The organism is Mycobacterium sp. NPDC050441 (assembly GCF_040655355.1).
Lineage (GTDB): Bacteria > Actinomycetota > Actinomycetes > Mycobacteriales > Mycobacteriaceae > Mycobacterium.
In genome coordinates, this window is sequence record NZ_JBFAJS010000004.1 from 342,746 (window position 1) to 398,768 (window position 56,023).

Here is a 56,023-nt window from a genome sequence, read left to right on the forward strand (position 1 = left end):
CGGGTGGGTCAGGCGGGTGTCGATGAGGCCAGGGGCGACGGCGTTGACGCGAATCCCCTCGTCGACCCAGCGCCGCGACAGGTTTTTGGTGAAGGCCACCATGCCGGCCTTCGACGAGCTGTAGGCGGGCACGTTGACCGCCGAGACGAAGGCCGACATCGAGATGATGTTGATGACACTGCTGCCACCCGGGGCCGTACTGGCCTTGAGCCGGTCGTGGCAGGCCATGCTAAGTCGCATGTGGGCAAACATGTTGACCGCCACCGAGCCGGCGTAGCCCTCGGGATCCCATTCGTCCTTCTTCCCGGCGTACGGGCCGCCCGCATTGTTGACCAGGACATCGAGATCGCCGATCGAATCGGCCAGCGCGTCTATCGAATCGGTGTCGCCCAGCTGGCACTGGCGGAAGGTCATGGAACTGAGGTCGGTCTCGGGATAATCCTCCGCGGAGCCGCGCGTGCCGGTAACTGTCACGGCTGCACCGGCTTTCGTGAAATCGCTGGCGATCGCATAGCCGATGCCGCTGGTGCCGCCCGTCACCAGCACGTTGGTGCCGGTGAAATCGAAGGTCAGGTTGTTCATTTGTCGGTCCTCAGGTTGTTGATCGAATTGGTGAGCCAGGCCTTCTCCCAGAAGTTCTCGGTATCGGCCAGTAGTGCTTGGTGGGCGTCGGCGGCGACCGCGCGGGCGGGGCCGTCCTCGGGGGCGGCGTCCAGCACGAGCTCGGTGAGATGCAGCGCCTCTACCGCGCGCCCGGCGGCCAGATGTGCCCGCGCAGCGTCGACGAGCGCAGCGGAGCCCGCCGCCGCGACGATGTCCGCAGCGACCGAATGCGGCGCCACCCCGTACAGTTCGGTGGTCGAGCGGTGCTGGAACCATCCGGTGTACAGCTCCCAGATGGCGCGCACGTTCCACGCGGTCTTGCCGTACCCCTCGCCGACGTCGAGGTGCTCCGGTATCCGGACCGTGCGCATCGCGGTGTGCACGTCCGATCCGGACTGCATGTGCTCGATCGTCTGGTCGTGTACCGACTGCATGGCATCGCGCATCGCGGTGACTTCCTCGGCGATCAGATCGGCCCCCTCGATGGGATCGAAATGGCCGGTGATGAGCCGGTCCGGGCCGTAGGCGAGCACGGTCTCCAGCGACTCGATGTAGGAGATCGGATCGCGGTAGCGGTCGCCGCGGATCGTCATCAGGTTCGGCGCGTGGCCGAACAGCGGTCCGAAGAGGTTGCCGGTGAACAGGGTCCGGTCCTCGGGCAGCCACACCACCAAGGAGTCGGTGGTCTCACCGCCCGGCGTCCACGCCAGTTCGAGGCGCCTGCCGCCGATCGTCAGATCGAGCTTCCGGTCGAACGTGACGGTCGGTTCGGGGAAGGCGAAATCGATGGTGGCCGCGTCGATGGTCTTGAGGTGTTCCATGACCGCGTCGCTGAACTTCTTGAACGCGAACGAGGTCTTGGGGGCCCGGAATCCGGCCAACCGTATGTTGTCGTCGCGCCAGTACCGGTAGTTCGAGTGCATCACCACGTCGGTGTCCGGTTCGCGCAGTGCGTTGACGCCGCCCCAGTGGTCGGCGTGCCCCTGGGTGACGATGATCGCCCGGGTCGGGCCGGGAACGTCCTGGAATGCCGTGTGCCGCAGCGCTCCTTCGAAGAACAGGCCGCCGTTGATGATGACGCGCCCGTCGTCGGTGGCCAGGGCGTACGAGTTGGACACCCCTTTGGACATCCAGATGTCGTTGCCCAGTGCGCTCGCCGGTTCTGCGGTTGCCGTCGCCAGGGCGTCGGCCCCCGGTCTCTTGCGGTGAATTCCCGCCATGGATTGCTCCCTTCCTCTAGGGCTCTAGAGTTAATGCTCTAGGACTATAGAGGTAATGTGAGCCGGGTAACAGCTGGGTCTGGATAGTGGGTGGAAAGGAACCGGGATGGGGCTGCGCGGGTTGACCGGGAAAGTGGTGGTGATCGCAGGCGGCGCGAGCGGTATCGGGGCGGCGACCGCGGCCAGGCTCGCCGAAGAAGACGCCTATGTGGTGGTCGGCGACGTCGCCGGCGACGCAGCCCAGCGGACCGTCGAGCGGATCACCGCGGCAGGCGGTGCCGCGACGGCCGTGGCTTTCGACCTGGCCGACCCCGATTCGGTGGCCGGGCTGATCACAGCGGCGGTCGACACTTACGGCGGGGTCGACGCGTTGTTCACCGTGGGCGCCGACATGTCTACGTTGCGTGCCGACACCGACGTCGTCGACATCGATCTGGACATCTGGGACCGGGTGATGACCGTCAGTCTGCGCGGATACGTGGCCGCGCTGAAACACGCCATCCCGCAGATTCTTTCGCGCGGTGGCGGGGTCGTGGTCAACATGTCGTCCGCGGCGGCGTTCCAGGGGGAACCGGCCCGCCCGGCCTATGCCACCGCCAAGGCCGGCATCGGAGCGTTGACCCGGCATGTGGCGGCGCGCTGGGGCAAGGACGGAATCCGCTGCAACGCCGTCGCACCCGGATTTACGGCAACCGAGGCCATCCGGTCCGCGCCGCAGTGGCCGGACTTGGAGGCCGCGGCGCTCAAGCGCATCCGTGGCAACCGCGTGGGCGAACCCGACGACGTCTCGTCCCTGGTCGCGTTCCTCATCTCCGACGAGGGAGCTTGGATCAACGGTCAGGTCATCAACATCGATGGCGGTACGGTTTTGAGGTGAGTGCCTCGTCCCCGCGCAAACGTGACGGTCAGGAGCGCCGCCGCGAACTCAGTGACGCCGCCATCGCAGTATTGGCCGAGCACGGATCCCGGGGACTGACCCACCAGAACGTCGACCGATACGCGGGCGTGCCCGATGGCACGACGTCGTACTACTACCGCACCCGCGCGGCCCTGCTGCAGGCGGTCGGCAAAAGGGTCGCCGAGATCGACACCGCCAACCTGTTGTCGTTGAGCGATGCCACGACGGAGACCTCAACGTCCGCAGCGCCTTTCGGGCGGCTCGCGCAGCTCGTGTTGATCCAGTCCGACGGAGACGGGCTGCTGCTCAACAAGGCTCGGCACGAGTTGCTGCTGAATGCCGCGCGCGACCCCGAACTCGTCGAGACCTCGCAGCCGTTCCTGCGGCGGGTCACCGAAATGGCCCGCGACGCAATCGCGCATGTACAGCCCGATGTCACCGATCCAGGACTGCTTGAGGCGCAGAGCTCAGCGGTGATGACGTTCATCGCGGGCGTGTTCCTTCGGTTCGTCAGCGGTGACCGGTCCTACGCCGACGCCGAGCGACTCGAACGACAGCTCCAGGCGATCGCCACGGCGGTGGCGATCGATCACGCCGACCGGCCGGTCACGTCGGGTCGAGATAGGCGTCGGCCCAGGCGCCGATGATCCGGCCGGCTCGTTTGGCCTGCCCGGGCCCGGTCAGCAGGTGTTCGGAACCCTCCAGTGAGACGAAGCTGCGCGGGTGGCGGGCGGCCCAGAAGATGTCGCTGGCGTTCTTGATGCCGACGGTGTTGTCGGTCGGGGAGTGCAGGATGAGCAACGGCAATTTGAGGCCTTTGATCTTGTCGAGGAGCTCGGTGGCCCGGACATCCTCGACGAACGCCCTCTTGAGGGTCAGGGTCTTCCCGCCGACCATCCACTGGCCGCTGCCCTCCGCGCAGACCTGGTCGATCACCGCGTCGTACTGACGCTCGACGTGGGTGGGGTCGAACGGCGCACCCACGGTCACCACGGCCCGCACACCGGGGGATCGCCGGGCCGCGGCGATCACCGCCGCGCCGCCCCACGAATGCCCGATCAACAGGTCGGCCGGGGTTCCGCGCTCGGCCATGAATGTGCACGCGGCGATCAGGTCGTTGACCTTCACGGTGAACGAGCCGTCACCCCAGTCGCCCTCGGACGCGCCGAGGCCCAGCGCATCGAAGCGCAGCATGCCGATCCCGTCGGCGGCGAGCTGCTTGCAGATGCGGGACGCCGCCGGGGAGTCCTTGCCGAGGGTGAAGCCGTGTGAGAACACGCCCCATCCCCGGACGGGCCCGTCGGGCCGGTCGATCACCCCGGCCAGCATCGGGCCCGTGGAACTGGGGAAGGAGACGCGCTCAACCATGCCCGTGGTTTACCACGAGGTCGGTGGCACGGAGACGGAAGAACTCCGACACGCTACTTAGCCAGGCACCGTATGCAGCCCGAAATGCGGCGTTGGGTGGAGGTACCTGTGTGGCTGCCAGCCCGGCTCCGTAGGCTGAGGTGTCCGGTGGAATGCGGGCGCAAGGCCTGCGACAGGCAGTGTGGCCCCCGCCGAGTTGGTATGTCGTCAGATGTGGAGCAATAGGTGCCCCTGAACACCATCGCGCTGGAACTCGTCCCGCCGAACCTGGAACGCGGCGTGCAGTACCCCGTTGACGAGGCGCGGAAAGTGCTCGCCTTGGCCGCCGAAACCGGCATCGAAGGCCGGATACAGCACGTCATGATCCCCGGGATGATCGATGAGGACGACGACCGCCCGATTGAGATGAAGCCGCGGATGGATGTCCTGGATTACTGGAACATCCTGCAGCCCGAGCTGCCCGGCCTGCGCGGCCTGTGCACCCAGGTGACGTCGTTTCTGGACCAGGACGCGCTCGGCAAGCGCCTGACCGACCTGAGTGGGGCGGGATTCGACGGCATCGCTTTCGTCGGGGTTCCGCGGACCATGAAAGACGGTGAGGGTGAGGGCGTCGCGCCCACCGATGCCCTCTCGATCTACGAGGAGCTGGTGCCCAACCGCGGCGCCATCCTGATCCCGACCCGCGAAGGCGAGCAGGGCCGGTTCACCTTCAAATGCGGTCAGGGCGCGACCTACGGCATGACCCAGCTGCTGTACTCCGACGCCATCGTCGGCTTCCTGACCGAGTTCGCCAAGTCCACCGACCACCGGCCCGAGATCCTGCTGTCGTTCGGTTTCGTGCCGAAGATGGAGACCAAGGTCGGTCTGATCAACTGGCTCATCCAGGACCCGGGCAATGAGGCCGTGGCCGCCGAACAGGAGTTCGTCGGCCGACTCGCGGCGCTGGACCCGGCCGAGAAGCGCAAGCTCATGCTCGACCTCTACAAGCGGGTGATCGACGGGGTGGCTGAGCTCGGCTTCCCGCTGAGCATCCACTTCGAGGCGGCCTACGGGGTGTCGAAGCCCGCCTTCGACACCTTCGCCGAGATGCTCGCGTACTGGGCTCCGGATCGGGCCGGCTAGGCCGCGACGATCGCCCGATCTCCGGCGCGATGAACTTTAGAATCCGGGGTGGCTCGCGGCGTTCTGCCTGGGTGTCGGCAGTTCCGCCCATAGCGCAGCTGTCGTGCGATCGGCTTCGTGTAGCCCGCTGTCGAAGTCGACAGTCACGACGAGAAGCTCCGAATTGCCGCCCTCACCTACCCGGCCCGCTTCAGCGACCGTCGCCGCATCGGGGCCAATGATCCTGCTCTTGCCCAACAGCTCGCCGCCACATTGGTTGGCCATCACCCACCATTGCCCATTGACCAAGGCGTTCGCCGGGTACAGCACGTCCCACCAGGTCTCGGCCGCAACCTCGTAGGCAGCCGGCTCTATGACGATCCGTGCGCCGAGGTTGCGCAATTGGCGAGCGTAGGCGGGGTGATCGCCGTCGAAGCAGGTGCTCAGTCCGACCGTACCGATACCGTCGATGTGCAGAACCGTGGGTTCCTGGCCGGCTGAGAAGACGTCATCCTCAGCCAGCGGCGTGTACAGATGCACCTTGCGGTGCGCGGCCGCGAGCCGACCGTCAGGCCCGTAGACCACCGCGGTGTTGTAGAGGGTGCCGTTGTCGCGTTCGGGCACCGTCCCGGCGAACAGCCAGACGCCGTGGGTAGCAGCCGCGGCCGACAACGCCTGGCCCCGAGGGCCTTCCAGCGGTTCAGCGGCCGCTTCGGCGTCTCGCGCCAAGGTGCCTGGGTCGTATCCGGACGGCCACAATTCCGGTAGTACGACGAGATCGCAGCCACGTCCGGCGAGCTCGCCGATGAAGGCCACGGCATCGAGCAAGTTTTGTTCCGGCTCGTTGCACGTGGGCAACCACTGGGCGATTCCGACGGTCCAGGTGCCTGTTGTCAGCGGACTCTCCTATTCGATGGATCCACAGCGACTATCAACGCGGCACGGATCCCCGGTCAAGCAGCCAGTTCCGATGCGATAGAACGATTTCGCCGATGTGGCTGCCCACCACGTACTTCGCCCGCCTGGCGCACCTTGCTGAGCCTGGCGGGCCGGAGAACGAAATGAACCCCTTGTGGCATCCCCCACAACAATATACTTTCTGTGCAGAAAGTAAATGAGAGGGGCTCGTTGTGACTGTCCTGACGGCGGTGGACCGATGAGTACCGGACCGCTGCGCGGCGTGCGCATCCTGGATCTGTCGATCGCACTGACCGGCCCCTACGCCGTAGCGCTGCTGGCCGATCAGGGTGCCGAGGTCATCAAGGTCGAGCGGCCCGGGATCGGCGACATCGCGCGTTATCTCGGTGTCAGCGTCAACGGAATGTCTGCGCTGTATCTGACGTGCAACCGGGGCAAGCGCTCCATCGCGGTCGATCTGCAACACCCAGACGGCCTCGACATCGTCCGCCGACTCGCGGCCGATGCGGATGTGGTCGTACAGAATTTCCGGCCCGGTGTCGTTGACCGGCTCGGTGTGGGCTACGACGCAATCCACGCGATCAACCCGGCAGTCGTCTATGTATCCCTGTCGGGATTCGGCAGCGCGGGGCCCTACCGGGAACGCAGTGCCTACGACACCGTCATCCAGGCCTACGCCGGGTTGGCCGCGAACCAGGCTGATCCCACCGACGAGACGCCTCAGTTCCTTCGGCAGACGGCCGCGGACAAGGTGACAGCTTTGTATGCGGCACAAGCCATCACGGCCGCTTTGCTCGCGCGCGATCGCGGGGCCGGGGGCCAGCACCTGGAACTGTCGATGGCCGACGCGGTGGTGTCATTCTTGTGGGCCGACGCTGCGGGCAACGAAGTGCTGCTCGATTCCGATCACAGCCAGCATTCCAGTTTCGTCGCTGGATTCGCCCCGTTCCGGTTCGCCGACGGGTGGGGCATCGTGACCCCCACTTCGGAGCGTGACTTCGCGGGGATGTGCCGTGCGTTCGGCGTCGACGGTTGGGACGACCCTCGGATCGCAACGATCACCGAACGTAACAACAATCGCGACGTCGCTGCCGATCTGGTCGACATGTGCCACGCGCATGCCGCCGGTATGACAATGCAGGAAGCATCGAAACAGCTGGATATGCAACGTGTTCCGTTCGCCATGGTGATGCGCCCCGATCAGCTCCCCGACGATCCCCATGCGCAGGCGATCGGCATGTTCGAACATCGCGACCACCCCATCGCCGGTAGGACGCGATTGCCCCGCCATCCGGCACGCTTTGCCGGCACCCCCGCGGTTCTGGCCGCCAACTCCCCGGGCCTCGGTGAGCACACCGACGAGGTGCTCACCGAGTACGGCCTCGGCAGCCGTATCGGTGGTCTGCGCTCACGCGGCGCGATTGGCTGAGGCATGCGACCCGCCAGGATGTGTTGCTACGCGGTCACGAGCGCCGTCGCCGCCGCGGTGACCCGCTCAACCACTGCCGGCAAATCGACCGATTGCGGATCGAGTAGATACTGCGTCGCGACGGACCGCAGCAAGCCGACAATGACGAATGCCGTTGTTTCACAGGACGAATCAACATCAGGCTTTCCCGCAGCCTGTGCGACAAGTTTGGCCACACGGCTGCGGATATTTCGGTCCCACTCGACGTTGGAGGGACGCAGCTCTACTGAACCCGCGACCGCCTGGGCCCACAGCACTCCGTGTACCCGCGCGATCGGATCCTCGCTGGTCGCCAGATCAAGATACGTCCGGGCGAACACCGCGACGCTTTCCAGGCCGGCCGTATCGGCCACCACGGGCTCAATACGCTGGCGATACAACTCCTCGACCATCGCGTTGAGCCGCTCAAGCATTGCGGCCTTTGTTCCGAACAGGTGCGTTACCAGAGCATGGCTGCACCCCGCGCGCTCTCCGATCGAGACGAGCGACAACTGGCCGAATCCGCGTTCGATGATCAGCTCAGCCGTCGCGGTCAGCAGTCGGTGTTCACTGTCTGCACGCCGTTCCTGTTGTGTGCGCCTACCCTGGTTCATCGAATCGCACGATATACCCGGCCGGGCCATCTTCTCGGAATCTGGTTGCGCGACGAACCTCGGGCATAGTCGGGATGCAGCTGCGCTGCTGGATCATGCCGAGCAAGCTCAGGCGTCGTGCAAGCTGCCGAAGCGCGGCGTTCGGTTCCACAGATTCGCCGATCGCCTATGGGCAAGCACACATTCCGTCGGATCGATTCCATTGCTGCGCAGGAGGTTACAACGTGACAGTTTCCATTGACGACCAGGATCATGTCCGCTCTATCGTGCTGAACCGGCCGGACCGGCTCAACGCGTTCAGCGAGGAGCTCGTCGGCGACCTCGCGGCGGCCCTGCAAGACGCAGCGAGAGACCCAGAAGTTTCGGTCGTGCTCCTTACCGGCGCGGGGCGGGCATTCAGTGCGGGCGCCGATCTCAAGGAGATCGCCGAGCACATGGCCACCGCCGACGCGAACCGCGACGTGGAGAGCAGCGCCTTCGTCGGGCTCATCGAAACTCTGACCGACTTCCCCAAGCCGCTGCTCGCCGCGGTGAACGGGGTGGGCGTCGGGTTCGGCATGACGATCCTGGGCTTCGCCGACGTCGTATTCATGTCGAGCGAGGCCCGGCTGCGGTGCCCGTTCACGGCGCTGGGTGCCCCGCCCGAAGCGGCCTCGACATATCTGTTGCCGCTGCTGCTGGGTCGACAGAACGCGGCCTGGGCGCTGCTGTCCTCGGAGTGGATTTCGGCAGCCCAGGCGCGCGAGATCGGCCTGGTATGGAAGGTCTGTTCACCCGATGAGTTACTCACCGTTGCACGGCAACACGCGAGACTGCTCGCCGAAAAGCCCGCGGCGATGCTGGTCACTGTGAAGCGATTGTTGAACGCACCGCATCGCGAGCAGATCGTTGCCGCCAGCGTGCGGGAAAACCGGGCAATGGGCGAACTCATCGGTACCGGCGCCAACGCGAAAGCGCTGTCGTCGTTCCTGCAACGCTGAACGCGTCTCGTCAGTCGCCCATCGCAGCGGCACTCGCCATGGCCATCAACTTGACTGCGTCGTTGCGGCTCACCTGCCCCAACATCGTTACAGCACTACGTAGCTGATCGCCGACAAACACCGTGGGCCCGTTGGTGAGATGGTCAAACGCTTCGGTGATCACACTGTCGACGGTATCGGCCCCGTTGGGTACATCACTCAATGAAGGGAGCTGGCCACGTTCGAACTCGAGTTGACGTAGCGCCGGGGTATCCGTCTTACCCAGGATCAGTCCGATGACGTCAATCCCCTTGACGTGCAGCTCACTCCACAATGCTTCGGCCAGAACCATGTCGAAGGCCTTACTAGGTCCGTACGCCACCATGTTGGCGCCACCCACCAGGCCGGCTCCGGAGCCGAAGATGACGATGCCGCCGCGGCCCCGCTCCACCATGGGCTGTGCATAGTGGTGGCACAGCTGCATCGGCACCATGCAGTTGCGCTGCACCAGCGACTCGGCGTCCGCCAGTGGGCTGGACAGGAACGGCGTGAAGCGCGGATCAGCCCCCGCGCAGTAGACCAGGAAGCCGATATCGAGATCCGTGGTGGCTTCGATCACCTCACTGGCCGCCCCGGCGCGGCCAGATCGACTGCCAGCGTGCGGGTTTGTACCCCGGTGCGCTCGCGGATCCCTGCGGCGACGTCGTCGAGGACGGCCTGGCGCCGGGCCAAGAGCACCACATTGAGACCGCGACGGGCCAACTCTTCGGCCATCGCCGAGCCGACCCCGTCCGAGGCCCCGGCCACCAGAGCCCACGGCCCGTACTTGTCTGCGAACGCCTCAGACATTGGCGATCCGTACCGCAGTGAACCGTCGCCGCGCGATCTGCCAACCGGCGGCCGTCCGGACGAGTTCGTCGTCGTAGAAACCGATGCCGTTGACGCCGGAGCTGTTGGCGGGACTTGAGTCCGCAGCCATGATCAGCGAGTCCACATACGTTCGGGCCGTTGCGGTGTCGCCGTCGACCGCGATCGCGTGGTTCGACAGCCGGTGCAGGGTGTACCCGGCCATGGCATGGACCTGATCCATGAACTCGGTGACCGCGTCCACCCCGTTCCACTGCCCGATCTCGCCGTAGTCCAGCACACAGTCGTCGGTGAACACGGTGCGGAACAGCGGCCAGTCCCGCCGGTCGATCCCGGTCGCGTAGCGGACCAGCACATCGATGATGTCTTCACGGTCACTCACTGCCAACTCCATTCGGACGGACGATGATTCGTGCCGGTCCCGCCGGCCGGCGGGCCAGGTCGAGCGCGTCGGGTACCTCGTCGAGGGTCGCCACCATGCCGATGCTGGGTGTCGGGTCCAGGTCTCCGGCGACGATGGCGTCCAGTGTTCCGTACCAGTCCTGCGGCCAGGGTCCGCCGCCGAACTGCAGGGTCACGCCCTGGCGGGTGGCGGTGGTGATGTCGAGGGTGTCACCGGTGTACCAGCCACCCGCGCAGTAGATCCGGGTACCCATATCGGCTTCTTCGACGATCTTCTGGATCAGACCGGATGCGCCGACGCATTCGAACACCACCGCCGGACCCCACAGGTTGCCTTCGGCCCGTACCTCGCGCCAGACGTCCATCGGTGAGCGCTCGGCTGGATCTACTGCGATGTGTGCGCCGAATTCCTTACCGGCCAGTGCACGTCGGTCGGCCTGGTAGTCCGAGACGATGATCGGCTCGACACCCCGGCGCCTCAGCGCCGCGACCGCGGACAAGCCGACCGCCCCGGCGCCGATCACGATGGGGACCTCGCCAGGTTCCAATCTGGCTGAGCGCACGTAGAACTCGCCGACCGCGAAAGCGTCGGTGAGTGCGACGGCGTCGTCTGACGGACCCGGACCCACGCCTCGCGCGATCGATTCCGACACCACGACGAGCTCGGCGAAACTGCCAGGGGAGTCCGGGTGCTGGCCGATGATGTGTGCGCCGTCGGCACCGCCGTTGATCAGCCTGATGGGGATAGAGGTGACCCGGCTGCCCAGGGAAAACTGATCGCTGCTGCCGGGGCCGTGTCCGATCACCTCACCGACGAACTCGTGGCCCAGCACCACATCTTGTCCGGTGTCATAGAGCGATCGGCCGGTGGGATCGTTGAGCCCGAGTTCGGGATGGTCCATGAAGTGGACATCGGACGCGCAGATCGCAGTACTGGTCACCCGTAGGAGAAGTTCGCCCGGACCGGGTACGGGATCGGCGATCTCGCGCACCGCCAGTGCGCCTTCCCGTAAGACGACTGCGCGCATCGCACCTACCAATTCTCGAATAGTCGAGATAGTCTCTCGAATTATCAATCCGACTGTAGGAACCGCCCAGAGAGGAGTCAAGGGTGCGTGGTGCAGGCTCGGCGCCGACAAACAGGGTGCTCGACGTGATCGAGTTGCTGGCCGGTTCGGTCGATGAGCGGTTGCGGTTCTCGGATGTGGTCAGCGCGCTGCATCTGACCCAGGCCACCGCGCACGCGATCCTCACGACGTTGTGCGACAGGGGCTGGCTGATCCGCGATCCCGTGGACAAGACGTTCGCCCTGGGACCGGGCCTTGCGGTGGTGGCTGCCCGAACCGAGGCGGCACGTCCGCTTGCGCATGCGGCCCGCCTTGCCGCACGGGAACTTTCACAACACTTCGGATACGCCGCGTCAGTCGTCGAACGGGCCGCCGACGAGCTCGTGATCACCGCTTTCGAAGGCGCCGGCCGGCAGCCGTCCTCAGCGCCGGGCGACCGCATCCGGTACTCCCCGCCGTTCGGGGCCGCCTTCGCGGCCTGGGATACGCCTGCCGAGCAACGCGCCTGGATCGGCCGGGCGCCCACCGCCGGCGATGCGCTCACCGAAAGGCTTGTCGAAGTTCTCGCCCAGACCAGGGACCGTGGGTTCGATGTCGACTGGACGACACCAGACCTGACGCGGGCGGCGCAGGTGGTCGGCACGCTGTCGAGTGACGGGTTGCCCGATCACGTCCGGGGCATCACCGATCAACTGCTCGCCGAATTCACCACCATCGGACTGGCCCCGGCCGGCGATGCCGAGGGAAAACCGCAGCCGGTGGCCACCATCGCGGCACCCGTTTTCGACGTCGACGGCCGGGTCGCACTGATCCTGTCCGTGCACCCGTTGCGTGCGATGACAGCCCGCCAGGTGGACACCGCGGGGCAGCGGGTCAGGCGGGCCGCCGATCGGCTGGGCCGATCGTGAAGCTGAACTCCGCGACTCCTCCGACGCCGCCGGAGACCAGGTCACCGGGCTGCATCGGGCCCACCCCGGCGGGGGTTCCGCTGTAGATCAGGTCCCCGGGGGCGAGGTCGACGGCTGTCGAGATCGCGCTGATGACCTCCGGCACCGCCCAGATGAGGTCTTTGAGATCACCGTGCTGTTTGAGTTCGCCGTTGACCCGCAGCCAGATCTCGCCGTGGTCCGGGTGCCCGATCTCGTCGACCGGATGGATCGGGGTGCACGGCGCCGACGCGTCGAACCCTTTGGACCAGTCCCACGGCCGGCTGAGCTTCTTGGCCTCGTCCTGCAGATCGCGGCGCGTCAGGTCGACACCGACGCCGTAGCCCCAGACCAGGTTCAGCGCATCGGCGGGCGCCACGTCGCGGCCCCCGGCACCCAGCGCCACCACGAGCTCGATCTCGTGGTGAAACGCCGAGGTCAGCGATGGATACGGGACCGTGCCGGCCGCGTCGATGACCGCATCGGCCGGCTTCATGAAGAAGAACGGCGGCTCTCGGTCGGGGTCCTTGCCCATCTCCCGGGCGTGCGCCGCGTAGTTGCGTCCGACGCAGAACACCCGTCGCACCGGAAAGCGGCCGGGCCCGGTGCTGACGGGCAGTGACGCCTGTGGCGGGGGTGGGATGACGTAGTCGGCCATGGGAACCATCTTCCCCGGCCGGCCTCAGAACGCGTCGTTGTCCAATTGCATGACGTCGTCGTCGACCGATTCAACGACTTCGCGAACCGCGGTCAGCAGCGGCAACATGTTGTGCGCGAAGAACTTCGCCACTGCGACCTTGCCCTCGTAGAACGCCCGGTCGCGGTCGCTCGACGTTGCCAGTGCGGCTTGAGCGACCTGCGCGCCGACCAGGAGGCGCCAGCCGATCAGCAGATCACCCACCGCCAGCAGGAACCGAACCGAACCGAGGCCGACCTTGTACAGCTGCGCGGGCTGTTCCTGAGCGGCCATCAGGTAGCCGGTGAGCGTGGCCGCCATCGACTGAACGTCGGCCAGCGCGGTGGCCAGCCGGGCGATCTCGGGTTCCAGTCCGGCACCATCGGCATCGATGGTCTCTGAAATCCGGGCCGCAACATGCGCCAGCGCCCCGCCCTGGTCGCGGACGATCTTGCGGAAGAAGAAGTCCAGGGCCTGGATGGCGGTGGTGCCCTCGTACAGCGAGTCGATCTTGGCGTCGCGGATGTACTGCTCGATCGGGTAGTCCTGCAGGTAACCGGATCCGCCGAGGGTCTGCAGCGATTCGGTGAGGACCTCGTAGGCGCGTTCGGATCCGACCCCTTTCACGATCGGCAGCAGCAGATCGTTGACCCGGTGTGCCAGACCGGCATCGGCACCCGAGACATGTTGTGCCACCACCGAATCCTGGTGCGCCGCGGTGTACAGGTACACCGACCGCAGGCCCTCGGCGTAGGCCTTCTGTGTGAGCAGGCTGCGCCGGACATCGGGGTGCTCGATGATCGCGACCCGCGGTGCTGTCTTGTCGGTCATCTTGAGCATGTCCGAGCCCTGGATGCGCTCCTTGGCGTACGCCAGCGCATTGAGGTAGCCGGTGGACAGGGTGCCCGCCGACTTCACGCCCACGGTCATGCGGGCGTTCTCGATCACGCGGAACATCTGCGCGATGCCGCTGTGCACGTCGCCGACGAGGTAACCGACGGCCGGGGTGCCGTGCGCGCCGAAGGTGAGCTCGCACGTCGGCGACGATTTGATGCCCATCTTGTGCTCGACGCCGGTGACGTAGACGCCATTGCGCTCCCCGAGCTCGAGGGTCTCCGAGTCGAAGTGGAACTTGGGGACGTAGAACAGGCTCAGCCCCTTGGTGCCGGGCCCGGCGCCCTCGGGGCGGGCCAGCACGAGATGGAAGACATTCTCGGCGGTATCGCCGACGTCGCCTCCGGAGATGAAGCGCTTCACCCCGTCGATGTGCCAGGTGCCGTCGGGCTGCGCGATGGCCTTGGTGCGCCCGGCCCCCACGTCGGACCCGGCGTCCGGCTCGGTCAGCACCATGGTGCCGGCCCAGCCCTTGTCCATGCTCATCCGCGCCCAGCGCTGCTGCTCTTCGGTGCCGACCTCGGCCAGGGTGTGCGCCATCGCCGGGCCGAGACCGTAGAAGAACATCGCCGACGGGTTGGCGGACATGATCATTTCCTGGATGGCCCACACCAACGACGCGGGTGCCGGTGTGCCGCCGGCGTTCTCGGCGAGCCCGACGCGCCACCACTCGGCGTCCTTGACTGCCTGCACGGTCTTGGCGAGCGGCCCCGGCACCGTGATGTCGTGAGTGGCCGGATCGAACTCGGGCGGGTTGCGGTCGGAGTCGGCGAACGACTCTGCGACAACACCTTCGGCAAAGCGCGCCACCTCGTCGAGCATGGTGCGCGCGGTGTCGGTGTCGAGGTCGCCGAACGCGCCCGAGTCGAGGACCGGCCCCAAGGCCAGAACCTGGAAGAGATTGAATTCGATGTCGCGAACATTGGCGATGTAATGACCCACGATCCGTCAGCGTCGCGGAGGCCGAACGGGGTACGCAAGCGTAGGTTGCAGCAACCTACGGCTACGGAACCGGAGGTTCCCAGTTCAATACCGTATGTGATCTGCACCACACGAGGTCCAGCCCCTATCCTTGACCGAGTGTCCGAACCGTCAGTCGCCGAGCTCCGCTCCCGCCTCGACGGGCTGACCATTCGCGACGCGGACCGGTTGCGCCGCCGCCTGCGAAATCTCCGCGAAGGCGATCCAGCCAGGATCGCCGAACAGATCGCCACCGCCGAAGCCCTCGTGCTCACCCGCCAGGCCGCCGTGCCGCCCATCACCTACCCCGATCTGCCGGTCAGTGAACACCGCGACGAGCTGGCCAAGGCCATCAGCGAGAACCAGGTGGTGGTGGTCGCCGGTGCGACGGGCTCGGGCAAGACCACCCAGCTGCCGAAGATCTGCCTGGAGTTGGGCCGCGGGATCCGTGGGACCATCGGCCACACCCAGCCCCGCCGGCTCGCGGCACGCACGGTGGCGCAACGTATCGCCGACGAGCTCGGCACCCCGCTCGGCGAAGCCGTCGGCTACACCGTGCGTTTCACCGACCAGGCCAGCGATTCGACCCTGATCAAACTGATGACCGACGGCATTCTGCTCGCCGAGATTCAAAGGGACCGGCGGCTGCTGCGCTACGACACCCTGATCCTCGACGAGGCCCATGAGCGCAGCCTCAACGTCGACTTCCTGCTCGGCTACCTGCGTGAGCTGTTGCCGCGCCGCCCCGACCTCAAGGTCATCGTCACCTCGGCCACGATCGAGCCGGAACGCTTCGCGGCGCACTTCGATGATGCGCCCATCGTGGAGGTCTCAGGCCGGACGTATCCCGTCGAGATCCGGTACCGGCCCTTGGAGGTCACTGTCGGGGGAGACGACGACTCCGACGATCCCGACGATCCCGATCACGAGATCGTGCGGACCGAGGTGCGTGACCCCACCGAGGCCATCGTCGACGCGGTCCGTGAGCTGGAGTCCGAACCGCCGGGCGATGTGCTGGTGTTCCTGTCGGGTGAACGCGAGATCCGAGATACCGCAGAAGCATTGAAGGACCTGCGCAACACCGAGGTGCTGCCGCTGTATGCCCGGCTGCCCACCGCGGATCAGCAGAAGGTGTTCCAGCCCAGCCACAGTGGCCGGCGAATCGTGTTGGCCACCAACGTGGCCGAGACGTCACTCACGGTGCCTGGCATCCGCTATGTCGTCGATCCCGGCACCGCGCGGATCTCCCGCTACAGCCGTCGCACCAAGGTGCAGCGGCTGCCGATCGAGCCGATCTCGCAGGCGTCGGCAGCCCAGCGGGCCGGTCGGTCCGGGCGCACCGCGCCGGGTGTCTGCATCCGGCTGTACTCGGAGCAGGATTTCGAATCCCGGCCCCGCTACACCGATCCGGAGATCCTGCGGACCAACTTGGCCGCGGTCATATTGCAGATGGCTGCGCTGCAGCTGGGCGATATCGCGGAGTTCCCTTTCCTCGATCCGCCGGACTCCCGCAGCATCCGCGACGGCGTGCAGTTGCTGCAGGAACTCGGCGCGTTCGACGCGGCGGGCGCGCTGACCGATGTCGGACGACGCCTGGCCCGGTTGCCGCTCGACCCGCGTGTCGGGCGGATGATCCTGCAGGCCGATACCGAGGGCTGCGTGCGGGAGGTGCTGGTGCTGGCGGCGGCGCTGTCGATCCCCGATCCGCGTGAGCGTCCCACCGACCGCGAAGAGGCGGCGCGTCAGAAGCACGCCCGGTTCGCGGACGAGCACTCGGACTTCATCTCGTACCTGAACTTGTGGAACTATCTGCGCGAGCAACGAAACCAGCTCTCCGGCAATGCCTTCCGGCGGATGTGCCGCGAGGAGTTCCTGCACTACCTGCGGATCCGGGAATGGCAGGACCTGACCGGGCAGCTGCGAAGCATCGCCCGCGATATCGGCATCCGAGAGGGTGACGAGCCGGCTGAGCCGGCTGGCATCCACGCCGCGCTGACTGCTGGTCTGCTGTCTCACGTGGGACTCCGTGAGGGTGAATCCCGCGACTATCAAGGTGCCCGCAACTCCAAGTTCGTGCTGGCGCCGGGTTCGGTGCTGACCAAGAAGCCCCCGCGCTGGATCGTGGTGGCCGACCTGGTCGAGACCAGCCGGCTGTTCGGTCGCATCGCCGCCAAGGCCGAACCCGAGGCGATCGAGCGGGTGGCCGGACACCTGGTGCAACGCAACTACAGCGAGCCGCACTGGGAGGCCAAGCGCGGCGCGGTGGTGGCGTTCGAGCGGGTCACGCTCTACGGGCTGCCGCTGGTTCCGCGCCGGAAGATCGGGTACACCCAGATCGATCCGGAGCTGTGTCGCGAGTTGTTCATCCGGCATGCGCTGGTCGAGGGGGATTGGCAGACCCGGCACCACTTCTTCCGCGACAACGCGCAGCTGCGTGCCGAACTGGAAGAGATCGAGGAGCGGGCCCGTCGGCGCGACCTGCTGGTCGGCGACGACGACATCTACGCGCTCTACGACGCGCGCATCCCGGCCGATATCGTCTCCGCCCGCCACTTCGACGCGTGGTGGAAGAAGCAGCGGCACAAGATACCTGACCTGCTCACCTTCACCCGCGACGATCTGTTGCGTTCCGAGGACGGTGCGGCCAATCCCGACACGTGGCAGGCCGGTGATCTCGAATTGCCGCTGACCTACCGGTTCGATCCCGGCGCCGCCGACGACGGCGTCACCGTGCATGTGCCGGTCGGCGTGCTGGCCCGGCTCGGCGGTGACGGCTTCGCTTGGCAGGTACCGGCTTTGCGGGAGGAGCTGGTCACCGCGCTGATCAAGTCCCTGCCCAAGGACCTGCGCCGCAATTTCGTCCCGGCACCCGACACCGCGCGGGCCATCCTGGGAGACATCGATCCGTCCGCCGCGTCACTGCTGGACGAGGTTCAGCGCGAACTACGCAGGCGTAGCGGCATTCTGGTGCCGATCGACGCGTTCGACCTGAGCAAGATCCCGGACCATCTGCGAATGACGTTCGCCGTGGAATCGGCCGACGGCAAAGAGGTGGCCCGCGGCAAGAACATCGACGCCTTGCGTGAGCAGTTGGCGGTACCCGTCGCCCAGGCGGTGGCTGCAGCGCTGGGCGGCGACCTGGAACGCACCGGATTGCGGGCCTGGCCCGAGGACCTTGATGAGCTGCCGCGCACCGTGGAAAACGTCAGCGGCGGCCACACCGTCCGCGGATACCCGGCCTTCGTAGACACCGGAAAGGCCGTCGACATCAAGGTGTTCGCGAACCCGGCCGACCAGTCCGCAGCCATGCGGCTGGGCCTTCGCCGCCTGCTGCGGCTGACCGCACCGTCACCGGTCAAGGCGATCGAGCGGGGCATGAGCACCCGGACCAGACTGGCACTCAACGCCAATCCCGACGGTTCGCTGGCGGCACTTCTCGAGGACTGCGCCGACGCGGCCGCCGACGTCCTGCTTCCCAAGCCGGTGTGGACGAAGGCCGAGTTCGCCTCGGTTCTGGCCCGCGCCGGCAAGGAACTCGGCGCCACCACGCAAGCCGGGGTGAACCGGGTGGAGAAGGTGCTGGCTGCCGCACACGAGGTGCAGGTCGCGCTGCCCGACAAGCCGTCAGCCGCCCAGGCCGATGCCGTTGCCGACATCCGATCTCAACTGGATCGCCTGTTGCCCAAGGGATTTGTCGCCGCGACCGGAATAGCGCGGCTGAACGATCTGACCCGATATGTCACCGCGATCGCCCGCCGGCTGGAAAGATTGCCGCAGGGGCTCGGTGCCGATCAGGACCGGATGTCGCGTGTGCACGCCGTCGAGGACGCCTATGACGAACTGGTCCAGGCCCTTTCGCCGGGCCGGGCGGCGGCCGCTGACATCCGTGACATCGCGTGGCAGATCGAGGAGTTGCGGGTGAGCCTGTGGGCCCAGCAGTTGGGAACACCGCGGCCCGTCAGCGAGCAACGCATCTACAAGGCGATCGACGCCGCAGCCCGGTAGTCAGGTGATCCGATGCTCGATGCGGCCGATGTCGTCCAAGGTCAGCGTGAGGGTGTCCCCGGGACGTAGCCAGTGCCCGGTCTCCATGCCGCTTCCGCCCGGCAGCGTTCCGGTTCCGAAAAGCTCCCCGGGATACAGCGGTTCGCTGCGTGATGCGTGTGCCAGCACCTGGCCCAGGCTGTACTGCATCCCGGCGCTGCTGACCGTGCTGACCACTGTCCCGTTGAGGGCAACCGAACCGGTGAGGGAATCGATCCGATGCAGGATCTCATCGGCGGTGACGGTGGTGTCCGACATGGAGCTGGCGAAATGCTTGGACTTCTGCGGCCCGAACCCGCTCAGCATCTCGGGGCGCTGGACGTCACGTGCGCTGAAGTCGTTGAGCACGACGAACGCTCCGATCGCCTCGGCCGCCTCGGCGGGGGTCGCATTGAACAACGGTGCGGCGAGCACGAATCCGATCTCCAGCTCGAAATCCAGCGCCTGTGAATAGTCCGGGACCGCCACCGGGGTGCCGGTCGGGACGAAGGTCTGTGCGTTGGACATGTAGTAGATCGGCTGCCGGTAGAACAGCGGTTTCGGCTTGAACTGCGGAACCGGCCGGCCGGTCACACGTTCGTACAGAGACGTCACCCGGTAGAGGCCGGGATGGAAGCGCCGGATCAGCCCGCGGGCGGCGTCGATGTTGTGCTGTTCGTACAGCATGAAGTCGCGGAACGACACCGGCTGGAACGGCAGCAGGTGGTCGCTGTGTTGCAACTGGCGTTCGGCCGCCGCCGTCAGCCAGGCATCGTCGAACACCCGGCCGCCGAGCGGCGTGAGGTCGGAGTAATCAACCCAATTGCCTTCGGGATCAAGGGATTGCACGGGAAGGCCGGTGGCGGTGCGGACCCGACGCAGTTTCACCGCGCGCTCCCGAGTTGCCTGCGCAGGAACCTGGTCAGGTGCCCGGCCACCGCATCGGGCTGCTCGAGCCAGGGCCAGTGACCCGTACCCGGCACCGGCTGCACCTCGCAGCTCCGGAAGATCCGGCGATAGTCGTCGGTCTGCGCGTACGGCACGTAGTGGTCGTCGGCACCCCACACCACCAAGACATCGCCGTCGAACTCGGCCAGCCGATCGGTATACGGGGCAAGGGCATTCGGTCCGGTGGAGCGGTACAGCTTCAACACCGCATCGGGTGTGCCACGGGCGAACATGTGCTCGGCGATCGACTCGAGCGCGTCGGCCGGCAGTCCCGGATCGCGCATGGCGAGTACGCGACGCAGCACCGCCGGGCCACCGATCCGTGACAACGCCTCAGCCAGCACCGGTGTGCGCCACAGCTTGGCCGCGAAGTGGTTGATCACCACCGGGGCATTGATCAGCGTGATGCTGGCGACCGAGTCGAGATGGTCGACGGCCCAGGCGAGTGCCCAGGGACCGCCGAAATCATGGGCGACGAGATGGACGCGTTCGACGCCGAGTTGGTCCAGGATCGCGCCCAGGTGCGCCGCGTAGGCGGCCACGGTGTAGGGCCACTGGGCGGGCTTGTCGGCCGCGCCGAATCCTGGCATCTCCGGCGCGATCACCCGAGCGAAACCGGCTACCGGCATCAGCAAACGGTCCCATTTAGCGCCGGCGTTGTTGCCGTGCACGAAGACCACGGCCTCGCCGGTGTCCGGCCCAGCCGTGCCGGCCACGAGCACCGGCGACCGCACCCCGTCGACAGCCAGCGTGCGGTGTTCGACGGGGCCGTCCATCAGCGGGATTGTACGGTCGCATAACGGCTGCCGCGCGTTTTCAACCGATCAGTGTGTACCCGTCGCCACCCACGGCGCCCGGTCGGCCGGTGCGTCGTCGAGCACGAGGTCGGCGACCCGGGACCGATGCGCTTCGGCGCTGCCCAACAGCGCCGCGTCGGTGGTGGCCCGCTTGAAGTACAGGTGCGCCTGGTGCTCCCAGGTGAACCCGATACCGCCGTGCACCTGGATGGTGTCAGACGCGATCTTGGCAAACGCCGCCGATGCGGTGGCCTGCGCGATACTCGCGGCCAGCGCCGGGTCGTCGGTCCCGTCGGCGAGTGCCCACGCCGCGTGGTAGGTCGCCGACCGGGCGTGCTCGAGATCGACCAGACAGTCCGCCAGCCGGTGCTTGACCGCCTGGAAAGACCCGATCTGCCTGCCGAACTGCAGCCGCGATTTCGCGTACTCCACCGACAGATCCAGCAGATGCTGTGCGGCTCCGACCTGCTCGGCGGCCAGGAGGGTCGACGCCACCTGGAAGGCATGGGTGATGACGTGATCGGCCTCGCCGGGTCCGGCCACCAGTTGCGCGGGGGCGGCGGTCAAGACGATGGTGGCCTGCGGCCGGGTCAGGTCGAGCGTGACCAGCGGCGTGCGTTGCACCGCTGGGCCTGACGCGTCGACCGCGTACAGGGACACGCCGTCGGAACCCGCGGCCGCCACCAACAATGTGTCCGCGGCGTCAGCATCGACGACCCGCTCGACCGTCCCGGTCAGCGTCCCGTCTTCGGCGACAGTCACATTCACCGCGGCGGGATCGAACGCGCCCGCCTGATCCGGGACCGCGAACGCTGCGGTGCGGGTGCCTTCGGCGAGTGCGCCGAGGAGTTCGTCGCGCACCGGACCGGCCGAGGCGGCGACGAGCGCGGGCACCGCCAGCAACACGGTGCCGAACACCGGACCGCAGGCCAGTGCCGCCCCGAGTTCTTCGACCGCGATGGCCTGGTCGACGAGCGTGCCGCCGGCGCCGCCGTCGGCCTCGGGAACCGCCAGGCCGAGCACGCCGAGTTCGGCGCCCAACCGGGTCCACACTTTCGGATCGAACCGAGGCTCGGACTCCATGAGCGTGCGCACCGTCTGCTCGCCGAAGTTCTCGGCACAGAACTTTCGGACCGCGGTGCGCAGTTGAGCCTGTTCGTCGGTGAATGAGAACTCAGAATCAGCCACGCGGGATCTCCTTCCACGGCATACCGGCATCGGCCCGCAGATCGCCGGGCAGCCCGAGGATCCGTTCGCCGAGAATGTTGCGCATCACCTCTGAGGTGCCGCCTTCGATCGTGTTGGCCTTGCTGCGCAGGAAGCGCTGCTGGATGGGGCCGCGCCAGTCGGTGTCGTTCTGGTCGTCGTCTCGGTCGCCTGTCCCGTAGGCGTGATACAGGATTCCTTCGGGCCCAAGCAGATCCATGCACCACTGGTAGATGTGCTGATTGAGTTCGGCGCCGACGAGCTTTCCGATCGAGCCCTCCGGCCCCGGTCCGCCGACAGTGGCGGCCGCGCGGGAACGTTCGGCGGTCAGCCGTTGGGCCTCCGAGCGCAGCCAGAGCTGGGTCAGCCGGTCGCGCAGCACCGGAGTCCGCAGATCCGTACGTGATGCCCACAGCGCCACGGCATCCGAGATGGTCCCGGCTCCACGCCGGTTGCCGCTGCCGCCGAGCGCGCTGCGCTCGTTCATGAGCGTCGTCATCGCGACATTCCAGCCGTTGCCCACATCTCCGAGCCGATGAGCATCGGGGATACGGGCGTCGGTCATGTACACCTCGTTGAACTCGGCCTGGCCGGTCATCTGCCGCAGCGGCCTGGTCTCGACGCCCGGACCGTGCATGTCCAGCACGAAGTACGTCAGGCCTTTGTGTTTGGCCACATCGGGATTCGAGCGGGCCAGCAGGAGGCCCCAGCGAGCCCGGTGGGCCAGGCTGGTCCACACCTTCTGCCCGTTCAGCACCCACTCGTCCCCGTCGGGGACTGCGGAAGTGGCCAGCCCGGCCAGATCCGATCCGGCGCCCGGCTCAGAGAAGAGCTGGCACCAGATGTGTTCGGTGCTGGCCAGCGGCCGCAGCCAGGATTTCTTGAGTTCCTCGGACTGGGCGTGCTCGCGCACCGTGGGTGCGGCCATGCCGTAGCCCATGGGATTGAGACTCAACGGTATGGGCCCACCGGCGCCCTGCAGGATGCGGTCGGCGACGGCCTGCAGACCGCGCGAGACCCCGAGACCGCCGAGGCCCTCCGGGAAGTGCACCCAGGACAGGCCCGCGTCGTAACAGGCGGCCAGGTACTCGGGGATCGGAACTTTCTTGGGGTCGTGGTCGGCCACAACCCGGCGGGCGAGGTCGGCGACCCGGTCCGCATCAGCGACACTGCTCATCCAGCCACGATAGGGAAAGGGATCTGATGGCCTGCAGGCGGGCGGTAGCGTCCTCGAGCGTGGACCGAAAGCGCGTGGTGATCGCTGGACTCGGCGACACCGGCGTGCTCACCGCGATCCGGTTGGCGCGTCGCTTCGACGTCGTCGGCATCTCGGTGAACCCCGGCCTGGTCAGCGGTCAGGAACTGGGCACGCGGCTGGCCCGGCCCGACGACTGGGCGCGCAATTACTGGATCAGCTTCGACCGGTTCCGCGAACTCGACCGGGTCCGCACCGTGCACGGCACACTGACCGGGGCCGATCTGTCGGCCCGCACCGTCAGTGTGCGCGATGCCGACGGGAACCCTCGGGTGGAACGCTACGACGCGCTCGTTGTCTGCACCGGTGTGACGAACGGCTTTTGGCGACAAGCGGTTCTGCAGTCGGCCGGCGATGTCGATGCCGGGCTGCGGACCGCGCACGAGCGGTTGGGATCGGCACCGTCAGTCGCCGTCATAGGAGGCGGCGCTGCGGCGGTCAGCAGTGCGGCCAACATCGCTGTTCAGTGGCCCGACACGCGGGTCGGGCTGTACTACCCGGGGGAACACATTCTGCCGCAGCATCATTGGCGAGCCCGCCAGCGTGTCGAAGGCAGGCTGGCTTCGGCCGGGGTGACACTGCACCCCGGTCATCGAGCCGTGGTGCCCGAGGACTTCGACTGCGCGGCCATCACCTCCGACCCGGTCCAATGGAGCACCGGCCAGCCGGCGACGAAGGCCGATGCGGTGTTGTGGGCCGTCGGCCGGGTTCGGCCCAACACGGACTGGCTGCCGGGGGATGTGCTCGACGAGGACGGTTTCGTGCGGGTGACTCCCGACCTGCGGGTGCCGGGACTCGACGGTGTGTTCGCCGTCGGCGACGTGGCGGCCACCGACCCGCTGCGATCCTCGGCCCGCAACCGGGCCGACGGGCTGCTCTCCCGCAATGTCGCCGCCTACTTCTCCGGAGGCCGGATGCGCAGCTACCGTCCACCGGCCGGCCGTTGGGGATCGGTGCTCGGTGTGCAAGCGGACGGGTTGGAAGTATTCGCGGCCAATGGGTTTGCGTTCCGCTTCCCGGCCTGGTCGATCGAACGGGTGCTCCAGCCCTGGATCGTCCGTCGCGGCATCTACCGCGGTGTGCGGGGCTGATCGACGGGCACCACGTAGGTGGACAGCATCAGGGTCCGCACGGTGCCGACGTTGTGGGCGTCGTGGATGACCCCGGCCGGGATGACGAACGGGTCACCCGAATGCAGGTGCTGGGTCGGTCGATCGTCGAAGACCATGTCGACGTCACCCTGGACGATGTAGCCCACTTCAGGTCCGGGGTGGCCTGTGGCGGCCGGATTCCTTGTGATGATCCTTTCGCGTGCGTAACGCCACGGCGAGAATTCGGTCGATTTCCCGCCGTGACGTTACAAACGCGGTCGTTACCGCGGCAGCGCCACGGGCACCGTCTGCAGGCCAGGGGCTACCGGCGCGACCGGCGTCGCGGCCATACCGGGCACCCCAGCTACTCGAGGCACGCCGGCCACGCCGGGCACTGCTGCCTGGCCGGGCACCACTGGGTACGCGGGCGCTGCGGCGACTCCGGGAACCTGGCCGGGTACCCCGGTCATGCCGGGTACCACCGGTGACGCGGGCGCCGCCGCTACTCCGGGAACCTGGCCGGGCACCGGGGCGACCTGGCCGGGCACGGCAGGTGCCGGAGCGGCGGGAGGGGGTGCGGCTGCCGCCGCCGCGTTCTGGTTCAGCACCCGCAGCAGGTCGGGCTTCATCTCCTGCAGTTGGGCTCCCCAGTAGTTCCACCCGTGGGTCCCGTTGGGCGGGAAGTTGAACCGCGCATTGCGACCGCCGGCTGCCACATATTTCTGCTGGAACTCCTTGTTGGAGTTGATCGTGATGTTCTCCAGGAACTGCGCGCTGTAGAGCGTGCCGAAGTTGCCGCCGGGAGCGTCGAGTTCTGAGGGAACGCCGTTGCCGCAGTACACCCACACGGCGGTGTTGTTGGCCACCAGCCGGTTGACGTTGACCGTCGGGTCGTTGCGGCGCCAGGCCGGATCGTTGGAGGTACCCCACATGTCGGTGGAGTTGTAGCCACCGGCGTCCTTCATCGCGAAGCCGATCATGGTCGGCCACAGGCCTTGTGAAGGGTTCATGAAGCCGGACAGGGCACCGGCGAAGATGAACTGGGCGGGATGCCAGATGGCCAGGTTCAGGGCCTGTCCACCGGACATCGACAGCCCGACAACGGCATTGCCGGTCGGCGCTACATCCCGCTTGGCGGCCAGGTAGGCCGGCAATTCCTGGGTCAGGAACGTTTCCCACTTGTACGTGGTGGTGCCGGCACTGCCTGCCGCAGGCCGGTACCAGTCGGTGTAGAAGCTCGATTGGCCGCCCACCGGCATGACCACCGAGATGCCGGACTTGTAGAACCACTCGAACGCCGCGGTGTTGATGTCCCAACCGTTGTCGTCGTCCTGCGCGCGCAACCCGTCGAGCAGGAACAACGCGTGCGGGCCGCCGCCCTGGAACTGGACCGTGACGTCGCGACCCATCGCGGCCGACGGCACCTGCAGGCGCTCCACCGGCAGGCCATCGCGCGAATACGCAGCGGCGGTCGGTATCGGCCCGGCCATGGCCAGCCCCGGCAACATCAGCCCTGAAATCGCCACAGCCGCCACGCGGCGCGACATCCGACCGAACATTCTCAGTCTCACACCGGCACGCTAACAACGCCCGAGCTGGGGCCACTGTGGCCGCGCCCGGCGTAACCCCTCTGTTATCAAGGTGATTCGGTTCTGATGCCGTCCGGTCGCCGCCACTCCCGCGGTGACACGCCGTGCGTCCGGCGGAACTGGCGGCTGAAATACCCAGGGTCGGCCATGCCCACCCTCGTGGCGACCTCGGCGACGGGTAGGTCCGTCTTGCCGAGTAGGTCGCGGGCCCGACTCATCCTGCGTTCGTTGATCCACTCACCCACCGTGCGCCCGGTCCGCCGACGCACCAACGTGGTGAGATGACCCGCTGTCATCCCCACCTCGTGGGCGACGTCGCTGAGCGACAGGGGCTCCGACAAGCGGCGGTCGATCACCGAGAACACCTCGGCCAGCAACGGCTCGCCGCTACGCCGCAGATCGCTCACCACGTCGTCGGCGAGCCGGGCCAGGTCGATGAGCAGCAGGGTCAGATGAGCCAGCACCGCCTGGCGGTAGCCCTCACGCCGGGCGGCCAGCTCATCTTCGATCGATCGGATGGTGTTGTCCCACAGTGGCTGTCGATCAGCAGGCGCGTGAAGTTGCAGCAGCCCACCCGACCGGCCGTGGAGGAAAGGGAACAGCAGGGGGTGGGCCTGCCAGGTGGGCCAGGGTGACCCCGCGTCGCGGCCCAGCGCGGTGGGGTCGAAGTACACGCCGATCCCATCGGCTTCGGTGGTCAGCGGCCGTGGGTCGATCACCTCGCCTGCTGCCACCACATAGATGACTCCGGCGGTCGGTACGTACCAGAGCACCGGGAAATCGTGGATGTGCGGCCGGTGTTCGGGGAGTTCCGCACGCCGGCCGCGGGTCACCGACACCGGCGGCGCGTCACGGTCGGTCCAATACCGGTAGACCGGGACGCCATCGCGGTGGCGAACCAAGCGGGACACGTCGGGCATAACGCCAAAGATAATCCTGATATCGCCAAGCTTCACCCAACTATCGATGTCCAATCCGCTGGATCATGGAGTTCATGACCAAACATCGTCCACATCTGCTGACAAACCGGCACGATTACCTGCCCGCCACGGGCCATGACGCGTTCCTGCCCGGCTATGACCTGTTGACGCGGGTCTTGGGGATGAACCCCGCCTACCGCGAACTGGTCGCGCAGGCCGGACTCTCGGCCGGCCAGCGGGTCATCGAAATAGGTTGTGGAACCGGTAATCTCACAGTCCGCGCCAAGAAGGCATGTCCCGGCGCCGATATCATCGGGACCGACCCTGATCCGCGCGCCCTGCGACGGGCGGAACGAAAAGTCAAGGGCATGACCGGCGTCGGATTCACCCGGGCCTATGCCCAGGAACTCCCGTTCGACGACGGCGAGTTCGACCTGGCGCTGTCCTCGATGATGCTGCACCACCTCGACGAGGCGACCAAGGTGGCCGCCGCCCGCGAACTGTTCCGGGTCCTACGGCCGCGCGGCAGGTTGCACATCGTCGACGTGCGCGGCGACGCCCTGCCCCGGTTGCTCGAGAACGCCGGATTCGATTGCACGGTGGTGGGATCGGGACGTATCCGACTGGCCGGAAGTCTTACGTACCTCCGCGCGTCGCGCCCGGTGTGAACGCTGTCGGTGCGGCCAACGGGATGAGCAGACTCGACGGTGAATCCCCGCCCTGACGGATTCGGTACGTCCCCGCGATCAGTGCCTCCCGCGCCGGCTGAGTGGGGACCAGGTGGGGGAAGTCGTAGGTGGTCAGGGTCAGCCGCAACCGGTGACCCGGCTCGAGCACGGCGGCGGTGGGGAAGATCTCCAGGTCATATCGTGTCAGTTCACCGCGCACGACCGGTTCGGCCGCGGCGCGGGTACTGATGTGATGCGGCCGTAGCACCGTTCCATCTGGCAGGTACCACGTCTTCTCCGGATCCAGGGCCCGGTGCGAACCCAGCAGCGCACCTTGGGTCAGCGGCCGGCTGGCGCCGTCCGGCGCGACGTCGTCGAGGTGCGCCACCCACAGGGTCTCGGTGGTATCGGCCGTCGCGTGCACGGTCAGGGTGACCGGGCCTGCGATGAGCCGGGCCTCGGTGAACTCGGCCGTGGTGTAGGTCAGGGCCTCGCGCTGCAGGCGACGGTTGTCCAGGTCGTAACGGATGCGCCGTCCCGTCTGGGCGGCCATGAAGCTGCCCATTCCCAGGGTCCACTGCTCCAGGCTGCGGCCCGACACCGGGCCGCGCACTGTGTAGCGCAGCGTGGCCTCGGTCCGCTCGGCAGCCGGTTCGGCGGCAAGGTGCCCGCCCTCGGCCAGGTACATCCGCGTCGGCGTGGCCTCGGGGAACGGATAGTCCTGCGCCTGGAACCATTCCGAGCTGCCGATGGCCTGGAAGCGGATGGGCGGGCCGGTCACCGCGGCGTGGGTGTCGTCCTTGAGCCAGCGGTCGAACCAGCGGAGCTGCAACGCATGGACGTGCAGCCCGTCCATATCTGAGACGTGATACCAGGGGCCCATCATCAATTGCACGCGGTCGGTCACCGGCTGGCCGGGCTCCATCGGGCCATACGGGGGCCGACCGGTGTACGCGTTCTGCAGCGTGGCGTAGTTCAGCGGGGCGCCGCGCTGGAAGGCGTCGTGCCAGCCGCCGATCAGGAAGACCGCAACGCTGTTCTTCGCGATCTCGGGCAAGACGTCCGAGGCCCGCATGGTGTCCCAGAAGGGCCCGTCGAAAGCGGTGTCGCCGCCGGCGTTCGCGTCGCCGATCATGGTCCGGAAGTACTGGCGCTGGCCACGTCCGCGCTGGCGCACCGCGGCCAGGCCACCGGCTCTGGGGCGTTCATGAGTGCCGCGTTTGGCGAACTCAAGCACCGGGTTGACCACGTTGAGCAGTGAATAGACGGCGCCGTAGGCGCGCACCGTGCGCATGTGCGGCACCCCGCCCATGGTGACCACATCGCGGTAGAAGTCATTGGCGGCCATCACCGGGAAGATCGCCTTCAGCGGCGAGTCGGGGCCGACCGCCGCGGCAGTGAGAAGTTGGTTGATGGCCAGGTAGGAGATGCCGAACATCCCGACCTTGCCATTCGAATTCGGCAGCCGTGCAGCCCAATTCACCAAGTCGACACCGTCCTGGACCTGGACGGCGCCCAGCATCTCGAACGATCCGCCCGAGGCGCCGGTGCCCCGCACGTCGGCCATCACCTCGATGTAGCCGCGCCGGATCAGGTACGGAGTGGCCCCGCCGCCGATCTGGGCGGCCGGCGGCGGGGCCTTCTTGCCGTACGGCGTGATGGACAGCAGCACCGGGAACGGCCCCGGCGCCGGTGCCCCGGTCTCGGGGACGGTCGGATAGTGGATGTCGGCCCGGAGCACGGTGCCGTCGGACGCGCGGACGGCCACATTGTGGTGGACCCCGACGCCGTACCGGGCCGGTTCAGGTGTCCAGGCCGGTTCGAGCGGCGACGGGTTGCGTTTACGGACGCGGGTCGCCGATTGCCCGGCCACCTTCCTGCCGCGGTTGCCTCGGACCGTCTGCCACGGGTTCGCCATCCGTCCTCCTCGACGTGTCGGCCTGGCTCCACGGTATCCAGTGGCCGCCGCCGTGCAGTGGCCACCATCCCCGCGCGGCGGGACTACCCGGCCATGAACTCCGAGTAGGCCGAGGCCAGTTCGGGTGACAGTGCCGTCACGTTGCACGTGCGCTGCGTGTCCCCGATGGGGGCCAGGATGCCGCGCAGGTCGTTGTACTCCTGCGGGTTGGCGGTGAAGTAACCGCGCAGTGTCGCCGCGGCCTGTGGACGCGGCTGGGTGAACGCGGCACTCACGGCCTGATTGGCACCCGGATGACTGTCGAGGTAGGCACGTGCGGCGCCGGTGGTGCTGCTGACGGTGCCGGCCACTCCGCTGGCGCTGCAGTCAGGTGCGGCGGAGGCGGTGGGCGCGCCGATCATCGCGGCGGCGACGCCGCCGAGCAGGCCCGCGGCACAAGCGCCGGCAATTCCCCGACGCGCGGTGATACCAGTGAATTTCATGATCATTTTCCTTCGGGGTTCTGGGTTTCTCATTGGGTTGCGATTTGGTAATCGCTGTCCCCGGCCCGAACTCGAAAGTAGCCGCGATGCGGTCGAGCAAAACATCTGCGCTGTGAGACAGCTGTGACGGGTGTGGTGGTGTTACGGTCGGACGCCGTGAATTGCGCCTCAATTCCGCCGAATTGGGGTCGATGATCTTGAAATGTCTCAGAGACCGAACGCCATTCTTAATTGATCGTGATCTGCGCCGCTGAGTGTGGTGACCAAATTGTTATCCGCGGGCCGTTCAGCTAACTGATCTGTTCACCGCTTCAGGGTTAGCCCGGACAGCGAGTTGCGTAGACCGCCATCGCGGTAGATCTGCACACCCGCCACGGCCAGCATCACGGCAGCGGTTGCCAGGTGCACGACCGCGTCGGTGGTGTTGTTGGGGAAGGCGAATATGTAGGCCACCTGGTGGGAGAAGAACGCCCAGATTCCTGGCAATGCTCCGGCCACCGCGGCCAGCAGGAGATAGAGCACGGCCCACGATTTTCGCCAGCACAAAACCAGTCCGGGACCGAACAATGCCAGGCCGGCCACTGCATGCCAGCCGTTGTAGTCCATCCCGAGAATCGGTGTCGTCGGTGCGTCAGGACCGATGGCGAAGCTCGGCTCGGCAATGAAACCGATGATTGCCTGGACCACATGGAACAGCGAGATGATCAGCAGTCCCCATTGGGCGAAGCTCCACTGGCGCACCCGCACGTGAGGAGGACCATCAGACACAGTCCGGACGTTACGTCTACTACAGCGTGTAGTCAACGGTTCGGTCGTAGGGTCGGGGAATGCAGATCCGTGCCGCCAGGACCGATGACATCCCCGAGATCGCGCCGTTCTTCCGCGTCATCGTTGCCGACGGCGAAAGCTACACCTACCCAGAAGGCTTGACCGACCAACAGATTCGCGAAGTGTGGCTGGCTCCTGAACCCGGTCACACCATCGTCGCGGTGGTCGACGGAGCCATCGTCGGCACCGCGCGGATGGTGCCCAACAAGCCCGGCCGTGGTGACCATGTCGGCACCGCGAGCTTCATGGTCGACCCGGCCTCGTCGGCGCGCGGTGTCGGACGCGCCATGGCGCTGTGGATGATCGATTGGCATCGGGAAAACGGTTATCGGGCAATACAGTTCAACGCCGTCGTGGAGACGAACGTGCGGGCCGTGCGGCTCTGGCAAGACCTGGGATTTCGGATCATCGGCACCGTCCCGAAGGCCTACCGGTCGCGGGCGCACGGTCCGGTCGGGCTGCACATCATGTACCTGGAGCTATGACGGTCACCAGGTGTCGATGAACCGCGGACCGGCCGCGGGCCGTTCGTGCTGCGCGGCGGCGGCCAGTGTTGCGGCGATCAAACCCCGGGTCTCCGCCGGGTCGATGACATCGTCGATCTCGAACAACGATGCCGAGTTGAGCGCCCGCGCGTTCTCCTCGGCGGCCGCCGTGGCAGCCCGTACGGCCTGCTCGCGCTCATCGTCATCGGCGATGGCCTCCAGTTCCTTTCGCAGGCCGAGCCGGACGGCACCCTCCAGACCCATCGGACCCAGATGGGCGCCCGGCCACGCCACCGTGAGCAACGGTTCGTGAAGGCTGCCACCGCACATCGCCTGTGCTCCAAGGCCGTAACCGCGCCGCAGGATCACCGCCACCAGGGGCACCGTCAGTGCTGCACCGGCCACCAGCATGCGAGACCCGCGCCGTACCAGGGCCTCGGCCTCGGCGGCCGGGCCGACCATGTATCCGGGGCAGTCCACGAGCGACACCACCGGCAGGCCGAATGCATTGCACAACTGCAGGAACCGGGCGGCCTTGTCGGAAGCCGCGGCGGTGATGGCACCGGCCATCACCATGGTGTTGTTGGCGATGATGCCGACGGGCCTACCCTCTATACGCGCCAGAGCGGTCACCATCTCCGGGGCGAACTTCTCCCGCAAGAAGGTGACCGAGTCGGCATCGGCCAGCGTCTCGATGATCGGTGCCACCAGATAGGCACGCCGCGCCCGTTCGGGAATCATTGTGCGCAGGGATGTTTGGTCGACGGGATCCGGCCTGGCCACCTCGGGTTCGGCCGGCCCGGTGAAGTAGCCCATCAGCTTCTTGGTCGCGGTGACAGCTTGCGCCTCGTCAGCGACCACGACGTCGACGACACCGTTGGACGCCTGCACCGAGATCGGGCCGACATCGTCGGGGGCAACCTCGCCGAGGCCACCGCCGGCGATCATCGCCGGTCCGCCCATCCCGATCGAGCTGTCCTCCGTTGCGACGATCAGGTCGGCCGCACCGGCGATCACCGCGTTGCCGGCGAAACACCGGCCCTTGACCACGGCAATGCGCGGCACCAGACCGGACAGCCCGGCCCACAACGCGAATGCCCGGATCTCCAGGGATGACACCGTCGGGATGTCGGTGTCACCCGGGCGGCCGCCGCCACCCTCGGCGAAGAACACCGTCGGCAACTTCAGGCGCTCGATGATCTCGAACAACCGGTCCTTCTTGCGGTGTCCGATGGCGCCCTGGGTTCCGGCCAACACGGTGTAGTCGTACGAGAGCACCGCACAGGCGGCACCGTCGATCCGTGCCGTTCCGGCCACCAGGCCGTCGGTCGGGGTGCGTTCGATCAGGTCGTCGCGGCTGCGGCGCTGGCGCTGAGCCGCGATCGCGAACCGCCCGTACTCGACGAACGATCCGGCATCGATCAGGTCGGTGATGTTCTCACGGGCGGTGCGGCCTCTCGCGGCGTGGCGGCGCGCCACCACCTCGGGTCTGCCCGCGTCCTCCGTCATCGCCTTTCGGCGCAGCAGTTCGGCGAGATCCTCGCGGAGGGCATCGTCGGGCATCGGCAGCTCCTGGAATAGCGGGCGGGCGGCCGGAGGTTGCGCACAGATGTGACCGCCAACACCTCATCTAACCCGCCCTTCGATCCGCGCGATGTACTGGCCGAGGCCCGGTTGGGGGTGCTGGCCACCATCAAGGCCTCCGGCGTCCCGCAGCTGTCCCCGGTGACGCCGTATTTCGACCGGGCCGCCGGCGTCATCTACGTCTCGATGACCGAAGGGCGGGCCAAGACGGTCAACCTGCGTCGCGATCCTCGGGCCGCGCTCGAAGTCACCAGCGCCGACGGGTGGTCCTGGGCCACCGCGGAAGGTGCTGTGACGCTCACCGGGCCGGGAACCGACCCGCACGGACCCGAGGTCGAGGCCCTGGTCGACTATTACCGCAGTGCCGCCGGAGAGCATCCCGACTGGGATGAGTACCGGTCGGTGATGGTCTCCGATCGCCGGGTACTCATGACGCTGACCGTCGAGCGGGTGTACGGGGAGAAGCTGCGCTGACTCGCCTCAGCCGAGCGGGATCTCGGCAGCGATCCGGTCCAGCACCGCGGGATAACGGTTGGCCTCGCGGTGCGCCCCGGGCTTACCGCTGCTGACGATCGCGGCGGACAGACTGCGCTGCGGGTCGGCCCACACCGCGATGTCGACGAGGCCGGTGTGCCCGAACGCCGAGGGTGTGTTGCGGCCGAACGGCCCGAAGCGTTTTCCGCCGAGCATGTACCCGGTACCCCAGCGCATCGGCTTGAGTCCGGTCGCCACATCGGGCCGCATCCGCCGGCACGGCGTCGTCGCGGCCTGCAGGGTCTCGGGCTTCATGATCCGGACCCCGTCGAGTTCGCCTCCGCGCCGAAGGATTTCGGCGAACCGGGACAGCTCGTCGGCATTGGAGACGGTGGTTGACGACGGGATGACACTGGTGAGGAACAGCGGGGTGTTGCTGAGCGGGATGATCCGGTCCAGCGTCCCGCCCACCGCGGCCCGGAACGCCGCGGCGATCGGAGCGGGCAGCGGCTTACCGGTCACGTGGCTGGGCGCCACCAGCGGAACCTCTTCTGGGGCAACGCCGTAATTGGTCCAGCGGAAGCCAAGCGGGTCCAGGATCTCCTCGGCGAGGATGTCGCGGATGTTGCGACCGGTGGCCGCCGAGACGATCTCGCGGATCAGTGGACCCCAGGTCAGCCCGTGGTAGATGTGCACCAGGCCGGGCCGGTACACCGGTTTGAGCAGGGCCAGTTGCTCACGGGTGTATTCGCTGTCGTCGACGCGGGTGACATCGGGGCGCGGCCCGGTGTGGATCGGCACCCCTGCGCTGTGGGTCACCACATGCCGGATGGTGGTGCGGTCCTTGCCGTGGCTGGTGTAGTTGGGCAGGTAGTCGCAGACCCGGTCGTCGAGGGAGAAGTGCCCCTGCTCGACGAGCATGTGCACGACGGTCGTGCTGACCGCCTTGGCCGCCGAGTAGACGCAGAACGGGGTTGCGGTGGTGACGGGGATCTTCTCGGCATCCGCGGCATCGTCGGGACCGTTGCCCCAGCCGTGGCCGATCGCGCGGTTCAACACGGTTTTCCCGTTGCGCCGCAAGCACACCTGGATGGCCGGGTGCAGGCCGGATCCATACCAGTACCGGACCGATTCCCAGATCCGCTCGACGGTCTTCGGGTCGATCTCCGAATGGTCCTCGTCGCCGATGTCGGTGACCGCGTCCAGATCGGAGGGGACGGCGATCTTGCCGGTCGGTGCTTGTTGGCTCATTCGCTCTTCCTGGTCAAGGTCGCGGAAAGATGGTGCTGCAGTGGTTGTCCGACGGCGCCCATCTGCACGTCGTACGTCAGTTGGTCTCCGTCCACCCGGATGGAACGCGATAGCGCCGCAACGTTTTTGGCCGAGGCGGTCAATCCGATGGTGGTCGCGGACAACTCCATGTCGATACGGCCGTCGACGACCTGGACCGTGCCCTCCTGGATCTCCGTGATGCCGGTCGGATGCGCCAGCACCCACTCGACCCGCCCTGGTGCCGGGACCCGGAGATATCCGGTCTCGGCGTGCAGCGGACGGCCGTCGTCGCGGGCCTTGGTGCGCTGGTTGTAGGCCAGGAACGGCTTGCCGACGTGGCCGAAGGTGATCTCCTCGAGGTACTCGAACGATTCGATCGTCGGATACTCGCCGGCGCCGGGGCCGGCCCAGGTGCCGAGCAGCGGAGCCAGCACGGTCAGGTTCGGGTGGAGGTCGGGCACACCGACAGGGTACGGCGGTGGTCCGGCGGGACCCCGTCACGGCGTGTCTGACCAGGTCAGCTCCCGGTGTACGCCGCGGTGGTGCGATCCGCCGCGGCGCGTGCCCGAGCGGGATCTTCGCCGGCGGCCAACGCGGCCTGGTACCAGAGTTCGCTCGCGGTTGACATGAAGCCACGGCCCTCCTCACTGGCCGCCCAGGCCGCACCCTCCTCCGGCGTGATGCGATCGCCACTACCGAGATATCCGGCAAGACCGAGAAGTCCAGAGTCCCAACCGACTCCGACCGCACCCGGCCCGAACTGCAGCCAGAACTCGTCATCGTCATCGGCGTGCATGATGTGGTCCAGGGTGAACGTGGCCCGGTTCTCGCCCGCTTCCGCGATGGTGACCTCGACCCAGCTGGTCGCCCCCATGGACTCCCAGGTGGTTGTGAAGGACCGCGGCGGTTCGCAGGTCAGCACCTCGCCCGATGCGTTTCCTTCCAGCTGGAAACGGCCACCCACCTGCAGATCACCCGTGATCGGCAGGAACCAGCGGGGGATCCGATCCAGGCTGGTGCAGGCGGCCCACAGATCGGCTGCATCGGTGTCGTAGGTCTGGCTGACGCTCACGACGCGCGCCTCACGGGCCTCGAACGTCTTACGGCCCACACTGCGGCGGACCGCGTTGAGCTGGTGTTGGACGTCGATCACGGGGAAGCCTCCTTGTTCGTGGTTCTTCTTCGTTCACGTTTGCCGCGCGCGATCTCGGTCGCCAGGGCATCCAGATGTGGTGTCCAGTTGCGCCGGAAGCGCTCGAGCCATTGGTCGACCTCACGCAACGGTGTCGCGTCGACGCTGTACAGCCGACGCGTGCCTTCCACCCGCACGCTGGCGAAACCGTTGTCCCGCAAGACCTTGAGGTGTTGTGAGACCGCAGGCTGGCTGATCTCGAACTCGGCTCGGATCACCTCGGTGATGGCACCGGATGACAGCTCACCCGCCTGGATGAGCTCCAAGATCCGCCTGCGCACCGGATCTCCGAGAATGTCGAAGGCGTGCACGTGGTCAGAGTAAAAGCTGCCACTTATATAAGTCAAGACTCATAGGCCGGTCGCGTCAGGCGTTCTCTGGTTGAAGCGCTTGGGTCTGGATCTGGTGTCCCTGGGGGCAGAGGCGCTTGAGCAGGTGCGGGTATGTCCGGCTGTGGTGCAGGGAGGCGGTGGTGAGGCGGGCGGCGCCGAGAATGACGGCATCGTTGGCTGCGGAGGTGGGTAGCCCACTTGTGCGTCGGATGTGGCGCGGTATGAGGGCGAGCCCGGCACGGGCCAAGATCGGATAGGCCCGGAACAGGGCAGCCTTGACGGGGTTGCCATCCAGGGCGCGTGGGTGCAGGATCGCGTCAAGGGCGCGCCACGGGTTTGTGCATTGACGCAAATCAAGTGGCGAGAGGCGGTCCACAGTCGGCGATAGTCGTCGCGGCTGGACGGAATGCGTTCTGGCATAAGTTGTTCGACGATGCCGTGGTGGGCCGCGGCTGCGCGGATATCGTCGTAGTCGATGCCGAAGGTCTCGAAGGCGATGGCCGCTTCGGCGAAGAACTGGTCTTGTTCTTGCGGGGTGAGGCCGCCGGCAAGGGTTTGGTAGGCAAAGAACACCGAATGCCACGAGAGCATGTGGTTGCCGAGGCGCAGGTAGGGGTCCATTGCGCTGTAGGACTGACCGGACATCGGTTCCGTGCCGGTGATCCGGGCGTGCAGCCGGTCCAGCCGCTGGTTGGCTGCGGTGACAGTGGCGGTGTCCGCGAACACCGCGGTCAGGAAGTAGTACATGGTGCGGTTCAGGCGTCCGAGCGGGTCTTCGCGATAGCGGCTGTGGTCCTCCAGCGCGGCTGCCCCGTGGGTGCTGGCGACCATGTCGAGGACGAACGACCGCATCACTCCCGGGATCGTGGCGGGGTGAGACCACACCCGCCAGGACACCGAACCTGGGCCGAACAGGCCCTCGTCCTCTCGTCTGCTGGGTAGGTCGAGGTGGAATTGCTGGTCGGTAACCCTTGTCACGGTATTGCCCTTTCAACGCATTGACGTGCTGCTTCATAGATAAACACGATGTATCTGTCTCAGTGAGAATACATTGTGTGTTTCTATGGTCAACCGCTGGAGCGGGCGCGAGGGTTAGTGCGCATAGTCAGAAACACGGTGTACTCTGAAACGCATCAGAAACGATGTGTTTCTGACCTTGGAAAGGTGGACTCGTGACTGTCACTGCTGCTGGCAAGGCTGAACCGTCGCGACGCCAACCGCCGGGGTTGCCTGCGCCGCGCCCGCTGTCGGGGCTGTTCGGCGCGTTGTACGGGGCGGGATACCTGGTCGGCGGCGAGCGGCTGTTGCTGGGGTTGTTGGGCCGGTTTGGACCGGTGATGAGGGTGCCGGTGGCAGGGTTCGGCAATCTGGTGATCGTCTCTGATCCAGCGCTGGCGAAACAGGTGTTCACCGCACCCCCGGATGTGCTGCTCGGTGGTGAGGGAGTTGGTCCGGCTGCGGTGATCTATGGGTCCGGTTCGATGTTCGTGCAAGAGGAGCCCGAACATCTGCGGCGGCGAAAACTGCTGTCCCCGCCTCTGCACGGCACCGCACTGAACAGCTACGTTCCGGTGGTCGAGAAGGCGACGCGCGCGGCCATGGCGTGCTGGCCGGTGGGACAGCCTTTCTCGATGTTGGCGGCAGCCCGCCAGTTGACCCTGGATGCGATCGTCAAGGTGATTTTCGGGGTCGACGACCCTACCGAGGTGAGTCGGTTGGGCGCTCCGTTCGAGAAGCTGCTCGACCTGGGAGTCTCGGAGCAAGTAACGATGCGCTACGCGCTGCGGCGATTCGGGGCACTGCGCTGGACCCGGCTCGCCCGGATCAATCAGGAGATCGACCAGGTCGTGATGCCCCTGATTGCCCAACGGCGTTCCGACCCGCATCTGGAGGGACAACTGGACATCCTTGCCCTGCTGATGTGCAGCCGGGACGAGGACGGCAATGGGTTGGCGGACAGCCAGATTCGCGACGATCTGATCACCTTGATGCTTGCCGGGCACGAAACCACAGCGACCACATTGGCGTGGGTGATGGATTTCCTGACGCACCACCCAGAAGTTCTCGAGCAGGTGCGTTCCGAGGCGGAGGTCGGGGAATCGAAATACACGGCAGCGGTGATCAACGAGACGTTGCGGCTACGCCCTCCGGTACCGTTCACCGCTCGTGTGACCGCGGCTCCCTATCACCTCGGCGACTTCACCCTTGACCCCGGTACCCGGATTGTGGTGCAGATCAACGCGGTCAACCGCAACCCCGCGACGTATGAGAATCCCGATGAGTTTCGGCCGCAACGGTTCCGCGAGGCCAGGCCGCAGACCTATGCGTGGCTGCCGTTCGGTGGCGGGATCAAGCGCTGCCTCGGAGCGAGTTTCTCGCTATTGGAACTGACCACCGCTCTGCAGGTAATGCTGCGTGAGGGTGAATTCACTGCGGACAGCCCCAAGCCTGAATATGCGGTGCGCCGCTCGGTTGTACTGGTGCCGCGCCACGGCACCATGGTCCGATTCCGCCCTCGGCCACCGGCATCGTCTGCAGGTAGTGCCGCGGGTTGATGCGGTCAGCCGCTAGTGTTCATACGCGTGAGCGGGCCGTTGAGGGAGGCAACCCCTGAGACCGCAGCCGCGGTGCTGCGGCTGCTGGCCGGTGAGCCGCCGGCAGCCCTGCCGCGTCACCGCCACGACTTGTCCCGCGACGATGTCCGGGAGGCGCAGCGTGTCCGGATCATGGCCGCGGCAATCGAATTGTTCGCCGACCCCGGGTATCCGGTCACGACCGTTCTGGACATCACCAAACGGGCTGGGGTTTCACGCAAGACCTTTTACCAGCTGTACGACACCAAAGAAGATGTCTTCCTGGACGCATACTGCGCTGTCGGGGTATTGGTCAGCCAAGCGGGCCTCGCGTCTGCAGACCCACAAGAACCCTTCGTGCCGGCCGAGATCCCGAGGTACGCAGGCCAGGTCCTCGCGCTGATCGCGGCTACGCCGGCATCGACCCGCATGTTCTTCCTGGAAGCTCTCGGTGCCGGCCCGCGAGTGCGCGCCCGCCGCAACGAGGCCATCGCCGAGTTCGTCGCCGCCCTCTCTCCGAGGCTCAAACAGCTACGCGCACAGGCTGAACCGGATCTGCGCGAGCTCAGCGACCAGCAGTGCCGCATCGTCGTTGCAGCCGGGATCGAACTGATCGCCGAGTATCTCGCCGACCATGACCCAACTGAACTCCCAGCAATCACAAACGATTTGACCGAACTCGTCCGATCCATCGTCACGCCGAACCACCCGACGTATGTGCGATGACCATGGCCTGGGCCGTGGGCTCATCGAGCTGCGCCTGACGGGCGCGCTTGGTTGTCGCGTACACCGTGAATCCCGACGCCTGCAGGGCGGTACACACCGCGGCGGTGTCATGGCGCAGGAACGTCAGCGCCACATCCCGGCCGAAGGCATGGTCATAAACCGCGGTCTCACCGTCGGTCTGGAAGCCCAGCAGCACCCATCCGGGATCGGTCAGGACCCGGCGGTACTCGGTGAACAGTTCCGGCAGTGCCGCGGCGGGGGTGTGGATGACCGAGTACCAGGCACACACCGCATCGAAGGTCCCCGGCGCATACGGGAGGTCGAACATGTCGGCGGTTTGAAACCGCAGCTCCGGCCACTGCTGTCTGGCGAGAGCGACCATCGCGGCCGAACCGTCTATTCCTTCGGTCTCCAATCCACAGTCGGCAAGCTCGGCAGTGGCCTCACCGGGCCCACACCCCACATCGAGGGCGGCTCGTCCGCCGGCCCGCGCCACCAGGTCCGCGAAGGACCGTAGAACCGCACGGTCGAAGGGCCGGGATTCGAATTCGCCGGCGAACGTCCGGGCGTACTCGGGGGCGATCAACTCGTACTGGTCGTATGCCGGGGTACTCACGGTCGTCACCCTAGGGCCAGATGCCGGAAGCCCAGCTCAGGGCGCACGGTAAGGTTCCGCAGGTGAGCACGTCTGCCAAGCATGCCGCGCGCCTGCGCGGTGGTCTGGTCGGCGTTTGCTCGGCACTGACGGCGACCGTTGCCCACACTGCGGCGGGCGGCATGGCCCCGACGGGTAGCCCGCTGATCGTGCTGTTGCTGCTCTGCACGGCGCTCGGTGCCGCAGTGGGTGGTCTGAACCCGCAGACGCGTCCGGCCAAGGCCGGTCTGCTGATCGCCTCCCTGGTCGCTGGGCAGCTGCTCGGGCACGTGGCGCTGGCGATGTCCGGCGGGCACCATCACGCGGCATCGTTGTCCACCGCACCGATGGTCGGTCTGCACGCGGCCGCCGCGGTCGGCCTCGGTCTGGTGATCGGCCTGGCCGAGTACCTCTATGTGGTCTGTGCCTCGGTGCTGTGCTGGTTGCGGATCTTCGCTGCCGCCCGGATCCGCCCGTCGGTCCGTGAGCTCTGGTGGCCTTCGAATGTGGTTGTGGCGCGGCCGGTTCTGCTGTGCGCGGGTCGGGGAATGCGGGCACCGCCGGCGGCGCCCGGCACGAGCTTTTAACGCCTACTTCTTCATCTGAGCCCGTCGATCACCGACAGGGCTGTTTTCCGTTGTGCTCCGTGCGCACCTTTCTGTTCTTTCAAGTTCTTTTCCGCGAAGGCATTTCCATGACCATCACCCCTGACGATCAACTACGCGAGGAATCCCCTCCACCCGTCAAATCCCATTCCATCCGTCCGCTTCTGGTGCGGCTGCACTTCTATGCCGGGATATTCGTCGGCCCGTTCATCCTGATCGCCGCCGTCACGGGCCTGCTCTATGCGCTGATCCCGCAGATCGACACGTTCGTCTACCGGCACGAGCTGACGGTCGAGCAGGTCGGGACCGAGCGCTTGCCCTTGGCCGATCAGCTCGCCGCGGCGCGCCATGCCCATCCGGAAGGCACGGTGGAGAGCATCCGCCCGCCCGCGGCGCCCGACGAGACCACCCAGATCAGCCTGCTGGTGGGCCCGGAATTCAAGGACGTTCCGCCGGACTATTCGCGCACGGTGTTCGTCGACCCGTACACGGGTGAGGTGCGCGGCGCGCTGACCACCTACGGGCAGTGGATGCCGGTGCGCGCCTGGTTCGACGAGCTGCACCGCAACCTGCATCTCGGGGCGTTCGGCCGCAACTACAGCGAGCTGGCGGCGAGCTGGATGTGGGTGATCGCACTGGCCGGGGTGGCCCTGTGGATCATGCGTCGCCGGGAGAACCGCACGACGCGTGACCTGGTCCTGCCGGACCGCACGGCTTCCGGGCGTCGACGCACCCTGTCCTGGCACGGCGCGGTGGGGGTGTGGATAGTGGCGGTCCTGCTCGCGCTGTCGGTGTCGGGTATCACCTGGTCCCGCTATGCGGGCGAGACGGTCAACGGTATCCAGGCGAAGCTGAACACCACGGCGCCTGCCGTCGACACCTCGCTGTCGGGTGCCCCAGCCGCTACCGCTGAGCATCACGGCCACCGCGGCGGCCCGTCCGAGTTGCGTGGCGCCGATACCGTGCTGGCGACGGCTGAGCAGGCCGGGCTCCGCCACCCGATGTGGATGTATCCGCCGGCCGAAGCCGGCCAAGCCTGGAAAGTCGCTGAACGCAAACGTGATTGGCCCACGCGTGCCGACGAGATCGCAGTCGACGCCGAGTCCGGCAAGGTGACCGACCGGGTGAACCTCGCGCAGTGGCCCCTGCTGGCCAAGCTCACCGACTGGACGATCGATGCCCACATGGGCCTGCTGTTCGGTATTGCCAACCAGGCAGTGTTGGCGCTCACCATGGTCGGCTTGATCACCGTCATCGTGCGCGGTTATCGGATGTGGTGGCAGCGCAGGCCCACCCGGGGTTCGGCCTGGGCGGTGGGTCGCGCACCGCTGCGCGGGGTGCTGCGGCAGTTGCCGCCCTGGGGCAGCGTGGCCGTGGTTGTCGTCGCCGCCGTCATCGGATGGTCTCTGCCGTTGTTCGGGTTGAGCCTGCTGGCTTTTCTGGTGGTCGATGTCGCCGTGGCGTGGTGGAAAGGAAGATCAAATGTCTAGGGTTGCAGCTGTTCTGACGGCGACCGGCTTGACCTTGGCGGTGGGGCTGGCCGCCTGCACCGAGAGCCATCATGACGAGAAGATGGCCGACGCTGTTCAGGTCAGCGAGCAATGGGCCAGTGCCGCAGACGGCGGGATGACGGCGGTCTTCGGCACGCTCACCAACGCCGGACACCACGATGCACGTATCGTCTCGGCCACTTCGCCGGCTGCCGGCATGGTGGAACTGCACGAGGTGGTCAGCGATGGCAGCGGGTCGAAAACCATGCGGCCCAAGGAAGGCGGGCTCACCGTCGCGGCCGGAGGTACCCACGAACTGGCGCCCGGCGGGGATCACCTGATGCTGATGGACCTCAAGTCGCCGCTGCAGCCCGGCGCCGATGTTCCGGTCTCGCTGGTGTTCGAGGACGGCTCGTCACTTCCGGTTACAGCCCAGGTGCGTGATTTCGCCGGTGGCAACGAGAACTACCAGCCGCCGTCCCCGCACGGACATGGCTGATCCGTCCCGCCTGTCGGTCAACCGGCGGCGCCTCCTCACCGGGGGCGCCGCGGCACTGGCAGCCGGCGCGGTACTTAACCAATCCGGCGCGGCCCATTCCGCCACCGTGCAAACGGGATTCGGTGTCGACGTGGAGCCGTTCTACGGGCCGCACCAGGGCGGGATCGCCACCGCGCCGCAGTCCCACGGGCTGTTCGTGGCATTCGACGTCACGGCCGCAACCGGGGCCGGGAAGCGGCGCACCGAGCGGGAAATCGTCGCCGCGATCCTGCGGTTGTGGACTGCCGATGCGGCCCGGTTGACCCGGGGCACACCCGCGTTGGCCGACACCGAGCCTGAACTCGCCACCCGCCCAGCCGGATTGACAATCACCGTCGGCCTGGGAGTCGGGCTGCTCGACCGGATCGGGACGACGGGGGTCCGGCCGCCGTCTGCGCGCGAGCTGCCGGTTTTCGACGTGGACCGGCTCGAACAGCGGTGGTCCGGCGGTGATCTGCTGCTGCAGATCTGTGCCGACGATCCGGTGACGGTGGCCCATGCCAACCGGGTGCTGACCAAGAACGTCCGGTCGATGGCGACGCCGCGCTGGCGGCAGGCCGGGTTCCGCAATGCCCGCGGGGCCGACGCGAGCGGCACCACCATGCGCAACCTGATGGGGCAGATCGACGGCACCGCGAACCTCACCGCCGGCGACTTCGACGATCTGGTCTGGATGTCCGGGCCGGTCCACCCCGGACTGGTCGGCGGCACGTTGATGGTCATCCGCCGCATCGCGATGCGCATGGACACCTGGGATGAGCTGGATCGCCAGAGCAAGGAGTTCACCGTCGGCCGCACCCTGGATTCCGGTGCTCCGCTGACCGGCACCCGTGAACATGACGAACCGGATTTCACGTTGACACAGAATGGGATTCCGGTCATCCCGCAGAACTCCCACGTCGCGCTGGCCCACCATCGCGGCACCCGGGAGCGATTCCTGCGCCGCCCGTACAACTACGACGATCCGGCAGAGCCCGGCCAGACGTCGAACAGCGGGTTGATCTTCGCGACCTTCCAACGCGATATCGACGAGCAGTTCCTGCCCGTCCAACGGCGCCTCGCGCAGTTCGACGCGCTGAACCAGTGGACCACTGCGATCGGGTCGGCGGTGTTCGTGGTGCCTGGCGGGGTGCGGACACCGGACGACTACCTGGGGCAGGAGTTGGTCGGCTGAGCCCAGGCAACGGATGCACGGTTGCCCTCCACAGAGGACACGTTGCTGATCTACGCTCGCGGTATGACCGATCACGACAAAGCCGCAGCCCGGCGCGAAATTGCCGATGCTCTGCTCAACGCACTGAACCGGCGCCACGAAGTGCTCGATGTGATCGTTGACGCCGACGATCGCGCGGCTGCCGTGGAGGCGGTTGCGCAGCTTCTCGGCACCTCGCACGTGGCGTCGGAAGCCGTGGTGGGGCTGTCGTTCGCGCAGATCACCAAGGATTCGCGACGGGCGATCGCCGCCGAACTCGATGACCTGAACAGCCAGCTCAGCTTCACGGTGTCCGAGCGTCCGGCGGCCTCGGGTGAATCGCTGGAGTTGCGGGCGTTCGCTGCCGATACCGACCGCGACATCTTCGTGGCCCGGACCACCGACGTGGGGGCCTCGGGCGACGGGTCGGGTGCGCCGGCGGCCGATGTCGACGACGAGATCCGCGCCGCCCTGGGCCGGGTGGACGCCGAAGAGGCCGCCTGGTTCGTGGCGTTGGAGGGCGACCAGAAGGTCGGCATGGTGTTCGGTGAACTCACCCATGGTGAGGTCAACGTCCGGATCTGGATCCACCCGGACTTCCGCAAGCGCGGCTACGGTACCGCCGCCCTGCGCAAGTGTCGCTCGGAGATGGCGACGTATTTCCCCGCCGTCCCGATGGTGGTGCGTGCTCCGGGAGCCGTACCCGGCGCGTAAGCCGGTACTGCCTCAGCCGCCAGTCTGGTCGCGCAGGCCCGCGACGATGGTGCGCGCCATGGTTTCGGCTCGCTGCCGGGGGTAGTTCTGTCCCTCGGACAACACCGGATAGACCACACCGCCGAGTAGGGCGTCCGCGGCCGCTGATGCCAGGTCGGGCTCGATCTGGTCGGCCAGCAGCCGGAGGCGCACCGAGTCGAGCAGTGGGCGGCTGAAGCCGGCCCGCAGCCGCGCTGCGGTGTCCTCGTGTTCCAGTGACGCGGCGGTCAGGATGCGCAGCATGGCGTTGCCGCGTCTTGTGGTCAGGGCCGACGCCAGCGTGCCGGCCCATGCGACCAGGTCCGCGGTGACGTCGTCGGTGTGCGGCATGGTGGCCAGGATCTTGTCGGCGTCTTCCAGGAGCACATCGGCGACCAGTGCCGGCCGACTCGGCCACCAGCGGTAGATGGTCTGTTTGCCGACCCCGGCCCGGGCGGCCACGGCCTCGATGCTCAGCCCGTCGAAACCCCGGTCCAGCAGCAGTGCGCGGGTGGCCTCGATGATGGCCACCCGCGACCTCTCGCTGCGTCGTCGCGGGGAGCTTGTCGGCACCGCCTCGTCGGCAGTGGGGGTCATCGGCACGTCCTCGTCGGTCTTTGCAGCGATCTTTACACGGACAGCTGCCCACCGTAGTCTCCCACAAGACGAGACGTAGCGTCTCGCGAATATCGGAGAACGACGAACGCAAGGGCGCATGGCAACAAAGAAACTGGTCATCGGGGCCAGCGGATTCCTCGGTTCGCATGTCGCCAGACGGCTCGTCGAGCGTGGTGAGGATGTTCGGGTGCTCATCCGCAGCACCAGTTCCACCCGCGGGATCGACGACCTCGACGTGGAACGGGTTCACGGTGACATCTTCGACCCCGAATCGGTGCGCGCCGCGATGGACGACTGCGACGTGGTGTACTACTGCGTCGTCGACGCCAGGGCCTGGCTCAGCGACCCGGCTCCGCTGTGGCGGACCAATATCGAAGGGCTGCAAGAGGTCCTGGATGTTGCGGTCGAGGCAGGGCTGAGCAAGTTCGTCTTCACCAGCTCGATCGCCACCATCGGCATCGCCGAATCCGGGCTTGCCACTGAGGATCTGCCGAACAACTGGCTCGACGTCGGTGGTGAGTACGTGCACACCAGGGTGCTCGCCGAACAGATGGTGCTGCGCTATGCCCGGGAGCACGGCCTGCCCGCGGTCGCGATGTGTGTGTCCAACACGTACGGCCCGGGGGACTGGTTGCCGACGCCGCACGGCGGTCTGGTCGCCGCAGCGGTGCGCGGCAGGATGCCGTTCTACGTCAAGGGCGCCGCGGCCGAGACCGTCGGAATCGCCGACGCCGCCGAGGCGCTGGTTCTGGCCGGCGAGCGGGGCCGGGTCGGTGAGCGCTACATCGTGTCCGAACGGTTCCTGGCAGCGCAGGAAATCTACCAAATCGCCTGCACGGCAGTCGGTGTCGAACCGCCACGGCGCGGTGTTCCGATCGGCCTGCTGGCAGCCGCAGGTGCGGTGGTCGATCCCCTGGCCCGGCTGCGCAAGAAGGAGAACCAGCTCAGCCCGCTGACGGTGCGACTCATGCACGTGATGTCGCCGATGGATCACAGCAAGGCGATCCGTGAACTCGGATGGCAGCCCAGGCCGACGGCGGAGTCCATCGCCGAGGGCGCCCGCTTCTTCGCCGCCAGGAGGCGCGCATGACCCACGTATCCATCGCTCTGACCCCGGAACAACAGCAGCTCACCGAGGCCGTCGGGCAGTTCGCGGCCCGCCACGCACCGATCGATACGACCCGGGCCGGGTTGGACGATCTGGCCGCCGGCCGGTTGCCGACCTGGTGGGACGCTTTGGTGGGCAACGGCTTCCATGCCGTTCACCTACCGGAATCAGCCGGCGGTCAGGGTGGCGGGCTGGAGGACATGGCCTGCGTGCTGGAGGCCGCGGGATCGGCATTGCTCCCGGGTCCGCTGCTCACCATGGCGATCGCCGGGGCCGCGGTGGCCTCATCGGAGGGCGCCGCTGCCGCATCACTGCTCAAGGAGATCGCCGCCGGCGCCCCCGCCGTCATGGTGTCCGGGAACCATTCCGACTTCACGGCCCGGCGATCCGGTGACGGGTGGCGCGTCACCGGATCGTCCGGCCTGACCCTGGGAATGTGCTCGGCACGGCGTGTCGTCGTGTCGTTCGCCGACGAGACGAGCGCCATGGTCTGGGCGGTACTGACTCCGGCTGAAGGACAGGTTGAAGCGCGCCGCGGCACCGACCTGACCACCGATCTGGGCATCCTCCACCTGCGCGATCACGCGGTGCCGGCCGGCGCGGTCCTGCCCGGTTTGGATGCCGGCCGGGTCAGCGATCTGACGGTCGCGTTCACCGCAGCGGCGGCCGCCGGCATCACCCAGTGGTGCGTGGACACCGTCACCGCACATCTGCGCACCCGCGAACAGTTCGGCAAGCCGATCGGGACGTTCCAGGCGTTGCAGCACAAGGCGGCCATGCTGCTGGTGAACAGTGCACTCGCGACGGCAGCGGCCTGGGATGCGGTGCGGGCGCTGAGCGGATCCACCGACACCGACCAGCATCGGCTGACCGCTTGCTCGGCCGCGGTGATGGCGGTCATGCCGGTTCCCGGTCTCGTGCTCGAGGCGCTCACCATGCTCGGGGCGATCGGCTTCACCTGGGAACACGACCTCCATCTGTACTGGCGGCGGGCCACCAGCCTGGCTGCCACGATCGGTCCGGTGTCGCGGTGGACCCGCAACCTCGGAGAGTTGTCGGCCAGCGCTACCCGCGATGTGACGGTGAACCTCGGCGAGTCCGATGCCGAATTCCGGGTTCGGGTCGCCGGGGTTCTCGACCGCGCACTCACCCTGTCCGACAACGGTTTCGGCAACCAGGATGAACGTGGTGAGTCCACCATCGGGGTTCGGCGCAATCTGCTGGCCGACGCCGGGCTGATCGCCCCGCACTGGCCCGCGCCGTGGGGGTGCGACGCGACCGTACGTCAGCAGCTCATCGTGGACGAGGAGTTCGGCAAGCGAGCCGGTCTGGTGCGGCCATCGGTCGGCATTGCCGAATGGATCCTGCCGAGCCTCATCGCGGCCGGGTCCCCGGAACTGCAAGAACGATTCGTGCCGAACACGCTGCGCGGGGAACTGTCCTGGTGTCAGCTGTTCAGTGAGCCGGGAGCCGGATCCGATCTGGCCTCCCTGAGCACCCGGGCCGTGCGCGTCGAGGGCGGTTGGCGCATCAACGGGCACAAGATCTGGACCTCGCTGGCACACCGGGCCGATTACGGTGCGCTGCTGGCCCGTACTGACCCGGAGGCCCCCAAACACCGCGGCATCGGCTACTTCATGCTCGACATGCGTTCACCCGGAGTCGAATTCCGGCAGATCACCCAGTCGAGTGGGCGGGCCGAGTTCAACGAGGTGTTCCTGACCGACGTGTTCGTGCCCGACGAGATGCTGCTCGGGGACCCGGCGTCGGGATGGCAGCTGGCCATCAGCACCATGGCTCACGAACGGGTGGCGATCAGCGGCTACGTCAACATCGACCGGATGGGCGCACTACGCGAACTCGTCGGGGTGAGCCCTGATCCCGATCCGGTGCTGCATGCCATCGGCGAGATCGACGCCTACACCAACGCGCTCAAGGCGCTGGGGGTGCGTGAGACGTTGCGCCTGCTCGACGGGCAGGCCCCTGGTCCGGCGTCGAGCATCGCCAAGGTGGCCACCAATGTGATGCTGCGCCGCGCGGCCGAACTCACCCTTGGCCTCACCGGACCGCTTGCCCTGGAACAGGACAGCCAACCGGCGGTGGTGGCGCCCTACCTGGACCTGCCCGCCGAGCTGATCGGCGGCGGCACCACCGAGATCCAGCTCAACATCATTGCCCAGCTGATCCTGGGACTACCCCGTAAGTGAGGAGTGAGTATGGCAGCGCGTAGGGGACTACAGGGCGACGCCGCGATCGTCGGCTACGTCGAACTGCCGCCGGAACGCTTTGGTAAAGCCTCGCCGGCACCGTTCACCTTGGAGCAGTGGGCCTTGCTGGCTGCGGCGGCCCTGGAGGACGCCGGTCTGTCGGCCGAGCAGGTCGACGGCGTCGTCACCTCTCACCTGGGCGAGTCGGAGATCTTCGTACCGTCCACCGTGGCCGAATACCTCGGCGTACGAGCGAACTTCGCGGAGTTGCTGGATCTCGGCGGAGCGAGCGCGGCGGGCATGGTGTGGCGGGCGGCCGCCGCGATCGAGCTCGGCCTGTGCGACGTGGTGCTGTGCGCCCTGCCTGCGCGTTACATCACCCCATCCTCCGAGCTGAAGCCGAAGGCGCTGACCGATGCGGTGTTCTTCGGCTCGTCCAGCAACCAATTCGGCTCGCCGCAGGCTGAATTCGAGATTCCCTACGGCAACCTCGGCCAGAACGGGCCGTACGGGCAGGTGGCCCAGCGCTACGCCTATGAGTACGGCTATGACGAGCGGGCGATGGCCAAGATCGTGGTGGATCAACGGGTCAACGCCAACCACACCGACGGTGCCATCTGGAAAGACACCCCGCTGAGCATCGAGGACGTCCTGGCCAGCCCGGTGATCGCCGATCCACTGCACATGCTGGAGATCGTGATGCCGTGCGTCGGCGGGGCTGCCGTCGTCGTGGCCAGCGCCGAGGTCGCTGCGCGCGCCCGCAACCGGCCCGTGTGGGTCAAGGGTTTTGGTGAACACGTGCCGTTCAAGACACCCACCTACGCCGAGAACCTGTTGGACACGCCGATCCGCAAGGCGGCCGATACCGCGTTCGGGATGACCGGGCTCACCCGCGGTCAGATGGACATGGTGTCGATCTACGACTGCTACACGATCACGGTGCTGCTCAGCCTGGAAGACGCCGGGTTCTGCGAGAAGGGCAAGGGCATGTCCTTCGTGTCCGATCACGACCTGACCTTCCGCGGCGATTTCCCGATGAACACCGCCGGCGGCCAACTCGGTTTCGGACAAGCAGGTTTGGCCGGCGGCATGCACCACGTGTGCGATGCCACCCGCCAGATCATGGGCCGCGCCGGCACCGCCCAGGTCACCGACTGCAATCGCGCGTTCGTCTCCGGCAACGGCGGCATCCTCTCCGAGCAAACCACCCTGATCCTGGAAGGCGACTGAAAGCCATGACCGGATTCGCCCGGCCCATGCCGGTGAAAACCCCTACCAGCGCCCCGTTCTGGGATGCCCTCGCACAGCGCCGCATCGTCATCCAGTACTCGCCGTCGACGCAGGCCTACGTGTTCTATCCCCGGGTGCTGGCACCCCGCACCCTGGCCGATGACCTGGAGTGGCGGGAGATCTCGGGGATGGGCACGCTGTATTCGTTCACCGTGGCCCGCCGCCCGGTCGGTCCGCATTTCGCCGACGCGGTTCCGCAAATGCCGGCGATCGTCGAGTGGGACGAGGGTCCGCGGTTCTCCACCGAATTGGTTGACGTTGCACCCGAGGAGTTGCACGTCGGAATGCGCGTGAAGCCCGTTTTCTGCGAGTACCCGGATGCCTTTGCTGGGACCGGTGTGACACTGCTGCGCTACACGCGGGCTTGATCACACCACTTGGCAGCGGGCTCACAGGAGAGGAGTATGGAGTCATGCTAACCATACGAAAACTCATGGGGTCGGTGTTCGTAGCGGGAGCCGCAGTGGCGATTGCAGCAGGTCCGACCGCCGCGCTTATGACTGACGCACCCGCGACGACGATCAGTGCTCAACCCAGCGGCGGCGGTGACGCCGGCGGTGGCGGTGGCTGCGACAGCGGACCGGGCTGGAATGGCTGCGGTGGCTGGAATCCCGTCCAGGGTGGCTTCGGCCATGGCTGCATCAACGGCATCTGCGGTGGCTGGGACGGCCAGCGCGGCTGGGGCAACTGACACTGATTCCTGCCGCTGACCCCCGTCACCGACGGGGTCAGGCGGCGGTCAGCTTGACCGGCAGCGATTCGTGCCGGCGGATGATGTTGTTGAGCGCCCAGACTGGGGTTGCAGTCAGTTCGATGCGGTCCACCCGCGCGACGAGTGCGCGCAGCATCGCCTGGGTCTCCAGGCGCGCGAGCCCCTGCCCGGCGCAGGCGTGGGCGCCATTGCCGAAGCCGAGCTGACGGCCCGCGTCGTTGCGGATGTCGAACACATCCGGGTCATCCCATTCGAGTTCGTCGCGGTTCGCGGACGCGTAGATCACCAGCACCCTGGCCCCGCCCGGCACGGTGGCGCCGCCGACCTCGATGTCGTGGCGTGCCTTTCGGGTGAACGCGCGCAGCGGAGACGAGTACCGGATGATCTCGTTGACCGCGTTGGGAAGTAGCTTGGGCTCACTCTTGAGTAGCTCGAACTGTTCGGGGTGGGTGGCCAGCAGGTGTACCGCGTTGGCGATGGCGCTGATGGTGGTGTCCAGCGACGGGACGATGTAGTCGATCATCAGCGACGCGCAGTCGGCGTAAGTGAGTTCACCGTTGTCGGCAGCGAGCAGGACGTCGTGCCCGAGGCTGCCGCCGAGGACGGAGCGGTTCTTGACGACGCGGCGGGCGAAGCGCAGCATCCGCGCGGAGTCCGGGATGGCTCGCGCAGCACGCCGGTTGAATGGTCCGAGAAGGTCGAAAGCGGCTCCGCCCCAAGCCATCAGGTCGGCACGCTGATCCTGCGGCCAGCCCACCAGGTCGGGGACGATCGCCAGCGGCAATACCGACGCGATGTCCTCGATGGCATCCACCGAACCCTTCGCGACTGCCCGGGCGATGATGTCGCCGGCCAGCCGCTCGATGTCGTCGGCCATCGAGCGCAGGGCCCGCGGGAGCAGACGGTGGGCGACGAGCTTGCGACGCTCGTCGTGTGTGGCCCCGTCACTGGTGAGGGTGGTGCCCGTCGAGAAGGTGTTCGGAATCGGGTTGAGTCCCACGCCGTGGCCGGAGATGAAGGTCTTGTCGTCGCGCAGGATCGACTTGCACTCGGCGTAGCGGGGGATGGCGTAGGCCCGGTGGCGGGTGAGTCGCACGACGGGGCCGAGCGCGCGGAGTCGCGCGTAGTGCGGGTAGGGGTCGATGATCGCCGCGGTCGAATAGATGTCGGAGCGGTAGGTCGGAATACCGTTGCGCGTCTGCGTCGTCATTGGAGCGGTGTCACTTTCGAGATGGTCCCGCCGCAAAATCTGGGGAGGGAGTCGAACAGGGTAGGCAGATCCCGGCCCGCCCGCATGACGGTGCGGTCGGGACGGATGATGGCCGCGTCGGCGCGACCGCGGCGCAGCCAGCTCGCCAGCTCGGAACCCGGTGCGGCGAGGTGGACGACGGCTCCGCGCTGTTCGGCGAGGGCCAGCTCGGCGGGACTTGGCGGGGTGACGGTGACGACGGCGAAGCCGTCTCCGAGTACCGAGTCGAGACGTGTCCCGTTCCCCACCAGTGGATTCGGGCACAGCCTTCCGGCCAGTTGCCGGTGCGTCCGGGACTTCTGGACGAGCGCCGAGCGATGCAACGCCGGCGTTTCGCTGTCGACGATATTGGTGCTCAGGCCCGGTAACCAGTGCAGTCGCGGCACGACCATTCGACGGATCAGGTTGCCGAACTCGCCGCCAGCGGTCATCGCCCGGCCGACGGCGAGAGCCAGCCGGATCATGTGCCGGGCGTGTGGCTTCCGTTCCTGCTCATAAGTTTCCAAGACGTCGGTAGGCAATGCCTCGGTCAGTACGCCGGCGAGCTTCCAGGCCAGGTTCATCGCGTCGCGCAGCCCGGCACCCATGCCTTGTCCGACGAATGGCGGGGTGAGGTGGGCGGCGTCGCCAAGCAGGAAGATCCGCCCCCGCCGCCAACGGTCGGCAAGTTGGGCACGGAAGGTGTATTCCGTGACGCGCACCAGTTCCAGCTCGGCGCTCGAAACGTGGTCGACCCAGGGCCGGATCAGCGGGCCGAGCGCGTCGAGTGTGGCGAAGTCGGCGGCGGTCTCGCCGTCCAGCAGTTGGAACTCCCAGCGGTAGCGCGTCTCGCCGATCCGCATGTAGGTGCCGGCCCGGCCCGGATCGCATACCTGATCGACGCCCTCCCAGTGACCCAGATCGGCGGCGGTGGCGACGTCGACGACGAGCCAGCGTTGCTCGAAGCCGAGATCCTGCATGCCGGAGCCGATTCGGGACCGCACGATGCTGTTGGCGCCGTCGCAGCCGAGCGCGTAGTCCGCCTCGACGATGTGTTCGCTACCGTCGGTGCGGTCGGCGTAGGTGACGCGGACCCGGCCTCGGCCATCGTCGGCGACGTCGGTGACCTCGACGTCGCCGCGTAGTTCCGCGTGCGATCGGCGTGCCAGGTTGGTCCGCAGCACGGCCTCGAACTCGGGCTGGTCGAACATGTTGGCCTGGGGAAAGCCGTTGCGGCTCAGTGCGTTGTCCCGACTGAACTCGGCGAGCACGTGCATCGAGCTGTCGAGCAACCGCAGCCCCAGGGTGGGTCGGGAGATCGCCGCGAACTCGTCGCCGATGCCGAGACGGGCCACGATGCGGAAGATCTCGTCGTCCAGGTGTACTGCCCGCGGTTGCGGATACACCTGCGCCCAGCGGTCGAGAACCAGGCAGTCGACGCCGTACTGCGCGAGCAGGGTGGCAGCCGTTACGCCGGTGGGCCCCGCGCCGATGACGACGACGGGGACGTGCGGCACCTCCGTCATGCGTAACGGACCACCGCGCGTTGGGTGCCCAGATCGATCGCCTTGTCATCGGTCGCCACGCTGGCTTCGACGACGTCGCCGTCGCGCAGGTACTTCGTGTTCTTGGCCTGGGCCTTGAAGAATGCCTTCCACTTCATCGCAGGCGGCAGCAGCGCGCCGATCATCTCGATGGGCTTCGGTGGTGCGCTGAGCGCGGTCCCGACGGGGGTGCCCGTCAACAGCAGATCGCCGACGTCCATCCGCTGGAAGCGGGTCAACTCCGCAAGGGCGCGCAACGGCAGGTAGATCATGTCGCCGGCCACCTTGGCGTCCTGCCGAAGTTCACCGTTGACCCGCAACTGAAGGCGCAGTTCGCCGAAGCGTTTGAGTTCGTCGGAGTCGAGCAGCACCAGAGCCGGCCCGACCGGCGTGAACGTCGGATACGACTTTGCCTCGTAGAACTGGGTTTTCGGCAGCTGGACGTCGCGGGCCGATATGTCATTGGTGACGACCAGCCCGGCGATGTAGGTGGGCAGGTCCGCCTCGGTGAGGGTGGTGCCGACGGGGAGTTCGCGGCCGAAGACCAGGCCGATCTCCACCTCGTAGTCCATGAGCTTGACATGCTTGGGCTTGACGATGTCGTCGGTCGGCCCGTTGATCGAGCCGGATGCCTTGCGGAAGAACGACAGTGGCAGCGTCTCGGGATTCAGGCCCGCGTCCTTGGCGTGCGACGCGAAGTTCGCCATCTGCGCGACGACCCGGCACGGTGCGGTCACGGGTGAGACGAGATCGAGGGTGTCGACCGCGACCGCGACCGCGTCGCCCCCGGCGCCGGCCGCATCGATGGCGCTCCGGTCTCCGAGCAGCTCGGCGGTAGTGGTCGCCGGGGTGTCGATCCGCACTGCGCCGCGGTCGGTTTGGACATACCAGGCGTCGGCGGTGCGGAGAACGGTCGTGGTCATGAACTGGCTACTTTCAGGAGGCCGCGCAGGCGGGTGAGGGTGAATTCGTTGTCGTGGGCTCGGACGGCGGCGAGCATCGAGCGCAGTTCGTCGATCGACTCCCGGTTGGGGGCGATGCCGAGGAAGTCCTTGGTGACGGGCGGCCCCCACTGGGCCAGGCCGGAGGCGGTGAACGGCGCCCACCCGGGTTCGAGCGTGTTGTCGAACATGTCGCCGTCGGCGAAGTGTTCGACGAGGAAGCCGTCGGGGTCGCGCCAGTAGTCGAAGAGCTGGCTGCCCTGGATGTGACGGCCGATGCCCCACGATCGGCGATAGCCGCGCTCGCGGAGGTATTCGCCGCCGGCGGCCAACGCATCGAGGTCGGCCACCTGATAGGCGGAGTGCACGTAGCGGTTTCGTGGGCCGAGCGCCAACGCGAGCGTGTGGTGGTCGGTGGGCACGCTGCCGCGGTCGCAGCGGATGAAACTCATCGTCGGGCCGCGGTCGCGCTGGCCGGGGAAGAATTGGAAATCGCTGACGATCATCCCGAGGTTGTCCAGGTACCAGTTCAGCGTCTCGACGTACGTGGTGCTCTGCAGCACCACGTGGCCCAGGCGTTGCACGCTGGCGGCAACGCGTGGCGGACGCTGGGTTGCGTTGGTGCGCAACACATCGTGGCCGACGTTCACAACGAGCGGGGTCTGGGACGGCAGTGGCGTCAGGTCGTGGGTTCCGGCGACGACGTGCACGGGGACACCGCTCGGGTCGATCAGGTCGACCGCGAGCCCGCCGATGGTCTCGGGCAGCGCGCGGGTGGGCGCGCTCCGCGTCTCGGCCAGATGCAGCACGTCGGCCTCGTCGTGAGCGGCGAAGGAGACGCCGGCGAACTTCGACCGCGGGCCCCGGCGCACGATCAGGCATGGCGCACCGGCGTCGGTGCCGCGGAGTTGCAGTTCGCCGGGCGTCTTTGCCACCGTGGCGAAGCCGAAGGCGTGCGCGAAGACCTCGGCGCGGACCAGGTCCGGCTTCTCGAACTCCAGCCAAGCGATGTCGCGCACCTTGATCACCGGATTGCGGGACCGCCCGGGGTGCTCGCCCTTGTGGGCACCCTGCTCGCTGTGCAGGTCTTGATGGGCGCCTACGACGTCGCTCATGACCGCCTCCTCCAATTCTGACGAAATCGTCACATACGCCGCAATCATCAGTCAAGCTATTCTGACGAAATCCTCAGAATTGAAGAGATGGTTAGAATGACCGAATCCCGGCAGGGTCGACGGGGAAGGGGACCATCGCGATGACGACGCAGCCAGCTGAGACGGATGGCGAACCGCCCAATCGCCTGGCGCGGCGCAAACAGCGGACCCGAACGGCCCTGATCGTCGCGGCGCAGTCCTTCATCGCGGCGGGCAAGCTCAACGCGCCCGTTCTGGAGATCACCCAGGCCGCCGACGTCGGCATGGGGTCGTTCTACAACCACTTCGACAGCAAGGAAGCGCTGTTCGACGCGGCCCTCACCGACGCGCTCGACGTGCACGCCGACGTGTTGGACGCGTACACCAAGTCGCTCGACGACCCCGCCGAGGCGTTCGCCTGCAGCTTCCGCCTGACCGGCCGGATGTTCCGTCAGCGCCCCCAGGAAAGCCGGGTGCTGCTGTCCACGGGACTGTCCCTACTGTCCTCGGACAAGGGTCTGGCACCGCGGGCGCGGCGCGACATCGTCGCCGCCGTCGCCGCCGGACGATTCCACGTCGCGGATGTCAACCTGGCGCTTGCCGTCGTCGGAGGAGCGCTGCTCGGGCTGGGCCAGTTGCTTCACGACGAACCGGATCGCGACGACGCCCAGGCCGCGGACACGGTGACGGAGAACCTCCTCACGCTGCTCGGCATGCCCGCCGACGAAGCCCATCGCATCTGTCGGCAGCCGCTACCCGATCTCAGTG

Annotated in this window: 55 protein-coding genes and 1 pseudogene (2 of these 56 cut by a window edge); 24 read left to right on the forward strand and 32 right to left on the reverse strand. The window is 67.1% G+C overall.

The genetic code is table 11. From position 1 onward, the window contains the following. Both AB0I14_RS14540 and AB0I14_RS14545 read right to left on the reverse strand, forming a co-directional pair. Window positions 1-582, reverse strand: the 5' portion of a protein-coding gene (locus tag AB0I14_RS14540) for an SDR family oxidoreductase (protein ID WP_358022182.1). It extends 168 nt beyond the left edge of the window; only the first 582 of its 750 coding nucleotides appear in the window; the start codon lies at window positions 580-582; its stop codon lies off the left edge, out of view. Beyond that, window positions 579-1,823: an alkyl sulfatase dimerization domain-containing protein gene (locus AB0I14_RS14545; RefSeq protein WP_358022185.1), complete on the reverse strand. Its 1,245-nt coding sequence runs from the start codon at window positions 1,821-1,823 to the stop codon at window positions 579-581. Before AB0I14_RS14545 ends, AB0I14_RS14540 begins: the two co-directional genes overlap by 4 nt. A 106-nt stretch (window positions 1,824-1,929) precedes the next feature. Here AB0I14_RS14545 and AB0I14_RS14550 point away from each other — a divergent pair, with 106 nt between their 5' ends. Beyond that, entirely contained in the window at window positions 1,930-2,700 is a 771-nt protein-coding gene (locus AB0I14_RS14550; RefSeq protein WP_358022188.1) for an SDR family oxidoreductase, read from the forward strand. Further along, complete coding sequence (locus AB0I14_RS14555) at window positions 2,697-3,368, forward strand: TetR/AcrR family transcriptional regulator (RefSeq protein WP_358022191.1); 672 nt, start codon at window positions 2,697-2,699, stop codon at window positions 3,366-3,368. Before AB0I14_RS14550 ends, AB0I14_RS14555 begins: the two co-directional genes overlap by 4 nt. Here AB0I14_RS14555 and AB0I14_RS14560 read toward each other — a convergent pair. Continuing rightward, window positions 3,328-4,089, reverse strand: coding sequence for an alpha/beta fold hydrolase (locus tag AB0I14_RS14560; protein WP_358022194.1), 762 nt, complete (start codon window positions 4,087-4,089; stop codon window positions 3,328-3,330). The genes AB0I14_RS14555 and AB0I14_RS14560 overlap by 41 nt on opposite strands. A gap of 225 nt (window positions 4,090-4,314) precedes the next feature. On the opposite strand from AB0I14_RS14560, the gene AB0I14_RS14565 reads away from it, so the two are divergent. Beyond that, a complete protein-coding gene (locus AB0I14_RS14565) occupies window positions 4,315-5,211 on the forward strand; it encodes a mycobacterial-type methylenetetrahydrofolate reductase (protein WP_358022197.1) in 897 nt (298 codons plus the stop codon). 36 nt (window positions 5,212-5,247) lie between these two features. Here the strand turns inward: AB0I14_RS14565 and AB0I14_RS14570 are convergent, their stop codons facing one another. Then, window positions 5,248-6,087, reverse strand: coding sequence for a carbon-nitrogen hydrolase family protein (locus AB0I14_RS14570; RefSeq protein ID WP_358022845.1), 840 nt, complete (start codon window positions 6,085-6,087; stop codon window positions 5,248-5,250). A 259-nt stretch (window positions 6,088-6,346) separates the two neighbouring features. Between AB0I14_RS14570 and AB0I14_RS14575 the strand changes: the two genes are divergently transcribed. Further along, on the forward strand, window positions 6,347-7,537 hold the full coding sequence (locus AB0I14_RS14575; RefSeq protein WP_358022200.1) for a CoA transferase: 1,191 nt from the start codon (window positions 6,347-6,349) through the stop codon (window positions 7,535-7,537). Between the two features lie 26 nt (window positions 7,538-7,563). On the opposite strand, the gene AB0I14_RS14580 is transcribed toward AB0I14_RS14575, so the two are convergent. Then, on the reverse strand, window positions 7,564-8,199 hold the full coding sequence (locus AB0I14_RS14580) for a TetR/AcrR family transcriptional regulator (protein ID WP_358022203.1): 636 nt from the start codon (window positions 8,197-8,199) through the stop codon (window positions 7,564-7,566). 194 nt (window positions 8,200-8,393) lie between these two features. Here AB0I14_RS14580 and AB0I14_RS14585 point away from each other — a divergent pair, with 194 nt between their 5' ends. Next, on the forward strand, window positions 8,394-9,149 hold the full coding sequence (locus tag AB0I14_RS14585; RefSeq protein WP_358022206.1) for an enoyl-CoA hydratase/isomerase family protein: 756 nt from the start codon (window positions 8,394-8,396) through the stop codon (window positions 9,147-9,149). 10 nt (window positions 9,150-9,159) lie between these two features. Here AB0I14_RS14585 and AB0I14_RS14590 read toward each other — a convergent pair. The 3 genes and pseudogenes from AB0I14_RS14590 to AB0I14_RS14600 form a co-directional block, all read right to left on the reverse strand. Beyond that, a pseudogene (locus tag AB0I14_RS14590) lies at window positions 9,160-9,977 on the reverse strand (SDR family NAD(P)-dependent oxidoreductase). Further along, window positions 9,970-10,389, reverse strand: coding sequence for a nuclear transport factor 2 family protein (locus AB0I14_RS14595; RefSeq protein ID WP_358022209.1), 420 nt, complete (start codon window positions 10,387-10,389; stop codon window positions 9,970-9,972). The pseudogene AB0I14_RS14590 and the gene AB0I14_RS14595 overlap by 8 nt, the downstream one beginning before the upstream one ends. Then, window positions 10,370-11,425: a zinc-binding dehydrogenase gene (locus AB0I14_RS14600; RefSeq protein WP_358022211.1), complete on the reverse strand. Its 1,056-nt coding sequence runs from the start codon at window positions 11,423-11,425 to the stop codon at window positions 10,370-10,372. The genes AB0I14_RS14595 and AB0I14_RS14600 overlap by 20 nt, the downstream gene beginning before the upstream one ends. A 116-nt stretch (window positions 11,426-11,541) precedes the next feature. Here AB0I14_RS14600 and AB0I14_RS14605 point away from each other — a divergent pair, with 116 nt between their 5' ends. Further along, the gene (locus AB0I14_RS14605) at window positions 11,542-12,372 is read left to right on the forward strand and encodes a helix-turn-helix domain-containing protein (RefSeq protein ID WP_358022847.1); all 831 of its coding nucleotides are present in this window, start codon (window positions 11,542-11,544) and stop codon (window positions 12,370-12,372) included. On the opposite strand, the gene AB0I14_RS14610 is transcribed toward AB0I14_RS14605, so the two are convergent. Beyond that, window positions 12,338-13,048: a fumarylacetoacetate hydrolase family protein gene (locus tag AB0I14_RS14610; RefSeq protein WP_358022214.1), complete on the reverse strand. Its 711-nt coding sequence runs from the start codon at window positions 13,046-13,048 to the stop codon at window positions 12,338-12,340. The two genes, AB0I14_RS14605 and AB0I14_RS14610, sit on opposite strands and share 35 nt — an antisense overlap. A gap of 24 nt (window positions 13,049-13,072) precedes the next feature. After that, on the reverse strand, window positions 13,073-14,902 hold the full coding sequence (locus AB0I14_RS14615; RefSeq protein WP_358022217.1) for an acyl-CoA dehydrogenase: 1,830 nt from the start codon (window positions 14,900-14,902) through the stop codon (window positions 13,073-13,075). 138 nt (window positions 14,903-15,040) lie between these two features. Between AB0I14_RS14615 and hrpA the strand changes: the two genes are divergently transcribed. Further along, window positions 15,041-18,925, forward strand: coding sequence for an ATP-dependent RNA helicase HrpA (gene hrpA, locus AB0I14_RS14620; RefSeq protein ID WP_358022220.1), 3,885 nt, complete (start codon window positions 15,041-15,043; stop codon window positions 18,923-18,925). Here the strand turns inward: hrpA and AB0I14_RS14625 are convergent, their stop codons facing one another. From AB0I14_RS14625 to AB0I14_RS14640, 4 genes are read right to left on the reverse strand one after another with little or no spacing between them, the layout of a single operon-like run. Further along, window positions 18,926-19,831: a fumarylacetoacetate hydrolase family protein gene (locus AB0I14_RS14625; RefSeq protein ID WP_358022223.1), complete on the reverse strand. Its 906-nt coding sequence runs from the start codon at window positions 19,829-19,831 to the stop codon at window positions 18,926-18,928. Beyond that, on the reverse strand, window positions 19,828-20,667 hold the full coding sequence (locus AB0I14_RS14630) for an alpha/beta fold hydrolase (protein WP_358022227.1): 840 nt from the start codon (window positions 20,665-20,667) through the stop codon (window positions 19,828-19,830). Before AB0I14_RS14630 ends, AB0I14_RS14625 begins: the two co-directional genes overlap by 4 nt. A 48-nt stretch (window positions 20,668-20,715) precedes the next feature. Continuing rightward, on the reverse strand, window positions 20,716-21,876 hold the full coding sequence (locus tag AB0I14_RS14635; RefSeq protein ID WP_358022230.1) for an acyl-CoA dehydrogenase family protein: 1,161 nt from the start codon (window positions 21,874-21,876) through the stop codon (window positions 20,716-20,718). Next, window positions 21,869-23,071: an acyl-CoA dehydrogenase family protein gene (locus AB0I14_RS14640; protein ID WP_358022233.1), complete on the reverse strand. Its 1,203-nt coding sequence runs from the start codon at window positions 23,069-23,071 to the stop codon at window positions 21,869-21,871. The genes AB0I14_RS14635 and AB0I14_RS14640 overlap by 8 nt, the downstream gene beginning before the upstream one ends. 59 nt (window positions 23,072-23,130) lie before the next feature. Between AB0I14_RS14640 and AB0I14_RS14645 the strand changes: the two genes are divergently transcribed. Beyond that, entirely contained in the window at window positions 23,131-24,240 is a 1,110-nt protein-coding gene (locus tag AB0I14_RS14645) for an FAD-dependent oxidoreductase (protein WP_358022236.1), read from the forward strand. On the opposite strand, the gene AB0I14_RS14650 is transcribed toward AB0I14_RS14645, so the two are convergent. The 3 genes from AB0I14_RS14650 to AB0I14_RS14660 all read right to left on the reverse strand — a co-directional run bounded on the left by AB0I14_RS14650 (window position 24,219) and on the right by AB0I14_RS14660 (window position 26,749). Further along, window positions 24,219-24,452 (reverse strand): cupin domain-containing protein, encoded by a 234-nt coding sequence (locus AB0I14_RS14650; protein ID WP_358022850.1) that lies wholly within the window; start codon window positions 24,450-24,452, stop codon window positions 24,219-24,221. The genes AB0I14_RS14645 and AB0I14_RS14650 overlap by 22 nt on opposite strands. Window positions 24,453-24,521: 69 nt before the next feature. Beyond that, window positions 24,522-25,748 carry an alpha/beta hydrolase-fold protein gene (locus AB0I14_RS14655; protein WP_358022853.1) on the reverse strand — a complete coding sequence of 409 codons (1,227 nt, stop codon included), beginning with the start codon at window positions 25,746-25,748 and terminating at the stop codon, window positions 24,522-24,524. A gap of 128 nt (window positions 25,749-25,876) precedes the next feature. Then, window positions 25,877-26,749 carry an AraC family transcriptional regulator gene (locus AB0I14_RS14660; protein ID WP_358022239.1) on the reverse strand — a complete coding sequence of 291 codons (873 nt, stop codon included), beginning with the start codon at window positions 26,747-26,749 and terminating at the stop codon, window positions 25,877-25,879. Between the two features lie 65 nt (window positions 26,750-26,814). Between AB0I14_RS14660 and AB0I14_RS14665 the strand changes: the two genes are divergently transcribed. Further along, window positions 26,815-27,417, forward strand: coding sequence for a methyltransferase domain-containing protein (locus AB0I14_RS14665; RefSeq protein ID WP_358022242.1), 603 nt, complete (start codon window positions 26,815-26,817; stop codon window positions 27,415-27,417). Here the strand turns inward: AB0I14_RS14665 and AB0I14_RS14670 are convergent. The 3 genes from AB0I14_RS14670 to AB0I14_RS14680 form a co-directional block, all read right to left on the reverse strand. Further along, window positions 27,386-29,335, reverse strand: coding sequence for a CocE/NonD family hydrolase (locus AB0I14_RS14670; protein WP_358022245.1), 1,950 nt, complete (start codon window positions 29,333-29,335; stop codon window positions 27,386-27,388). The genes AB0I14_RS14665 and AB0I14_RS14670 overlap by 32 nt on opposite strands. Before the next feature lie 83 nt (window positions 29,336-29,418). Continuing rightward, a complete protein-coding gene (locus AB0I14_RS14675; protein WP_358022248.1) occupies window positions 29,419-29,817 on the reverse strand; it encodes a heme-binding protein in 399 nt (132 codons plus the stop codon). A gap of 303 nt (window positions 29,818-30,120) precedes the next feature. Further along, window positions 30,121-30,558, reverse strand: coding sequence for a DUF4383 domain-containing protein (locus AB0I14_RS14680; protein WP_358022856.1), 438 nt, complete (start codon window positions 30,556-30,558; stop codon window positions 30,121-30,123). A gap of 86 nt (window positions 30,559-30,644) precedes the next feature. Between AB0I14_RS14680 and AB0I14_RS14685 the strand changes: the two genes are divergently transcribed. Continuing rightward, window positions 30,645-31,130, forward strand: coding sequence for a GNAT family N-acetyltransferase (locus tag AB0I14_RS14685; protein ID WP_358022250.1), 486 nt, complete (start codon window positions 30,645-30,647; stop codon window positions 31,128-31,130). A 3-nt stretch (window positions 31,131-31,133) separates the two neighbouring features. On the opposite strand, the gene AB0I14_RS14690 is transcribed toward AB0I14_RS14685, so the two are convergent. After that, window positions 31,134-32,693 carry a carboxyl transferase domain-containing protein gene (locus AB0I14_RS14690; protein ID WP_358022253.1) on the reverse strand — a complete coding sequence of 520 codons (1,560 nt, stop codon included), beginning with the start codon at window positions 32,691-32,693 and terminating at the stop codon, window positions 31,134-31,136. A 48-nt stretch (window positions 32,694-32,741) separates the two neighbouring features. Here AB0I14_RS14690 and AB0I14_RS14695 point away from each other — a divergent pair, with 48 nt between their 5' ends. Continuing rightward, window positions 32,742-33,188: a PPOX class F420-dependent oxidoreductase gene (locus tag AB0I14_RS14695; RefSeq protein WP_358022256.1), complete on the forward strand. Its 447-nt coding sequence runs from the start codon at window positions 32,742-32,744 to the stop codon at window positions 33,186-33,188. A 6-nt stretch (window positions 33,189-33,194) separates the two neighbouring features. Here the strand turns inward: AB0I14_RS14695 and lipE are convergent, their stop codons facing one another. Genes lipE through AB0I14_RS14720 form a run of 5 tightly spaced genes read right to left on the reverse strand, consistent with a single transcriptional unit; the run spans window position 33,195 to window position 36,962 of the window. Further along, window positions 33,195-34,439 carry a lipase LipE gene (gene lipE / locus AB0I14_RS14700; RefSeq protein ID WP_358022259.1) on the reverse strand — a complete coding sequence of 415 codons (1,245 nt, stop codon included), beginning with the start codon at window positions 34,437-34,439 and terminating at the stop codon, window positions 33,195-33,197. Then, entirely contained in the window at window positions 34,436-34,921 is a 486-nt protein-coding gene (locus tag AB0I14_RS14705; protein ID WP_358022262.1) for a peroxynitrite isomerase, read from the reverse strand. Before AB0I14_RS14705 ends, lipE begins: the two co-directional genes overlap by 4 nt. 56 nt (window positions 34,922-34,977) lie before the next feature. Continuing rightward, window positions 34,978-35,613 carry an SRPBCC domain-containing protein gene (locus tag AB0I14_RS14710; protein ID WP_358022265.1) on the reverse strand — a complete coding sequence of 212 codons (636 nt, stop codon included), beginning with the start codon at window positions 35,611-35,613 and terminating at the stop codon, window positions 34,978-34,980. Then, window positions 35,610-35,963 carry a metalloregulator ArsR/SmtB family transcription factor gene (locus AB0I14_RS14715; protein ID WP_358022268.1) on the reverse strand — a complete coding sequence of 118 codons (354 nt, stop codon included), beginning with the start codon at window positions 35,961-35,963 and terminating at the stop codon, window positions 35,610-35,612. Before AB0I14_RS14715 ends, AB0I14_RS14710 begins: the two co-directional genes overlap by 4 nt. A 39-nt stretch (window positions 35,964-36,002) precedes the next feature. Beyond that, window positions 36,003-36,962 carry an oxygenase MpaB family protein gene (locus AB0I14_RS14720; RefSeq protein ID WP_358022271.1) on the reverse strand — a complete coding sequence of 320 codons (960 nt, stop codon included), beginning with the start codon at window positions 36,960-36,962 and terminating at the stop codon, window positions 36,003-36,005. Between the two features lie 194 nt (window positions 36,963-37,156). On the opposite strand from AB0I14_RS14720, the gene AB0I14_RS14725 reads away from it, so the two are divergent. Then, the gene (locus AB0I14_RS14725) at window positions 37,157-38,539 is read left to right on the forward strand and encodes a cytochrome P450 (RefSeq protein ID WP_358022274.1); all 1,383 of its coding nucleotides are present in this window, start codon (window positions 37,157-37,159) and stop codon (window positions 38,537-38,539) included. Window positions 38,540-38,566: 27 nt separating this feature from the next. Next, the gene (locus AB0I14_RS14730) at window positions 38,567-39,283 is read left to right on the forward strand and encodes a helix-turn-helix domain-containing protein (protein WP_358022277.1); all 717 of its coding nucleotides are present in this window, start codon (window positions 38,567-38,569) and stop codon (window positions 39,281-39,283) included. Here AB0I14_RS14730 and AB0I14_RS14735 read toward each other — a convergent pair. Further along, a complete protein-coding gene (locus AB0I14_RS14735; protein ID WP_358022279.1) occupies window positions 39,252-39,899 on the reverse strand; it encodes a class I SAM-dependent methyltransferase in 648 nt (215 codons plus the stop codon). The genes AB0I14_RS14730 and AB0I14_RS14735 overlap by 32 nt on opposite strands. 62 nt (window positions 39,900-39,961) lie before the next feature. On the opposite strand from AB0I14_RS14735, the gene AB0I14_RS14740 reads away from it, so the two are divergent. The 5 genes from AB0I14_RS14740 (at window position 39,962) to AB0I14_RS14760 (ending at window position 44,456) form a co-directional block, all read left to right on the forward strand. Continuing rightward, on the forward strand, window positions 39,962-40,504 hold the full coding sequence (locus AB0I14_RS14740; RefSeq protein WP_358022282.1) for a hypothetical protein: 543 nt from the start codon (window positions 39,962-39,964) through the stop codon (window positions 40,502-40,504). A gap of 107 nt (window positions 40,505-40,611) precedes the next feature. Further along, window positions 40,612-42,012, forward strand: a complete 1,401-nt coding sequence (locus tag AB0I14_RS14745; RefSeq protein ID WP_358022285.1) for a PepSY domain-containing protein — start codon at window positions 40,612-40,614, stop codon at window positions 42,010-42,012. Beyond that, complete coding sequence (locus tag AB0I14_RS14750) at window positions 42,005-42,511, forward strand: copper chaperone PCu(A)C (RefSeq protein WP_358022288.1); 507 nt, start codon at window positions 42,005-42,007, stop codon at window positions 42,509-42,511. Before AB0I14_RS14745 ends, AB0I14_RS14750 begins: the two co-directional genes overlap by 8 nt. Then, window positions 42,504-43,724 carry a Dyp-type peroxidase gene (locus tag AB0I14_RS14755; protein WP_358022291.1) on the forward strand — a complete coding sequence of 407 codons (1,221 nt, stop codon included), beginning with the start codon at window positions 42,504-42,506 and terminating at the stop codon, window positions 43,722-43,724. The genes AB0I14_RS14750 and AB0I14_RS14755 overlap by 8 nt, the downstream gene beginning before the upstream one ends. Window positions 43,725-43,787: 63 nt before the next feature. Continuing rightward, window positions 43,788-44,456 (forward strand): GNAT family N-acetyltransferase, encoded by a 669-nt coding sequence (locus tag AB0I14_RS14760; protein ID WP_358022294.1) that lies wholly within the window; start codon window positions 43,788-43,790, stop codon window positions 44,454-44,456. Window positions 44,457-44,468: 12 nt separating this feature from the next. Here the strand turns inward: AB0I14_RS14760 and AB0I14_RS14765 are convergent, their stop codons facing one another. Then, the gene (locus AB0I14_RS14765) at window positions 44,469-45,071 is read right to left on the reverse strand and encodes a TetR/AcrR family transcriptional regulator (protein ID WP_358022297.1); all 603 of its coding nucleotides are present in this window, start codon (window positions 45,069-45,071) and stop codon (window positions 44,469-44,471) included. A 118-nt stretch (window positions 45,072-45,189) separates the two neighbouring features. On the opposite strand from AB0I14_RS14765, the gene AB0I14_RS14770 reads away from it, so the two are divergent. The 5 genes from AB0I14_RS14770 to AB0I14_RS14790 are packed head-to-tail and all read left to right on the forward strand — an operon-like array spanning window position 45,190 to window position 50,388. Next, window positions 45,190-46,182, forward strand: a complete 993-nt coding sequence (locus AB0I14_RS14770; RefSeq protein ID WP_358022299.1) for an NAD-dependent epimerase/dehydratase family protein — start codon at window positions 45,190-45,192, stop codon at window positions 46,180-46,182. Next, window positions 46,179-48,407, forward strand: a complete 2,229-nt coding sequence (locus AB0I14_RS14775) for an acyl-CoA dehydrogenase (RefSeq protein ID WP_358022302.1) — start codon at window positions 46,179-46,181, stop codon at window positions 48,405-48,407. The genes AB0I14_RS14770 and AB0I14_RS14775 overlap by 4 nt, the downstream gene beginning before the upstream one ends. A gap of 9 nt (window positions 48,408-48,416) precedes the next feature. Then, window positions 48,417-49,637, forward strand: coding sequence for a thiolase family protein (locus tag AB0I14_RS14780; RefSeq protein WP_358022305.1), 1,221 nt, complete (start codon window positions 48,417-48,419; stop codon window positions 49,635-49,637). A 5-nt stretch (window positions 49,638-49,642) separates the two neighbouring features. Next, window positions 49,643-50,065, forward strand: coding sequence for an OB-fold domain-containing protein (locus tag AB0I14_RS14785; RefSeq protein WP_358022308.1), 423 nt, complete (start codon window positions 49,643-49,645; stop codon window positions 50,063-50,065). A 44-nt stretch (window positions 50,066-50,109) separates the two neighbouring features. Next, on the forward strand, window positions 50,110-50,388 hold the full coding sequence (locus AB0I14_RS14790) for a hypothetical protein (RefSeq protein ID WP_358022311.1): 279 nt from the start codon (window positions 50,110-50,112) through the stop codon (window positions 50,386-50,388). Window positions 50,389-50,425: 37 nt separating this feature from the next. Here the strand turns inward: AB0I14_RS14790 and AB0I14_RS14795 are convergent, their stop codons facing one another. Genes AB0I14_RS14795 through AB0I14_RS14810 form a run of 4 tightly spaced genes read right to left on the reverse strand, consistent with a single transcriptional unit; the run spans window position 50,426 to window position 55,237 of the window. Continuing rightward, window positions 50,426-51,619: a cytochrome P450 gene (locus AB0I14_RS14795; RefSeq protein WP_358022314.1), complete on the reverse strand. Its 1,194-nt coding sequence runs from the start codon at window positions 51,617-51,619 to the stop codon at window positions 50,426-50,428. Continuing rightward, window positions 51,616-53,163 (reverse strand): bifunctional 3-(3-hydroxy-phenyl)propionate/3-hydroxycinnamic acid hydroxylase, encoded by a 1,548-nt coding sequence (locus AB0I14_RS14800; protein ID WP_358022317.1) that lies wholly within the window; start codon window positions 53,161-53,163, stop codon window positions 51,616-51,618. Before AB0I14_RS14800 ends, AB0I14_RS14795 begins: the two co-directional genes overlap by 4 nt. Further along, a complete protein-coding gene (locus AB0I14_RS14805) occupies window positions 53,160-54,104 on the reverse strand; it encodes a fumarylacetoacetate hydrolase family protein (protein WP_358022320.1) in 945 nt (314 codons plus the stop codon). Before AB0I14_RS14805 ends, AB0I14_RS14800 begins: the two co-directional genes overlap by 4 nt. Then, entirely contained in the window at window positions 54,101-55,237 is a 1,137-nt protein-coding gene (locus tag AB0I14_RS14810) for a VOC family protein (protein ID WP_358022323.1), read from the reverse strand. The genes AB0I14_RS14805 and AB0I14_RS14810 overlap by 4 nt, the downstream gene beginning before the upstream one ends. Window positions 55,238-55,377: 140 nt before the next feature. Here AB0I14_RS14810 and AB0I14_RS14815 point away from each other — a divergent pair, with 140 nt between their 5' ends. Further along, window positions 55,378-56,023 carry the 5' portion of a TetR/AcrR family transcriptional regulator gene (locus AB0I14_RS14815; protein WP_358022326.1) on the forward strand. The gene runs 29 nt beyond the window's last position, so the window shows 646 of its 675 coding nt (coding positions 1-646); the start codon lies at window positions 55,378-55,380; the stop codon falls past the right edge of the window.

What these genes read in the sequence shown, in the direction of transcription:
- AB0I14_RS14655 (WP_358022853.1), bottom strand. Translation starts at nt 25,748, where the DNA reads ATGTTGCCGGGGCTGGCCATGGCCGGGCCGATACCGACCGCCGCTGCG.
- AB0I14_RS14810 (WP_358022323.1), bottom strand. Translation starts at nt 55,237, where the DNA reads ATGAGCGACGTCGTAGGCGCCCATCAAGACCTGCACAGCGAGCAGGGT.
- lipE (WP_358022259.1), bottom strand. Translation starts at nt 34,439, where the DNA reads ATGAGCCAACAAGCACCGACCGGCAAGATCGCCGTCCCCTCCGATCTG.
- AB0I14_RS14665 (WP_358022242.1), top strand. Translation starts at nt 26,815, where the DNA reads ATGGAGTTCATGACCAAACATCGTCCACATCTGCTGACAAACCGGCAC.
- AB0I14_RS14805 (WP_358022320.1), bottom strand. Translation starts at nt 54,104, where the DNA reads ATGACCACGACCGTTCTCCGCACCGCCGACGCCTGGTATGTCCAAACC.
- AB0I14_RS14595 (WP_358022209.1), bottom strand. Translation starts at nt 10,389, where the DNA reads ATGGAGTTGGCAGTGAGTGACCGTGAAGACATCATCGATGTGCTGGTC.
- AB0I14_RS14800 (WP_358022317.1), bottom strand. Translation starts at nt 53,163, where the DNA reads ATGACGGAGGTGCCGCACGTCCCCGTCGTCGTCATCGGCGCGGGGCCC.
- AB0I14_RS14690 (WP_358022253.1), bottom strand. Translation starts at nt 32,693, where the DNA reads ATGCCCGACGATGCCCTCCGCGAGGATCTCGCCGAACTGCTGCGCCGA.
- AB0I14_RS14610 (WP_358022214.1), bottom strand. Translation starts at nt 13,048, where the DNA reads ATGGCCGACTACGTCATCCCACCCCCGCCACAGGCGTCACTGCCCGTC.
- AB0I14_RS14550 (WP_358022188.1), top strand. Translation starts at nt 1,930, where the DNA reads ATGGGGCTGCGCGGGTTGACCGGGAAAGTGGTGGTGATCGCAGGCGGC.
- AB0I14_RS14670 (WP_358022245.1), bottom strand. Translation starts at nt 29,335, where the DNA reads ATGGCGAACCCGTGGCAGACGGTCCGAGGCAACCGCGGCAGGAAGGTG.
- AB0I14_RS14600 (WP_358022211.1), bottom strand. Translation starts at nt 11,425, where the DNA reads ATGCGCGCAGTCGTCTTACGGGAAGGCGCACTGGCGGTGCGCGAGATC.
- AB0I14_RS14770 (WP_358022299.1), top strand. Translation starts at nt 45,190, where the DNA reads ATGGCAACAAAGAAACTGGTCATCGGGGCCAGCGGATTCCTCGGTTCG.
- AB0I14_RS14790 (WP_358022311.1), top strand. Translation starts at nt 50,110, where the DNA reads ATGCTAACCATACGAAAACTCATGGGGTCGGTGTTCGTAGCGGGAGCC.
- AB0I14_RS14760 (WP_358022294.1), top strand. Translation starts at nt 43,788, where the DNA reads ATGACCGATCACGACAAAGCCGCAGCCCGGCGCGAAATTGCCGATGCT.
- AB0I14_RS14750 (WP_358022288.1), top strand. Translation starts at nt 42,005, where the DNA reads ATGTCTAGGGTTGCAGCTGTTCTGACGGCGACCGGCTTGACCTTGGCG.
- AB0I14_RS14575 (WP_358022200.1), top strand. Translation starts at nt 6,347, where the DNA reads ATGAGTACCGGACCGCTGCGCGGCGTGCGCATCCTGGATCTGTCGATC.
- AB0I14_RS14795 (WP_358022314.1), bottom strand. Translation starts at nt 51,619, where the DNA reads ATGACGACGCAGACGCGCAACGGTATTCCGACCTACCGCTCCGACATC.
- AB0I14_RS14775 (WP_358022302.1), top strand. Translation starts at nt 46,179, where the DNA reads ATGACCCACGTATCCATCGCTCTGACCCCGGAACAACAGCAGCTCACC.
- AB0I14_RS14545 (WP_358022185.1), bottom strand. Translation starts at nt 1,823, where the DNA reads ATGGCGGGAATTCACCGCAAGAGACCGGGGGCCGACGCCCTGGCGACG.
- AB0I14_RS14580 (WP_358022203.1), bottom strand. Translation starts at nt 8,199, where the DNA reads ATGGCCCGGCCGGGTATATCGTGCGATTCGATGAACCAGGGTAGGCGC.
- AB0I14_RS14745 (WP_358022285.1), top strand. Translation starts at nt 40,612, where the DNA reads ATGACCATCACCCCTGACGATCAACTACGCGAGGAATCCCCTCCACCC.
- AB0I14_RS14780 (WP_358022305.1), top strand. Translation starts at nt 48,417, where the DNA reads ATGGCAGCGCGTAGGGGACTACAGGGCGACGCCGCGATCGTCGGCTAC.
- AB0I14_RS14765 (WP_358022297.1), bottom strand. Translation starts at nt 45,071, where the DNA reads ATGACCCCCACTGCCGACGAGGCGGTGCCGACAAGCTCCCCGCGACGA.
- AB0I14_RS14560 (WP_358022194.1), bottom strand. Translation starts at nt 4,089, where the DNA reads ATGGTTGAGCGCGTCTCCTTCCCCAGTTCCACGGGCCCGATGCTGGCC.
- AB0I14_RS14675 (WP_358022248.1), bottom strand. Translation starts at nt 29,817, where the DNA reads ATGAAATTCACTGGTATCACCGCGCGTCGGGGAATTGCCGGCGCTTGT.
- AB0I14_RS14640 (WP_358022233.1), bottom strand. Translation starts at nt 23,071, where the DNA reads ATGAGCAGTGTCGCTGATGCGGACCGGGTCGCCGACCTCGCCCGCCGG.
- AB0I14_RS14785 (WP_358022308.1), top strand. Translation starts at nt 49,643, where the DNA reads ATGACCGGATTCGCCCGGCCCATGCCGGTGAAAACCCCTACCAGCGCC.
- AB0I14_RS14755 (WP_358022291.1), top strand. Translation starts at nt 42,504, where the DNA reads ATGGCTGATCCGTCCCGCCTGTCGGTCAACCGGCGGCGCCTCCTCACC.
- AB0I14_RS14660 (WP_358022239.1), bottom strand. Translation starts at nt 26,749, where the DNA reads ATGCCCGACGTGTCCCGCTTGGTTCGCCACCGCGATGGCGTCCCGGTC.
- AB0I14_RS14630 (WP_358022227.1), bottom strand. Translation starts at nt 20,667, where the DNA reads ATGGACGGCCCCGTCGAACACCGCACGCTGGCTGTCGACGGGGTGCGG.
- AB0I14_RS14685 (WP_358022250.1), top strand. Translation starts at nt 30,645, where the DNA reads ATGCAGATCCGTGCCGCCAGGACCGATGACATCCCCGAGATCGCGCCG.